At 72.8% G+C, this 40,548-nt stretch carries 40 protein-coding genes and 1 pseudogene (1 of these 41 running past the window's edge); 23 read left to right on the forward strand and 18 right to left on the reverse strand.

The annotated features are described in order from the left end of the window. Nucleotides 1-696, reverse strand: partial view of an SAM-dependent methyltransferase gene (locus ABEA81_RS34060; protein WP_345610919.1) — the 5' portion only. The gene continues 99 nt to the left of window position 1, outside the view; the window shows 696 of its 795 coding nt (coding positions 1-696); its start codon is at nt 694-696; its stop codon lies off the left edge, out of view. Nucleotides 697-828: 132 nt separating this feature from the next. Here ABEA81_RS34060 and ABEA81_RS34065 point away from each other — a divergent pair, with 132 nt between their 5' ends. Both ABEA81_RS34065 and ABEA81_RS34070 read left to right on the forward strand, forming a co-directional pair. Continuing rightward, a complete protein-coding gene (locus ABEA81_RS34065; RefSeq protein WP_345610921.1) occupies nt 829-1,212 on the forward strand; it encodes a nuclear transport factor 2 family protein in 384 nt (127 codons plus the stop codon). A 63-nt stretch (nt 1,213-1,275) separates the two neighbouring features. Beyond that, the gene (locus tag ABEA81_RS34070) at nt 1,276-2,349 is read left to right on the forward strand and encodes a hypothetical protein (RefSeq protein WP_345610922.1); all 1,074 of its coding nucleotides are present in this window, start codon (nt 1,276-1,278) and stop codon (nt 2,347-2,349) included. 42 nt (nt 2,350-2,391) lie between these two features. Here ABEA81_RS34070 and ABEA81_RS34075 read toward each other — a convergent pair whose 3' ends face one another. Further along, nucleotides 2,392-2,721 carry a DUF6223 family protein gene (locus ABEA81_RS34075; RefSeq protein ID WP_345610924.1) on the reverse strand — a complete coding sequence of 110 codons (330 nt, stop codon included), beginning with the start codon at nt 2,719-2,721 and terminating at the stop codon, nt 2,392-2,394. A gap of 272 nt (nt 2,722-2,993) precedes the next feature. Here ABEA81_RS34075 and ABEA81_RS34080 point away from each other — a divergent pair, with 272 nt between their 5' ends. Together ABEA81_RS34080 and ABEA81_RS34085 are read left to right on the forward strand one after the other, a co-directional pair. Beyond that, nucleotides 2,994-4,169 (forward strand): sensor histidine kinase, encoded by a 1,176-nt coding sequence (locus ABEA81_RS34080; protein ID WP_345610926.1) that lies wholly within the window; start codon nt 2,994-2,996, stop codon nt 4,167-4,169. Nucleotides 4,170-4,176: 7 nt separating this feature from the next. Then, on the forward strand, nt 4,177-4,869 hold the full coding sequence (locus ABEA81_RS34085; protein WP_345610927.1) for a response regulator transcription factor: 693 nt from the start codon (nt 4,177-4,179) through the stop codon (nt 4,867-4,869). Between the two features lie 42 nt (nt 4,870-4,911). Here the strand turns inward: ABEA81_RS34085 and modA are convergent, their stop codons facing one another. Then, nucleotides 4,912-5,691 (reverse strand): molybdate ABC transporter substrate-binding protein, encoded by a 780-nt coding sequence (gene modA, locus ABEA81_RS34090; protein ID WP_345610928.1) that lies wholly within the window; start codon nt 5,689-5,691, stop codon nt 4,912-4,914. Between the two features lie 173 nt (nt 5,692-5,864). On the opposite strand from modA, the gene mgrA reads away from it, so the two are divergent. Together mgrA and ABEA81_RS42820 are read left to right on the forward strand one after the other, a co-directional pair. Continuing rightward, a complete protein-coding gene (mgrA, locus tag ABEA81_RS34095) occupies nt 5,865-6,908 on the forward strand; it encodes an L-glyceraldehyde 3-phosphate reductase (protein ID WP_345610930.1) in 1,044 nt (347 codons plus the stop codon). 5 nt (nt 6,909-6,913) lie between these two features. After that, nucleotides 6,914-7,078 (forward strand): annotated as a pseudogene (locus ABEA81_RS42820) (hypothetical protein); the annotation flags it as partial. Between the two features lie 77 nt (nt 7,079-7,155). On the opposite strand, the gene ABEA81_RS34100 reads toward ABEA81_RS42820, so the two are convergent. Beyond that, entirely contained in the window at nt 7,156-7,545 is a 390-nt protein-coding gene (locus ABEA81_RS34100; RefSeq protein ID WP_345610932.1) for a VOC family protein, read from the reverse strand. Further along, nucleotides 7,542-8,339: an arsenate reductase/protein-tyrosine-phosphatase family protein gene (locus ABEA81_RS34105; protein ID WP_345610933.1), complete on the reverse strand. Its 798-nt coding sequence runs from the start codon at nt 8,337-8,339 to the stop codon at nt 7,542-7,544. Before ABEA81_RS34105 ends, ABEA81_RS34100 begins: the two co-directional genes overlap by 4 nt. 102 nt (nt 8,340-8,441) lie before the next feature. Here ABEA81_RS34105 and ABEA81_RS34110 point away from each other — a divergent pair, with 102 nt between their 5' ends. Both ABEA81_RS34110 and ABEA81_RS34115 read left to right on the forward strand, forming a co-directional pair. Then, nucleotides 8,442-9,710: an APC family permease gene (locus tag ABEA81_RS34110; RefSeq protein ID WP_345610934.1), complete on the forward strand. Its 1,269-nt coding sequence runs from the start codon at nt 8,442-8,444 to the stop codon at nt 9,708-9,710. Nucleotides 9,711-10,476: 766 nt separating this feature from the next. Next, nucleotides 10,477-11,019, forward strand: a complete 543-nt coding sequence (locus ABEA81_RS34115; RefSeq protein ID WP_345610936.1) for a hypothetical protein — start codon at nt 10,477-10,479, stop codon at nt 11,017-11,019. Between the two features lie 1,802 nt (nt 11,020-12,821). Here ABEA81_RS34115 and ABEA81_RS34120 read toward each other — a convergent pair. The 4 genes from ABEA81_RS34120 to ABEA81_RS34135 form a co-directional block, all read right to left on the reverse strand. Beyond that, nucleotides 12,822-13,478 carry a peroxiredoxin gene (locus ABEA81_RS34120; RefSeq protein WP_345610937.1) on the reverse strand — a complete coding sequence of 219 codons (657 nt, stop codon included), beginning with the start codon at nt 13,476-13,478 and terminating at the stop codon, nt 12,822-12,824. Between the two features lie 261 nt (nt 13,479-13,739). Beyond that, on the reverse strand, nt 13,740-14,114 hold the full coding sequence (locus ABEA81_RS34125) for a hypothetical protein (RefSeq protein WP_345610938.1): 375 nt from the start codon (nt 14,112-14,114) through the stop codon (nt 13,740-13,742). A 39-nt stretch (nt 14,115-14,153) separates the two neighbouring features. Then, nucleotides 14,154-14,522: a class I SAM-dependent methyltransferase gene (locus ABEA81_RS34130; RefSeq protein WP_345610939.1), complete on the reverse strand. Its 369-nt coding sequence runs from the start codon at nt 14,520-14,522 to the stop codon at nt 14,154-14,156. A 700-nt stretch (nt 14,523-15,222) separates the two neighbouring features. After that, complete coding sequence (locus ABEA81_RS34135) at nt 15,223-16,173, reverse strand: MerR family transcriptional regulator (protein WP_345610940.1); 951 nt, start codon at nt 16,171-16,173, stop codon at nt 15,223-15,225. A 91-nt stretch (nt 16,174-16,264) separates the two neighbouring features. Here ABEA81_RS34135 and ABEA81_RS34140 point away from each other — a divergent pair, with 91 nt between their 5' ends. Then, complete coding sequence (locus ABEA81_RS34140; RefSeq protein ID WP_345610942.1) at nt 16,265-16,498, forward strand: DUF378 domain-containing protein; 234 nt, start codon at nt 16,265-16,267, stop codon at nt 16,496-16,498. 770 nt (nt 16,499-17,268) lie between these two features. Here the strand turns inward: ABEA81_RS34140 and ABEA81_RS34145 are convergent. The 3 genes from ABEA81_RS34145 to ABEA81_RS34155 form a co-directional block, all read right to left on the reverse strand. Next, nucleotides 17,269-17,889, reverse strand: a complete 621-nt coding sequence (locus tag ABEA81_RS34145; protein WP_345610944.1) for an RNA polymerase sigma factor — start codon at nt 17,887-17,889, stop codon at nt 17,269-17,271. Between the two features lie 490 nt (nt 17,890-18,379). Next, nucleotides 18,380-19,111 (reverse strand): DUF4397 domain-containing protein, encoded by a 732-nt coding sequence (locus ABEA81_RS34150; protein WP_345610946.1) that lies wholly within the window; start codon nt 19,109-19,111, stop codon nt 18,380-18,382. Between the two features lie 398 nt (nt 19,112-19,509). Further along, a complete protein-coding gene (locus ABEA81_RS34155; RefSeq protein WP_345610947.1) occupies nt 19,510-19,752 on the reverse strand; it encodes a hypothetical protein in 243 nt (80 codons plus the stop codon). 220 nt (nt 19,753-19,972) lie between these two features. On the opposite strand from ABEA81_RS34155, the gene ABEA81_RS34160 reads away from it, so the two are divergent. The 3 genes from ABEA81_RS34160 to ABEA81_RS34170 all read left to right on the forward strand — a co-directional run bounded on the left by ABEA81_RS34160 (nt 19,973) and on the right by ABEA81_RS34170 (nt 23,442). Beyond that, nucleotides 19,973-21,133, forward strand: coding sequence for an NAD(P)/FAD-dependent oxidoreductase (locus tag ABEA81_RS34160; RefSeq protein ID WP_345610950.1), 1,161 nt, complete (start codon nt 19,973-19,975; stop codon nt 21,131-21,133). A gap of 91 nt (nt 21,134-21,224) precedes the next feature. Then, complete coding sequence (gene pcaB, locus ABEA81_RS34165) at nt 21,225-22,352, forward strand: 3-carboxy-cis,cis-muconate cycloisomerase (RefSeq protein WP_345610951.1); 1,128 nt, start codon at nt 21,225-21,227, stop codon at nt 22,350-22,352. Nucleotides 22,353-22,386: 34 nt separating this feature from the next. Next, nucleotides 22,387-23,442 carry a winged helix DNA-binding domain-containing protein gene (locus ABEA81_RS34170; protein ID WP_345610953.1) on the forward strand — a complete coding sequence of 352 codons (1,056 nt, stop codon included), beginning with the start codon at nt 22,387-22,389 and terminating at the stop codon, nt 23,440-23,442. Here the strand turns inward: ABEA81_RS34170 and ABEA81_RS34175 are convergent. Beyond that, nucleotides 23,382-23,603, reverse strand: coding sequence for a hypothetical protein (locus tag ABEA81_RS34175; protein ID WP_345610954.1), 222 nt, complete (start codon nt 23,601-23,603; stop codon nt 23,382-23,384). The two genes, ABEA81_RS34170 and ABEA81_RS34175, sit on opposite strands and share 61 nt — an antisense overlap. A gap of 85 nt (nt 23,604-23,688) precedes the next feature. Here ABEA81_RS34175 and ABEA81_RS34180 point away from each other — a divergent pair, with 85 nt between their 5' ends. Genes ABEA81_RS34180 through ABEA81_RS34190 form a run of 3 tightly spaced genes read left to right on the forward strand, consistent with a single transcriptional unit; the run spans nt 23,689 to nt 26,265 of the window. Continuing rightward, nucleotides 23,689-24,654 (forward strand): GlxA family transcriptional regulator, encoded by a 966-nt coding sequence (locus ABEA81_RS34180; RefSeq protein WP_345610955.1) that lies wholly within the window; start codon nt 23,689-23,691, stop codon nt 24,652-24,654. A 53-nt stretch (nt 24,655-24,707) separates the two neighbouring features. Beyond that, on the forward strand, nt 24,708-24,878 hold the full coding sequence (locus ABEA81_RS34185; protein ID WP_345610957.1) for a hypothetical protein: 171 nt from the start codon (nt 24,708-24,710) through the stop codon (nt 24,876-24,878). A 31-nt stretch (nt 24,879-24,909) separates the two neighbouring features. Beyond that, on the forward strand, nt 24,910-26,265 hold the full coding sequence (locus tag ABEA81_RS34190; protein ID WP_345610958.1) for an FAD-dependent oxidoreductase: 1,356 nt from the start codon (nt 24,910-24,912) through the stop codon (nt 26,263-26,265). Between the two features lie 9 nt (nt 26,266-26,274). Here ABEA81_RS34190 and ABEA81_RS34195 read toward each other — a convergent pair whose 3' ends face one another. Next, nucleotides 26,275-27,126: an LLM class flavin-dependent oxidoreductase gene (locus ABEA81_RS34195; protein WP_345610960.1), complete on the reverse strand. Its 852-nt coding sequence runs from the start codon at nt 27,124-27,126 to the stop codon at nt 26,275-26,277. A gap of 100 nt (nt 27,127-27,226) precedes the next feature. Here ABEA81_RS34195 and ABEA81_RS34200 point away from each other — a divergent pair, with 100 nt between their 5' ends. Then, a complete protein-coding gene (locus ABEA81_RS34200; RefSeq protein WP_345610961.1) occupies nt 27,227-27,664 on the forward strand; it encodes a MarR family winged helix-turn-helix transcriptional regulator in 438 nt (145 codons plus the stop codon). 2 nt (nt 27,665-27,666) lie between these two features. Here ABEA81_RS34200 and ABEA81_RS34205 read toward each other — a convergent pair whose 3' ends face one another. The 3 genes from ABEA81_RS34205 to ABEA81_RS34215 all read right to left on the reverse strand — a co-directional run bounded on the left by ABEA81_RS34205 (nt 27,667) and on the right by ABEA81_RS34215 (nt 30,181). After that, nucleotides 27,667-27,942 carry a hypothetical protein gene (locus ABEA81_RS34205; protein WP_345610963.1) on the reverse strand — a complete coding sequence of 92 codons (276 nt, stop codon included), beginning with the start codon at nt 27,940-27,942 and terminating at the stop codon, nt 27,667-27,669. A 264-nt stretch (nt 27,943-28,206) separates the two neighbouring features. Continuing rightward, complete coding sequence (locus ABEA81_RS34210) at nt 28,207-28,347, reverse strand: hypothetical protein (RefSeq protein ID WP_345610964.1); 141 nt, start codon at nt 28,345-28,347, stop codon at nt 28,207-28,209. 64 nt (nt 28,348-28,411) lie between these two features. Beyond that, the gene (locus ABEA81_RS34215) at nt 28,412-30,181 is read right to left on the reverse strand and encodes a sigma-54-dependent Fis family transcriptional regulator (RefSeq protein WP_345610965.1); all 1,770 of its coding nucleotides are present in this window, start codon (nt 30,179-30,181) and stop codon (nt 28,412-28,414) included. Nucleotides 30,182-30,321: 140 nt separating this feature from the next. On the opposite strand from ABEA81_RS34215, the gene ABEA81_RS34220 reads away from it, so the two are divergent. Together ABEA81_RS34220 and ABEA81_RS34225 are read left to right on the forward strand one after the other, a co-directional pair. Continuing rightward, complete coding sequence (locus ABEA81_RS34220) at nt 30,322-31,827, forward strand: flavin-containing monooxygenase (RefSeq protein WP_345610967.1); 1,506 nt, start codon at nt 30,322-30,324, stop codon at nt 31,825-31,827. 10 nt (nt 31,828-31,837) lie between these two features. Next, the gene (locus ABEA81_RS34225; protein WP_345610968.1) at nt 31,838-32,653 is read left to right on the forward strand and encodes an alpha/beta fold hydrolase; all 816 of its coding nucleotides are present in this window, start codon (nt 31,838-31,840) and stop codon (nt 32,651-32,653) included. Here the strand turns inward: ABEA81_RS34225 and ABEA81_RS34230 are convergent. After that, the gene (locus ABEA81_RS34230; protein WP_345610969.1) at nt 32,616-33,740 is read right to left on the reverse strand and encodes a LacI family DNA-binding transcriptional regulator; all 1,125 of its coding nucleotides are present in this window, start codon (nt 33,738-33,740) and stop codon (nt 32,616-32,618) included. The genes ABEA81_RS34225 and ABEA81_RS34230 overlap by 38 nt on opposite strands. Before the next feature lie 113 nt (nt 33,741-33,853). Here ABEA81_RS34230 and ABEA81_RS34235 point away from each other — a divergent pair, with 113 nt between their 5' ends. From ABEA81_RS34235 to ABEA81_RS34255, 5 genes are read left to right on the forward strand one after another with little or no spacing between them, the layout of a single operon-like run. Further along, nucleotides 33,854-35,338 carry an ABC transporter substrate-binding protein gene (locus ABEA81_RS34235; protein WP_345610971.1) on the forward strand — a complete coding sequence of 495 codons (1,485 nt, stop codon included), beginning with the start codon at nt 33,854-33,856 and terminating at the stop codon, nt 35,336-35,338. Further along, nucleotides 35,335-36,267, forward strand: coding sequence for a carbohydrate ABC transporter permease (locus tag ABEA81_RS34240; protein ID WP_345610973.1), 933 nt, complete (start codon nt 35,335-35,337; stop codon nt 36,265-36,267). The genes ABEA81_RS34235 and ABEA81_RS34240 overlap by 4 nt, the downstream gene beginning before the upstream one ends. Further along, complete coding sequence (locus ABEA81_RS34245) at nt 36,264-37,157, forward strand: carbohydrate ABC transporter permease (protein WP_345610975.1); 894 nt, start codon at nt 36,264-36,266, stop codon at nt 37,155-37,157. The genes ABEA81_RS34240 and ABEA81_RS34245 overlap by 4 nt, the downstream gene beginning before the upstream one ends. Further along, nucleotides 37,154-38,593: a sulfatase-like hydrolase/transferase gene (locus ABEA81_RS34250; protein WP_345610976.1), complete on the forward strand. Its 1,440-nt coding sequence runs from the start codon at nt 37,154-37,156 to the stop codon at nt 38,591-38,593. The genes ABEA81_RS34245 and ABEA81_RS34250 overlap by 4 nt, the downstream gene beginning before the upstream one ends. A gap of 11 nt (nt 38,594-38,604) precedes the next feature. After that, nucleotides 38,605-40,425 (forward strand): glycoside hydrolase family 2 protein, encoded by a 1,821-nt coding sequence (locus tag ABEA81_RS34255; RefSeq protein ID WP_345610978.1) that lies wholly within the window; start codon nt 38,605-38,607, stop codon nt 40,423-40,425. Nucleotides 40,426-40,548 lie beyond the last annotated feature (123 nt).

Here is a 40,548-nt window from a genome sequence, read left to right on the forward strand (position 1 = left end):
TTCGACCAGCTCGGTGCCCGCGAACCACCCGCGGACCTCCTCGACCGTGCGCAGCTGGTACGGCGATCCGAGCTCGGCCTGCGCCTGGACGCCGCGGATGACGGCCTCGCTCGTGCTGGTGCCCTCCCAGAGCGCCAGGTAGCTGCCGGACGGGACCGCCTCCACCACCCGGGAGATGATCGAGCGGGCGACGTCGTAGTCGGGGACGTAGCCGAACACGCCCATGAACATCACCGCGATGGGCCAGGAGAAGTCGAGGATCTCCCGTGCCTGCTCGAGGATGCGATCCGGTTCGTGGTAGTCGGCGTCGATGTACTTCGTGACGCCCTCGGGGGTGGTGTTGACCAGCAGCGCCCGGGCGTGCGCGAGCACGAGCGGGTCGTTGTCGACGTAGACGATGCGGGCGTCGGGTGCCACCGACTGGGCCACCTCGTGCGTGTTCTGCATCGTGGGCAGGCCGGTGCCGACGTCGAGGAACTGGCGGATCCCGGCCTCGCCCGCCAGGTAGCGCACGGCGCGGTTGAGGAACCGGCGGGACGTGAACGCCATGTCCACGATCTCCGGGAACGTCGCACTCACCGCGTCGGCGATCTCCCGGTCGGCGGCGTAGTTGTCCTTGCCGCCCAGCCAGTAGTTCCAGATCCGTGCCCCGTGGGGGATGTCGGGACGGATTTCCGGGAGTGGTTCCTGGCTCACGTTCGCGACGGTAGCGCACGGGTCGCGGGCGTGATCATCCGATGGTGACCGCATTACCTCCGAGGTGATCGACCGGGCCACCTCTCCGGGGCGAGGCTCCTTGCTGTCAGAAGACGACAGGGAGGAACCACCATGACCACCACGACCCCCACCGCCACCGCCACCGTCGTGCAGCGTTACCTGGCCGCGTGGAACGCGAGCGACCCCGCCGAGCGGCGGGCGGCGATCGAGGCGGTGTTCGCCCCCGGCGCGCGCTACGTCGACCCGCTCGCGGATGTCACCGGCGCCGAGGCGATCGACGGCCTCATCGCGGGCGTCCAGGAGCAGTTCCCCGGCATGGTGTTCGGCCCCGTCGGCGACGTCGACGCCCACCACGACGTCTGCCGGTTCCGGTGGGGCCTCGGCCCGGATGGGGCCGAGCCGCTGGTGATCGGCTTCGACGTCGCGACGGTGGCTCCGGACGGCCGCATCACGGGTGTGCAGGGCTTCCTGGACAAGGTGCCGGCGGGCGCCTGACCGGGCCGTCCTCGGTTAGCGTCGGTACATCGGCGGTCCGACGAGAGAGGACGGTGCCAGGAGATGACGCGTCGGGTGAACGGCGAGCTGTTGCTGGTCGGGAGTCTGCCCGCGGACTCGACCGATTCGGCGTTCCGGGCAGGCGCGCAGCTGTTCGGGGACCTGGTCTTCGCGCTCCCGGACGGGGAGACCGGGCCCCGGGCCGCCTGGGTCGGGTACGAGAGGGAGCGTCTCGTGCGTCCGAACCCCGATGTCGTCGTGGTCGAGGAGACCGCATCGCCCACCGGGATCCCGCGGCACGCGTACGAGACCCCGGTCTTCGCGGTGCGGGAGGGCGTCCAGGAGCTGCACTGGGACACCTGGCCGCGCATCGACGACGCCATCGCCTCCTACGGGGTGTTCCGGGAGCTGCGCGAGCAGGGCGTGATCCCGCCGCGGCTGCGGTTCCAGGTCGGGCTGCCGTTCCCGGCGAGCGCGCTCAACGCGTTCAAGGCGGACTTCGCGCGCGACTACCCGATCGCCGAGCGGGCGTTCGAGGACCTCGTGGCCCGCGAGCTCGTACGGCTCACGGAGGCGATCCCGCCCGGGGACCTCGCGATCCAGTGGGACATGGCCTACGAGACGCAGGACGTCCACCGGGTGCTCGCGTGGACGCCGGAGGGTGCGTGGGAACGCTTCGCGCGGCCGGTGCGCGATCTGACGCACCTGATCCCGGACGAGGTGCTGGTCGGGTACCACCTCTGCCTGGGCACGTTCCCGGACTGGCCGATGTACGAGCCGCACGACCTCGGCCTCCTGGTCCGGATGGCCAACTACGCCGTGGCGGAGTCGGGCCGGTCCGTGGACTGGCTGCACATCGCCGGGCCCCGGTACCTGCGCAGCGAGGACCGGCGCTTCTTCCGGCCGCTCGCCGACCTCGAGCCGCGCGATGCCCGGGTGTTCCTGGGCATCGTGCTGCCGCTCGACGGCGCGCCGGGGCTCGGCAGGCGGCACGCCACCGCGTCCCGGTACCTGGACGACTTCGGGGTTGCGATGTACTGCGGCTTCGGCCGCCAGCCGGGACGGGACGGCCAGGAGACCATGCGGGAGCACGCCGACACCGTCCGCGCCCTGCTCGCGGGCGGGGGCCGGGCCTGACAGCCGCCGTGCTCGGGCACGGTGAACGGGGGCGGCAGGCGCTCAGGTCCGGCCCGCCCGGTGCGGCCGGCGGGAGCGCACCACGGCCAGGCCGCCGAGCAGCGTGCCGATGAGCCCCAGCGCCACGGCCGCGACGGCCCCGGCCAGCCCGTTCCCGGTGCCCAGGCCACCGGCGGCGTTGGCGCCGTGCAGCCCGCCGACGACCACGCCGACCAGCCCCAGTGCCGTGGCCACGACGGCCCCGGTCCGGTGGCCGCGGCGCAGGGCCACCCCGGCGAGGACCACGCTGATCAGCCCGGCCACGGCGGCCGCGGTGGGCACCGTTCGCCCGACGCCGAGCTCGTATGCGGCAAGCAGGTACTGGGTGGGCATCGAGGATCCCTTCGGTCGGTGCCGCGCGGTGTCGGCCGCGGCGTCGGGAGTCGATGGTGGGGACCCGGCGGAGCCGGCGCGTCGGGCTGAGGTGGTGTTTCCCGACTGATGCCGGGGACGTACGGTCAGCCGCCGGTGGCAGCCGGTGTCGACCAGGTGTTGCAGCGCCGGGGTACCGCGCAGGGGCGATGCGCCGCCGTCGCCGGTCGGCGCACCATGGTCCCCTTGCAGCGGGTGAGGGGCGGAGGCTGATCGGCATCATGCGGGTGGCCGTGGGCCGAGGCGGATCGCCGGCCGTGTTCGACGCGTGCCTCGGCGCCTGCGTGGCGGCCGGGGTCCTCGCCGCCGCGGTCGCCCAGGTCGGCCCGGGAGTGGTGGAGGGCGCCCGTCCGGTGGACGCCGGAGCGGTCGCACTGGCCGCTGTGACCGCGGCCGCGCTCGCCGTGCGTCGCCGCTACCCGCTGGCGGCGCTGGTCGCGCTCGACCTCGTCTCCCTGGTCTGGTTCGCCTGCGCCTACCCCGGGCGGCTGATCGTGCTGGCGCCGCTGATCGGCTGCTACACCCTCGCGGCGCTGAAGGGCTGGCGGTGGGGTGTCGCGGGCGCCGCGCCCACGGCGCTGATCGAGATCATCGCGATCCGGGTGGTGCTCGGAGACACCGAGACCGCGGGCGTGGTCCCCATCGTCGTGCTGCTGGCGGCCACGGCGGGCAGCGCAGGTGCGGCCGTCGGCTACCATCGGGCGGTGCTCGCGGCCACGCGGGCCCGGCTGGCCCGGGAGATCCGCAGTCGCGAGGAGCGGGCTCGCCTGCTCGCCGCCGAGGAGCGGCTGCGCATCGCGCGCGAGCTGCACGACGTCGTCGGGCACGCAATGGCGACCATCAGCGTGCAGGCCGGGGTCGGTCTGCACGTGCTCGGGCAACGCCCCGGGCAGGCGCGCGAGGCTCTGACCGCGATCAAGCGGATCTCCGACGACGGCCTCACCGATGTCAAGACCATCCTGGGCATCCTGCGCGCGGACGGCCCGGCGGGGGAGGAACCGCGCGCCCCGCGCAGCGGGCTCGACCGGCTCGCCGACCTGATCGGAACGGCCGAGGCGGGTGGCCTGCGGGTGGAGCTGGACGTCGCGGGCGACGCGCGGCCGCTGCCGGCCCCGGTCGACCTTGCCGCCTACCGGATCATCCAGGAGGCGCTGACCAACGTGCTGCGCCACGCCGGGGCGCACACCGTCCGGATGACGCTGGAGCACGGGCCGTCCCGGCTGCTGATCCGGATCCGCGACGACGGGGCCACCACCGCCGCGGACGTCCGGGGCGGGCACGGCATCGACGGGATGCGCGAGCGTGCCCTCGCGCTGTCCGGCCGGCTCACCGCCGCCCCGCACCCCGACGGTGGCTTCGAGGTGTGCGCCGTGCTGCCGCTCCGTCCCGGTGACGGGGTACCGCCATGATGTCCGCGTGAGCCCGAGTCACCCGACGACCGAGCCCATCCGCGTGCTGATCGCCGACGACGAGGCGCTCGTGCGGGGCGGCTTCCGGGTGCTCATCGAGACCGAGCCCGGCATGGTCGTGGTCGGTGAGGCCGCCGACGGCGCCGCCGCGGTGGACCTGACCCGCGAGACCCGCCCGGACGTGGTGCTGATGGACATCAGGATGCCCGTCGTCGACGGGCTGCGCGCAACCCGCGAGATCGCCGCCGACCCCGACCTCGCGGGCGTCCACGTGCTCATCCTCACCACCTTCGACCACGACGAGTACGTCATCGAGGCGCTGGGCGCCGGAGCAGCGGGCTTCCTGATCAAGAACACCGAGCCCGGTCAGCTGCTGCACGGCATCCGGGTCGTCGCGGGCGGCGAGGCACTCCTGTCGCCCGGCCTGACCCGCCGGTTGATCGCCCGGCTCACCGACGCCGCGGTCCCGCGGCTGAACCCGCTCGCCCTGGACCAGCTCACCACCCGGGAGAAGGAGGTCGTCGCGCTCGTCGCGCACGGGCTGAGCAACTCCGACATCGCCACGGCCCTCACGATCAGCCACGCCACCGCGAAGACCCACGTCAGCCGGGCGATGGCCAAGCTGGGTGCCCGTGACCGGGCTCAGCTGGTCGCCATCGCCTACCGGCACCGCCTCGTCGAACCGCCCGGCTGGGCCTGACCGCGGCGGTCCCGAAGTCGTCGGCACGCGCCGCGCCGGTCGTCACGGGGTGCCGAACCCGGCGTCCTCCAGCGTCTTCTTCCCGAACTCGCCGGTCACGAGCTCGACGAAGGACCGGGCGAGCTCGGGCTCGCGCCCCCCGGTCAGCGCCGTGATCGGGTAGTTGTTGACGGCCGTGTCGGCCTCGGGGAACTCGACGCCCTCCACCGAGCCGCCGGCCGAGCGCACGTCGGTGACGTAGACCAGCCCGGCGTCGGCGTTGCCGGTGGACACCTTGCCGAGCACCGACTTCACGTCGGACTCCTCGCTCACCGGGGACAGCGTCACACCGGTCGCCCTCTCGATCTTCTCCGTGGCCGAGCCGCAGGGCACCTGCGGCGCGCACACCACCACCGTGACGTCCGGGCGGGCGAGGTCGGCGAACGACGCCACCCCCTTCGGGTTGCCGGGTGGGGTCACGATCTGCAGGACGTTCGTGGCGAACAGGGTGGGCCCGCCCGCGGCCTGGCCCGCGTCGGTGACCGTCTTCATCGTGGACTCGTTCGCCGCCGCGAACACGTCCGCCGGGGCGCCGTTCACGATCTGCTGGGCGAGGTCCGATGAGCCCGCGAAGTTCAGGCGCACCTCCACGCCGGGGTGGTCGGTCTCGAACTTCGCCTTCAGCGCGGTGAACGCGTCGGTCAGCGACGCCGCCGCGAACACGTTCAGCGCCCGTGCCTCCGGCGGTGCCGCGCCCCCGGCCGGTTCACCGCCACCACCACACCCGGCCAGCAGCGCCACCACCACGGCGGCGAGCACAACGTGCAGTCGGGTCCTCACCATCAGCCTCCTCACGACACCACCTGGCCCAAGGAGAGGTGGTGACTCCGCGTTCGCGGCGAAGCGAACGCGATCTTTCCGCATCTGCATATCGTGCGCGCCCATCGTCACGCAATCGCAAACCGGCCAGAGGGCGGTGCGACGGTGATGTCCGCGACAGGACGAAGATGTGGTTCATGACCTACGTCGCCGACCCCGCGCGGTACGACCCCGACGGCTCCGGACGCCCGGCCTTCCGCCGGTGCGGCCGCAGCGGGCTGGACCTGCCCGCGATCTCGCTCGGGCTGTGGCACAACTTCGGCGACGACAAGCCGATCGAGACGCAGCGGGCGATCCTGCGCCGCGCCTTCGACTCGGGTGTCACGCACTTCGACCTCGCCAACAACTACGGGCCGCCCTACGGCAGCGCCGAGAAGAACTTCGGCACGATCTTCGCGCAGGACTTCCGCCCCTACCGGGACGAGCTGATCCTCTCGACGAAGGCCGGCTACGACATGTGGCCCGGCCCGTACGGCCAGGGCGGCGGCTCCCGGAAGTACCTGCTCGCGAGCCTCGACCAGTCGCTCGCCCGGATGGGCGTCGACTACGTCGACATCTTCTACAGCCACCGCTTCGACCCGAGCACCCCGCTCGAGGAGACGATGGGGGCGCTCGACGCGGCCGTCCGCTCCGGTAAGGCGCTCTACGCCGGCATCTCCTCCTACAGCGGCGAGCGCACCCGCGAGGCCGCGGCGATCCTGCGGGAGCTGGGCACCCCACTGCTGATCCACCAGCCCTCGTACTCGATGCTCAACCGGTGGGTCGAGGAGGACCTGCTCGACGTCCTCGGCGAGACCGGTGTGGGGTGCATCGCCTTCTCCCCGCTCGCGCAGGGCATGCTCACCAGCAAGTACCTCGACGGCGTTCCGGCCGGCTCCCGCGCGACACAGGGCAAGTCGCTCTCGCCCGACCTGATCACCGACGAGGCCATCGGCCACATCCGCGCGTTGGACGAGATCGCGCGGTCCCGCGGCCAGTCGCTCGCCCAGATGGCGATCGCATGGACGCTGCGCGACCCGCGCGTGACGTCGGCGCTGATCGGCGCCAGCAGCGTCTCCCAGCTCGACGACAGCCTCGGCGCGCTCGCGAACCCCGAGTTCAGCCCGGCGGAGCTGGCGGCGATCGACGAGCACGCCGTGGACGGCCGCATCAACCTCTGGGCCCGGTCGGCCGAACGCTGACGCCGCTGCATCAACGTTCGCGCGGCGCATTCCGCGGAACGGAATGCAGCGCGGCCGCCTGCGAGGAGTGCGCGGACCTGGTCGGCGACGTCTTCCGGTACGGCGGCGGCCGGGAGCTCGCGTTGAGCCACCCGGTGCAGCGGCACCTGCGCAACCCGACCGCGGCCGCGCAGCACGTCGACGTCCATCGACCAGAACGACGAGCTGGCGGGCGGCGCCAGGCTCGCGGTGTCCGGGTGGGTCGGGCTCAGGTCGTGCTGGGCCGGTCGGCCGGCTGGAACAGCTCGATCAGGTTGCCGTCCGGGTCGGCGAGCAGGATCTGGCGGCCGCCGGGGCCGCTGATGAGGTCGCTGCGGAAGCGCAGGCCGGCGTCGCGGAGCGGGGCGACCGTGGAGTCCAGATCGTCGACGACGAGGTGGATGCGGTTTCGGCCGGCCGTCGCGGTGTCGGCGGGGGTGGCGCGGGCACCGGAGCTGGCGGGGCCGGACAGCAACAGCCGCAGGCGGCCGCGGGTCACGTCGGCGAAGGCCGGTGCCGCACTGGTGTTCACCTCGAAGCCGAGGTGGGTGGTGTAGAAGTCGATCGCTTTCTGCACGTCCTGGACGATGTAGCGGACGCTCACGTATTCGTCGGTCACGGCGGATCCTCCTGGCGGTGGGTGGCGGCGAGGACGGGTAGCAGGTGTCTGACGCGGACGTCGACGTCGGCTGCCGTGCGCCGGAATGCGGGGTAGGTGGCGTCGTCGGTGCCCTCGGCCGTCGCCGGGTCCGGGATGCTCCAGTGCGTTCGCCGGGGGTTGTCGGGGAACTCCGGGCAGGCCTCGCGAGCGCGGTCGCACAGGGTGATGACGTGGTCGAACCGCCGTCCGGCCAGTGTGTCGAGGTGGCGGGGGCGGAGGCCGCAGGTGTCGATGCCGAACGACTCGCGCAGTACGCGGACGGTGTTGGGGTGCAGCGCCGGCTTCGGCCGCGTCCCGGCGCTCGCGACGGTCACAGCGCCGCTGGTGCGTCGGCGCAGGAGGGCCTCGGCGATGGGTGAGCGGCTGCCGTTGCCGGTGCACACGAACAACACGGCGACCGATCCGGCGGATGGACTCGCAGGCGGTGCATCGGGCGGGCCGGCGTGTCTGCGCAGCGCCGGGTGCAGCGCAGCGCCGCTGTCGGCGAACGCCTCCGCGCAGCGGTCCAGGTCCAGGTGGTAGTAGCTGTCGCGGCCGTCGTAGCTGCTGCGGGTTGCGCTGACCAGCCCGGCGTTCCGCAGCAGCCTCAGGTGGTAGGAGACCAGGTTCTGGGGCTGGTCGATCCGGGCGACGAGTTCGCGGACCCGCTGGTCGCCGTCGGCGAGCGCCGACAGGAGCTGCCACCGCAGCGGGTGGGCGGCCAGCCGGAGGAACGCCGGCGGCGCCGTATCGACGGACCGCACCTCTGCCATAGCCGGACATTACATCAATCTGCTTTGATGCATCAAGGCGGTTTGATGGATGGTGTCCGGGTCGACGCCTGGTCGAGCTCGGCGGCGAGAGCGGGAGTGGCGATGACTGGTGAGCCCGCGCTGGTGCGGCGGCTCGGGACGTCCGACGCGGTGGTGATCGGGCTCGGCTCGATGATCGGCGCCGGCGTGTTCTCCGTGTTCGCGACGGCTGCGGCAGCCGCCGGCGCCGGCCTACTGGTCGGGTTGGTGATCGCCGCCGTCGTGGCCTACTGCAATGCGACCGCGTCGGCGCAGCTGGCCGCGCAGTACCCGGCCTCCGGCGGGACGTACGTGTACGGGCGTGAGCGGCTCGGCGCGTGGCCCGGATTCCTGGCCGGCTGGGGCTTCGTGATCGGCAAGACCGCGAGCTGCGCGGCGATGGCGTTGACCTTCGCCGCCTACGCGGTCCCGCCGTCCTGGCAGCGGCCCGTAGCGGTGGCCGCGGTGCTCACGCTGGCCGCGGTGAACTACTTCGGCGTGACCCGGACCGCCCGGTTGACCCGGGTGGCGGTCGCGGTCGTGCTGCTCGCACTGGCGGTGGCGGTCGCCGCCGGGCTGCTCGGGGGGCACCCCGACCCGGGGCGCCTCGTCGGCGGACCGGGATCAGCCGGGGTCTACGGGGTACTGCAGTCGGCCGGGCTGCTGTTCTTCGCCTTCGCCGGCTACGCGCGGATCGCGACGATGGGCGAGGAGGTGCGCGATCCCGAGCGGACGATCCCACGGGCGATCGTGCTCGCCCTCGGTATCGCGGTGGTGGTCTACGCGGTGGTCGCGGTGACCGCTCTGCTCACGCTGGGTCCCGGTCGGCTGGCTGGGTCGAGTGCCCCGCTCGTCGACGTCGTCGCCGGGGCGGGTGGCAGCTGGGCGGCTCCGGTCGTGCGGGTGGGCGGGGCCGCGGCTGCGCTCGGGGCGCTGCTGGCGCTGATCGCGGGCATCGGACGCACCACCCTGGCCATGGCCCGAGAAGGCGACCTGCCGCGCTGGCTGGCCGCGGTGCACCCGCGGTTCCGCGTGCCGCACCGCGCGGAGGTCGTGCTCGCGGTGGTCGTGTCCGCGCTCGTGCTCACGCTCGACCTGCGCGGCGCGATCGGGTTCTCCTCGTTCGGAGTGCTGTTCTACTACCTCGTCGCCAACGTCGCGGCATTCACCCAGGGCCCAGGTCGGCGACGATTCCCGCGCTGGCTCCAGGTGCTCGGCGCGATGGGCTGCGTGCTGCTGGCGGTCACGCTGCCCTGGCAGGCGGTGGCCGTCGGCACCGGTGTGTTCGTGCTCGGCATCGCGTACCGCGGACTGCGGTTGACCGCCTCGCGCCGTCGAGCCGCGATCGGTTGAAGCTCGCTGCACCGGCACCCCGGCGGACTTCTCCCGGCCCGGTCAGCTGCTCCCTGTGCCGTGACGATCGAGCAGCAGGACGCGAGCGTGCCTCAGCGCGTGCTGCCCGGACCCCCGCGCGCGGTACCGCCGGTCCCGTGGACGCGACGCCTGCGGTCTGGCGATCATGAATCCCTAGCCGCCTGCTGGTGTTGAGACTTTCCTTCCCTTGTTCAAGGCGGCGCCTGCGGCGCCGCGGCCGGGACTGTGGCGGATGCCGGGCGCCTTGCGGCGCCGGGGCGTGCGGCCTCCGGCCGGTCCCCGTCGCCGCGCGCCCGGCGGGAACAGCGGACCCGGCCGCGGCACCGCGAATAGCAGTGCGCCGCTCGTGCGGGGAAGAACAAGAGCATGTCCTCGCCGGACGGGCAGGTCTCTGGGATGCCGGGCGGAGTGCGAGCGCGGGGGAGTAGTGGGTGGTTGCGGGGTGCGGCATCCCGGAGACCTCCACAAGGGCTATCACGCCGCGGACGGAGGGCAAGCCCGGCATCGTGGCCGGGGGCAGGGCCGACTCCGTCGGACACCTGTAGGTGCTCGCTCTCCGCGCGGATGTTGCCTTCCATCCGCGGCGTGATCGGGGCTACGCCAGGTCGACGGGATGCCGCACGAGCCCCGGCGCGCGAGCGGCGCTGGTTTCGTCAGTCGTTCCCGGGATCGGAGAGCGACATCCCGATGATCAACAGCCTCGCCGAACCGCACGCGCCGCAGTTGCCACTGGTTCGATGCATGGATGTCCAACGAACCAGCCTGGCCACCCGACGACGTGCTGATCGAGCTTGGGCGGATCGCTTGGGCAGCGATGGAACTCGAAGGCCTGGTCAAGAGCGTCGCCCAGGCAGTTGTCGGCGCGGGGGAGGAGGTCACCGAAGCGGACGCCGGTAAGCAGGCGAGGGCTGCAGGGACGGTCCTTGACGCATGGCCGCAGTCCGAGGCCCGCGATGCTGGCCGGCGGTGGCTCATTGCAGCGCAGGATGCATTGCTCGGTAGACACTCGATCCTGCACGCCACGATCGTCAAGATGGCTGTTCGGACCGCGGGCGGTGGTTGGGAGATCAACCCAGCGTTGTGGTTGCATCACGTGCCGCCGAAGGGACGAGCGCACGAGCCTGTGCAGCTGGTGGTGTCTGAACTGCGGGCGATGCGAGAGATCCTCGTCGAGGCGCGCCAAGGCTGGACCGAGGTGATCGTCGCCCTCTCGACACTGAGGGAGGAGCGTTGGGCGGCCGGTCAGATCGACCGTTCGTACCTGACGAAGCGGAACCGGTACGGATGACCGCCTCGCGTCGCGTGTGCGACGACGGGATGCAGCCCTTCGTCCGCGGCGTGATCGGGCTACGTCAGGTCGACGGGATGCCACACCGAGCCCCTCTCTCGCTCGGCGGACGACGCGGGACCCGTCGGGGCGCCTGTGGGCCCCGCCGTGCTCCGTCTATCCGGTTGTCGTTCGGACGAACGTGAGGCGCACAAATCGCCACGCTATGGGCAGCCCGCATACTCCGGCCACTCCCGCTGCGGCAACTCTTCCACCCTGATCACTACCAACGATTCCGGTTTCGACTGGAGCAGTGTCAAGCTGAAGTATGCGTCACCGTTGACGGTCTCTCCCCACAAAACAACTCGCTCGCCAATATCAATAAACTCTGGCGTGCATGTCCTCTTCTTTGTGGTAATCGTAAGTACCGCATAGTTGGCATATACAGACTGAACCCCGACGAGTACGGACCCGTCAAAGAACTCTCCTGCGCTACTTCGAAGTATCTCCTGCTCTTGAGGTGGCCTTGGAGGGGGTAGCGTTTGGGTGGTCGTCGACGTTGCGCTGGTGGGCGGCGTGGTCGTCTCCGGTGCGCTCTCGGGAAAAGTTGAACGTGCCGCTCCCTGCGTCGAACTAGCGGACGACCCAGCGTTTCCGGTATCCGCTCCCGCTCCACGTCTGCCTTGTTGGTCGCTGGCGCCGCTAGCCAAGATAACTGCCAGAGTTCCAGCCAAGAGGATTCCTGCGAAGCTACCGAGTGTTCGGCGTCTTAGGCCTGCTCGAGCCGCGTACGCAAAATATGTGAGCAGTCCTGCCGCAAAGACCAAAATTAGGATAATTACTCTCGCGCCTGGGCCTTCCGCGAGGGCCGCTACGCCAGCTGCAGTCGCAGCCACGGCTACTACCCATGCGACAAGGGGAAGCGTGTGCAGAGCAGGCGGCGGCTGACCGCCACCAGGCGGTGACCTGGGCGACAGCCTAGGGCTTGGCCGCGCGCCACCGGGCCTGCTCTGGACCGGCGGGCCGCGGGGTCAGCATCGCAATCGTGGCGCTGATCTCGATGCGCAGTAGGCGCCCCGCCGAGCGGGCCAAGCTCCGGGAATGAGGGGCGCGCCGGCAGGGTGGACCGGGCCGTCTCTGGGCCCTCCCTGGGCCGCCTCGGGCCGTCTCTGGGCCGTCGGAAGTCACCCAACAGCGAGAAACGACGCTGACTGACGGGAGGTCTTCCCGCTGGTCAGCGCCGCTTCAGGACCTGTGATCAGGCAGCTGTCTTGGACTCCCAGAAGATCTTGTCGATCTCGTGTTGACGCTTTCCTTTGGGCGAAGTCTCGATGATCGGAGCACCGTCAGCCGCGTTCTGCACTGGCTCCGTGCGGCTCCGCTTGCCTATGCAGCGGACGACCGAGCAGCAGGACGCGAGCGTGCTTCACCAGGGCAGCGCTCGTGCTGCTCGGTCGTCCGCCCGGCACCGCCGGCCCGCGTGCAACAAATGGGTGATAGCTCAGCGGAGCCGGGCGGCATCCTTCCACCTGCCTCGACTGCTTTTGCACGTGCGGATGAACACCACCACGCGTAGACGAACCCTCAGTGCATCAGCTGACGCGACCGGGAGCAGTTCCGGCAGCGGCGCGCCGACCTTGCCCTCGCGGACGGCTCGATTCACGGCGCCGCGGGGTCGGACCGCAGGTCATGCCCTCCGCCAGGAGCGACACCGAACCCGTCGGTCAACCCTGACTCCGACATCGTCCCCCTCTCGCACCGGATTGCGAGGCGACGCTCTTGTCACGGGCCGGGGTGCGCGGCCGGCCTGCGCCGGCTTGCGGTCACGGCTGGGGCACGAGGCGTATGTAGGGGCGCGGGGCGTCCCAGCCCTGCGGCCAGATCTTCCTGGCTTCGTCATCGGAGACGGATCCAGCGATGATGACGTCCTCGCCTTGTCGCCAGTTCACCGGTGTCGCGACCCGGTGCTTGGCGGTCAGCTGCAGCGAGTCGATGACCCGGAGCACCTCGTCGAAGTTGCGGCCGGTGGTCATCGGGTAGACCAGGACGAGCTTGACCTTCTTGTCCGGGCCGACGACGAAGACGTTGCGCACCGTCTGGTTCTGGGCTGGGGTGCGCTGGGTCGGATCGCCGGATGTGTCGGGCGGCAGCATCCCGTACAGCTTCGAGACCGAGAAGTCGACGTCGCCGATCACGGGGTAGTTGGGCGCGTGGCCCTGGGTCTCGGCGATATCGCTGGCCCACTTCGCGTGGTTGTCCACGGGATCGACCGAGAGCCCGATGATCTTCACATCGCGCCGGTCGAACTCCGGCTTGATCTTGGCCATGTAGCCCAGCTCGGTCGTGCAGACCGGGGTGAAGTCGCGCGGGTGCGAGAACAATACCGCCCACGACTCACCGATCCAGTCGTGGAACCGCAGCCTGCCATCCGTGGTCTCGGCCTCGAAGTCCGGTGCTGTGTCGCCGATCTGCAGTGCCATGTCTGCCCTCCTCGCCCGGATGGTCGATCCTCTGATGTCGTCCGCGGGCCGGGCGGTCCGATACGGGACGCCGCCCGCGCGGGCCGTGAATCCTCCTCCTGCCTCGCGCGGTGTGTCTGCGTCCATCCGCGCTACCGTCGCAGCGAACGGGGGGCGTCGGCGGCAGGTGCCCGGGGCGGCGGGTTCGTGAATACGGACGCGACGGTGACGGCCACGGCCGAGCTCACGCAGCACCATCCGCTCGACGTCGGGCTCGCTCTCTCAACTACGGCCGCGCGGATTCGGGCGAGTGGCGAGAAGGAGCGAGCGACGCAGGTGGCCGGCCTCGATCACGGCGATCGCCTCACGTCGGCGGGCGAGCTTGTCCGCGAAGGCACCGGGCGTCTCGAGCGCGGCAAGACCGGCCTCGAACTCCTGCCCGTGCCGGAGCCATCTGCGTGCGGTGTCGAGGTAGTCCGCGGTCACGTCGACCTCGTCGAGTTCGGCGAAACCAGCCGAGCGGAGCAGGCTGAGGTAGTCGCTGCGCGTCCTGACCGCCGGCGGTCCGAAGCAGACGGCCCGGCGATGATCCTCTGCGCGCAGCCCGGGGGCGACCGCGATCGTGTAGAAGGCGATCCGTCCGCCCGGGCGGAGCACCCGCCTGTTGGCTCTCAGCACGGAGAGCTTCTGCCGTAGTCAACAGAGCACGTCGGTGTGGACGACCGCGTCGAAGCTCTCGCCTGCGAACGGAAGGTGCGGCCCGCTGGCGACGACGACGGCGCACCGGGCGCCGAGCCGCTCGCGCTCCGCCCGCTCGCGGGCGCGGCGCATGCAGCCGAGCGGCATGTCGGACAGCACCACGCGACATCCCGTCTGCATCGAGAGATACAGCCCTGGCCAGCCGCGGCCGCTGCCGAGGTCGAGCAGTCGAAGGCCGGGGCGCAGCTCGAGGCGGCGGGCGAGCTCGTCGGCCTGCTCGACGGTCGTGTAGCCATCCGCCCCGAAGTCGGATCCGATCACCAGCCTTTCGACCCGCGCGACGAGCTGGTCCGGTTGCAGGTTCACGCCTCCGCGCTCCCAACTCTCGAACGTGCACGTCGGGCATCGATCCAGCTCGGCGCCTTCGGTGCGGTCCACGACAGTAGCGACCGCGCGCCGTGCAGCGGACCTCGTCGTACGGCTGGCCCTGCGCGCCTCACCGAAGCCAATGCTCGTGCTGCGCGGGGTCGTCCGTTCCCGCGCGGCATAAAGCTGCTGTCGGCCCACCACCGGGGCTGCGGACGGCCGAGCAGCAGGACGCGAGTGGGCTTCACCACGCAGTGCTCCTGCCGATCCGTTCGCGCGGTACCGCCGCTCCCGTGGTTCATCCCATGGTGGTACGCGCCGGACCCATGCCAGGCCTGTCATTCCCACGACGGGACGTACTCGGCGGGCGCCCCGGTCGGTGGCCTGCTCCTCGACGGCGCCGGGTCGAGCAATTGGGATCGCGACGGCGAGCGGCATCGTGCTCCCCACCCGGACACCGTCCCGGCCGGTGCGCCGGACCTTCGCCCCGGACGGCGGAGCCGGACTCTGACGGCATCCAACAACCACCACTCCTGCAACGTCGGGTTCCATGACCTACGCATCGCGGCGGCACACGTCCGAGCCGCGCCCGGCGTGCTCGAGCTGGCCGGTGCGCTGCAGGGCGCCGACGTGGCCCCGTCCGTGGTCCTGTAGGTCTGGGCGGTGGACGCAGCGGCGGACGGCGGCCTGCCCGATCCGCTCAGGTGGACGGCGAGAGCCGTTGGGCCTCGGTGACCGGGTCCTCGGCCAGCACCTTCGCGCCGACGGCGTCGGCGACCGCCGCGGTGGCGCCGGCGCCGGCCAACCGGAGCGAGGTACGTCGAGTGAGCGCAGCGAGGTCTGGGATCGAGTGGCGGAACCTGTCGACGTCGACGGCGGCGAGGACCACGATCTCGGGTCGCTTCTCCTCGACCGTCCGGCCGAGATCCGCAAGGGGGGTGTCGGCGCCCAGGTAGACGATCCGCCACCCGTTCCGGTGCAGGACGATGCCGAAGGCGATGAGTGGTAGGTCGTGCTGCTCACCGGGCGGGCAGGCGAGCACGGCACACGGCCCCCGTCCCTGGCCCCAGCCACGGGCGAGGCCCGCCAGCCGCGCCCTGAGCACGTTGCTCGCGAAGTGCTCCGTGGCCACCCCGATCTCGTTCACGGCCCACCGAGCACCGAGTTCGTGCAGGTACGGCAGGAGGACCTCCCGCAGGGCGGTCTCCACGCTGAAGTCGGCGAACAAGCGGTCCAACACCGCCTCTGCGGCCGGCTCGTCGAACGCGTCGAGTGCGCGACGCAGATCCGCGGCCAGGCGCGCGAGCCCTCGGTCGGTCGCCGGAAGCAGTGCCTGGGCCGGATCCGACTCGGTTTCACGCGGTCGCTCGGCAGGCGCTGGCTCCGGCGGCGTCACGACCGTTCGATCGCCCTCCTCGGCCAGGGCAGCGCGGGCGGCCTCGGCGGCGGCCAGTCCGCCGGCGAGGTGGGACTGCATCCGGCGAACCCGCTGCTCGTCGGCTGCGGTGTACAAGCGGAACCCACCTGACGAGCGCACCGGCTCGAGCAGGCCGTATCGACGCTCCCACGCTCGCAGGACGTCCTGGCTCACTCCCAGCCGACGCGCGAGCTCGCCGATGCGCAGGAGCGCTCGATCATCCCCAGTCGCCATGGGAGGACTATACAAACCTTAGACGGACATTTGACAGCACGGCCAGTAGCTCGTACATTCTCTGGACAGACTCTAGACGGAGGTGGGGCAAGTGAAGCTGCTGAACATCGTCACAGCCGTGTTGCTGATCATCGGTGGGCTGAACTGGGGGCTCGTCGCGATCGCGGAGTTCGACCTGGTCGCCACGGTCTTCGGAATGACGTTCGGCGAGACCGACGTGGCCAGCCGCGTCGTCTACGCGCTGGTCGGGCTGTCCGCCCTCTACCAGGCGGTCCAGCTGCCGGCCGCCCAGCGGCGGGACGCGTCCTCGACGGTCCGGGCGTAGCCCGGCAGGAGGTGGCGGACGGCGATCCGGTCGTCCGCCACTTCCGCATGTCCGCCGCTGGTTCAGGCAGTCCGGCCCCGCAGCAGGCTGACACGGGAATGGGACGGCTCGCCGTTCAGTGGCTCGACCGAGACGTCGACGGTGACGTACTGGTCGAAAGGAAGATCTACGGGCAGCTCGAACGTCCCGCGGAGCGCTCCGTCCGTCTGCGGTGTCAAGGCGCCGAGCGCGTGCAGCCGAGTACCGGCGGCACCCATCAGCCACGCCTCGAGTCAGGCCCCGCGGGGAACGCCCGCCGGATCGACGTCCGTGACCCTGACCTGGCGCCGCCTGCGGCGTCCACGACCTCCGCCCGACGCACCCCACCCGCTGGTCGTCAGCTGAGCGAGCGGCGTCTGCGCCACCGCAGCTGCCGGGGGCGGTCCGGCGGACGCGAACCCGATGGTGAGCCCGGCCGCGGCGGGCAGAACCGTCCGCCGCCACGACCGGACCGCGGAGCCGAGCCACGGACGATCGGCAGTGACTCGGTCCGGCGCGTCCGATGCTGCGAGGTACCCCCGGCCCCCAGCTCCTCACCCAGCTCGACCACGATGGCCCGCCACACTCGTACGGGCGGCATGGTCGGGCTGGGTCCGCCGCCCGCTGCCCGCGCCGTCGCAACCGCGCGTCCCGGGGCCGCGGCCTCGTCGCGGCACGGCGGGCGCGCCGCGAGATGAGCGTCGATCACCGGCCACGCACCCTCCGCGGGGACCGCGGAGAGGGCGAGCCGCTCAGCGCCGGGATGCCACACGGTCGACCTCCCACCGTCGCCGCAACCGCTCCAGCCCTCGCCGGAGATGACTCTTCACCGTGCCGAGGGGGAGCCCCGTCGTCTCGGAGATCTGCTGGTGGGTCAGGTCGGCGAAGAACGCCAACCGCACAACGGCCCGCTGCTGGGTGGACAGCCGTTCGATCTCGTACGCGATCACTACCGCTTCGACGACGTCGTCGGGCGCATCGCCGACGACTACCGGCTCGGCAACGCGTCCGGCGCGGTCGGCGAGGTCGCGGTCGCGGGCACGGGCGGCGAGCCGGTCGGCGATCTGGCGGCGGGTGATCCCCACCAGCCAGCCCCCGAGGGAACCGCGGCCGGGGTCGAGCCCCGCGCGTCCTCGCCACGCTCGGACGAACACCTGCTGCGCGACGTCCTCGGCGTCGTGGTGAGCACCCAGCGCCCGCAGTGCCAGCGAGTACACCAGCCGCGCGTGGCGGTCGTAGGCCTCCTCGAGCGCGGCGCCCTCGCCGAGACGGAAGCGACGGGCCAGCTCGTCGCTCGACGCGATGTCGGGGTCGCCGACGCGCGGCAGCGGCACGACCCCCGGCGGCTCGTCCGCCAGCCGGGGGCTGGTCACCGTCTCCTCACACTGCACTGGCGCGTCCCCGTGCTCGGTCGATGTCCGCACTCCCATCGGCGAGATCGACCACGACGGCATCGCCCGCAGTGAGCTCCCCCAGGCGGAAGAAGGCACCTGCGCCCTGCTCCCGGTCGTCGACGTTCCGGCGAGTACGACCGACCCCTCCACCCCCCTGGGTGCGACCCGAAGCGGTACCAGCCGATCGTCCGCATGTCGTACGAAACCTCCATCCGGCCCCGCGCGCCACCCCGTCAGGCGCCACCGGCGAGTCCACGTCGACCGCGCCGACCCGGACCCGCACCGGCTCGCCGGGCATCTCGGGCGCTTCGGCCCGTGCAGACACGGGCGCGTGGAACGCCGTCGCGGCGACGGGCGCGGCGGCCGGAGCGGGGTCGGTCCGCACTCCGGCCGGCCGCAGCACCGCCACGGCGAGCAGTAGCCCCAGCTCGGTGACCAGCGCGATCAGCACCGCACGGGCACGCACGACTCAGCCCGTGGCCGGTGCACCGGACGGCGCGCCCGACGGGACGCCGTTGGGGGCGGTGTGCAGGCCGCCGACCGTGACCACCACCAAGTCCAGGTTCCCGGCTTCGAGGGAACCGATGGCGTGGACGAAGGTCGCGGTGCCTTCCTGCAGGTCGAGATCGGTCGGGCCGATGACCGGCTCGGTGGTGCCGGCCGCCGCGACCGCTGCGGGGATCCTGCCGGCCGGGACTTCGAGGGCCTCCTCGTCGGGGTTGGCGAGGCCGCTGATCACCGGGCTGCCGCCTGCTAGCACGTCGACGGCCGGTGCAGCCGCGGTGTGCCGGACGACGACCCGCGCCTGTCCCGCGGGCACGGACGAGACGTCGTTGACGAACGGCGTGACCGCGGGCTGCCCGCCCGCGGTCAGGTGCGCGACCAGCGTGACGTTGCCACCCCCTGGCACTTCCTGGGTTGCTGACAGCAGTGGCGGGCCCGAGCCGTCGGTGGCGTCGGCCGGCAAGAGGGCGACTTCGTGGGCGCCGCGCGGCACGTCCACGGGGCCCGCGGCGGAGCCTGGCTGGAAGTCGTCGAGGAGACGCGCCCCGTCGACGTAGACGTCGACGGGTGTTTCCGGGATGCCGTGCACGACGTACACGGAGGCGGTCTCCTGGGCGGCGGCGGGGGCGGTGGCCCCCAAGGTCGTGGCCGCGGCGGCGAGTACTCCGCCGAAGGCAAGGGTCAGACGGCGCATCATGCGTCCTTCCGTATCTGTGATGGTCCTTCGACCTGCACTACCGCTCGGCCGGCGGCCGCGGATGCACAATCCTTGCACAGATTCTAGACAAACACTGGACGGAGGCTCATGTCCGGCGGTCAGGCGCAGCGAGGCACGCGCACGTCGCCTCGAGCTGTCGTCGGAGCTGGTCGGCCAGCGGACCGCGCGGGCCACGACGGGCCCGGGTGGGACGAAGCTGTTGACGCCACGCCTCACCGACGCCGAAGCGCTCGACAGGACGCGGACGACCGAGCGGCAGGACGCGAGCGTGCCTCACCATGCAGCGCTCGTGCTGCTCGGTCGTCCGCGCGGTGCCGCCGTCCCGCGTGCAACAAATGGGTGATAGCTGACGCGGGACCGGCGGTACCGGTGGTGGATCAACCGGTGCGCCGCACCGGGTTGATCCGGCGGCCCTGCGCCGCACGGGCGCGTCCCGAGGAGCCGGCGTGGACGGCTCCACTCGGGGCGTCCTTGCCCGCGCGGCCGCGGCGGGCCGCCCGGTTGGCCGGCGCCGGAGCGGCGTCGGCCGGGCTCGGTCGGCCGTCGGCGACGCCGACGACGCCGACGACGCCGACGACGCCGACGACGCCGAGCGGGGACGAGAGGAACGGGTCGGTCACGGGGTGCCTCCTGCAGGGTGACGGGGCCGGCGCAGCAGAGCCGAGACGGCGCCCGGATCTGGTCCAGGGCCGGCCGGGTGGCTGGGGACGGGAGCGGCGGGGCGGGAAGCCCGGGCCGCGCGTGCCGCGCGGGGCGGCCGTCGCTACAGGCGCATGCGGAGGACGATAAGCGCCTCCCGAGGGGCGCGCCACGGAATTACGAGCACTAGCGTCGTCGGGCGTGACCAACATCGACACGGTCGTGGTCGGGGGTGGTATCGCGGGCGCCTCGATCGCGTACGAGCTCGCCGCGAGCCGCTCGGTCCTCCTGGTGGAGGGCGAGACCGCGCTCGCCCGGCACTCGACGGCCCGCTCCGCCGCCACCTACGTCCCCGGCCACGGCGCGGCGCCGCTACGCGCGCTGGTCGCGGCGAGCGGCCCCCGGTTCGCCCGGCTCGAAGCCGAGCTGGACGCGCCGCCGCTGTTCTCGCCGCGCCCGGTGCTGCACGTCGCGCTCGACGCCGATGGCGAGGCGCAGCTGGCCGCCGAGCTCGCCGAGCAGGCCGCCGAGCCGGGGGCGCCGGTGCCGATCGACCCGGCCGAGGCGCAGCGCCGGTGCCCGGTGCTGCGGCCGGGCACGGTGCGGGCGGCCGCGGTGGTGGAGGGAGCGGCCGACCTCGACGCGGAGGCGCTGCACCAGGCCTATGTCCGCGGGCTGCGCGGGCGGGGCGGGGCGGTGCGCACCGGTGCCCCGGTCATCGGGCTGGAGCGGCGCGGCGGCGGGTGGCGGGTGCGGGCGGGCGCCGAGGTGGTCGACGCCGCCGAGGTCGTGGACGCCGCGGGCGCGTGGGCGGACGTCGTCGCCGGGCTCGCGGGAGTCCCGCGGATCGGGCTCACGCCGTACCGGCGCACGATCGCACTGGTCCGGGTGCCCGATCCGGCCCGGCTGCGCGGACCGGACGGGGCCGGGCTGCCGATGGTCGTCGAACCGCTCGAGCGCTTCTACTTCAAGCAGGAGGGCGACGGGCTGCTGGTCAGCCCCGCCGACGAGACCCCGGTGGAGCCGTCCGACGCGCGTCCCGACGAGCTGGACGTCGCCACGGCGCTGGAGCGGGTCGAGGCCGCCACCGGGCTCGGCCTGCGCTCGGTGCGCACGGCGTGGGCCGGGCTGCGGTCGTTCGTGCCCGACCGGCTGCCGGTGGTCGGGGCCTGGCCGGAGCACCCCGGGTTCTGGTTCTGCGCGGGCCAGGGCGGGTCGGGGATCGAGACGTCGCCGGCGCTCGCGGCGTTCGCGGCGGCGGTGGTGACGGGCGGCCCGCTGCCGCCGGACGTCCCTCTCGAACGGGAGGCGTTCGCCCCGGGGCGCCCGGGCGCGGGGATTGCAGCAAAGCCACGTCCCTGACGTGTGGTTGCAGCGAAGTGGCTTTGCTGCAACGCGATCGCCGCGGCCCCGGTCGCACACCGGAGATCGCCGAGGCCGTACGGTCCGCGTCATGACCAGCGCGCTCTTCGACCCGCTGTTCGGCGCCGACCGGGTGGCCGCCCGGATCGACGACGCATCGTGGGTGGCGGCGCTCGTCGCGGTCGAGGTGGCGCTGTCGCGGGCCGCGGCCGAGCACGGGGTCGTACCCGCAGACGACGCGGACCGGATCGAGGCGGCCGCCGCCGGGCTGCGGATCGACCCGGCGGCGCTGGGCCGGGCTGCGGTGGAGGGGGGCAACCCGGTGATCCCGCTGGTGCGGATGCTGCGCACGGCGGCGGGGGAGGCCGGGCGCTCGGTGCACCCGGGCGCCACGAGCCAGGACGTGATGGACACCGCCGCGGTGCTGCTCGTCGGCTGGGCGGGCGAGGTGGTGCTCGACGACCTGCGGGGTGCCGCCGACGCGGCGGCCGAGCTCGCCGGGCGGCACCGGGAGACCCCGGTGATCGCGCGCACGCTGGGGCAGCAGGCGCTGCCGACGACGTTCGGGCTGGTCGCGGCGGGATGGTGCGCAGGGCTGGACCGCGCCAGGGTGCGGCTCGCGGAGGTGATCGGCGGGCTGCCCGTGCAGTTCGGCGGGGCGGCCGGAACGCTGGCCGCGCTGCACCCGCACGGGCCGGCGGTGGCGGCGTCGCTCGCCCGCGCGCTGCGGCTGGCCGACGCGGCGCCGTGGCACACCGAGCGCACCCGCATCGGGGAGCTCGCGGGCGCGCTCGCCGTGGCCGCGGGCGCCTGTGCCAAGCCGGCCACTGACGTGGTGCTGCTCGCCGGCACGGAGCTGGGGGAGGTGTCGGAGGCGGCGCCGGGCGACTCGTCCTCGATGCCGCACAAGCGCAACCCGATCGCCGCGGTCACCGCGCGTGGCGCCGCGCGCAGGGCGCCCGGCCTGGCCGCCGTGCTGCTCGCGGCCGCCGACCACGAGCACCAGCGGGCCGCGGGGCCGTGGCACGCCGAGTGGCAGACGATCGGGGAGTTGTTGCGGGCCACCGGGGGCGCCGCCGCCCGGTTGCGCGCGTCGCTCCAGGGGCTGGAGGTGCATCCCGACCGGATGGCCGCGAACCTCGCGCTCACCGCGGAGGTGGACGGCCCGCCCGGCCACGCGGCCGAGCTGGTCGACCGGATGCTCGCCCAGCGCCCCTGACCGGACTGTCGGAGCAGCCGGGCAGACTGCCCCCGTGACCGAGCGCGTGCTGTCCACCCGGGAGCTCAACCGGGCCGTGCTGGCGCGCCAGCTGCTGCTCGAGCGCGCCGCGCTGAGCCCCGAGCAGGCCCTCGAGCGGGTGGCCGGGCTGCAGACGCAGTACGCGCCGTCCGGCTACGTCGGGCTGTGGTCGCGCCTCGCGGGCTTCCGCCGTCAGGTGCTCACCGAGGCGTTGCTCGCCGGCCGGGTCGTGCAGGCCTGGGCGATGCGCTGCACCATCCACATGGTCTCGCCCGCCGACTACTGGCCGTTCACGGAGGCGGTGCGCGAGGCGCGGCGGGAGTGGTGGCGACGCTCCCACCGGGCATCGGGCTCGGTCGACATGCCGGCGATCGCCTCGGAGGTCCGCGCGTACCTCGCCGACGGGCCGCTCAAGCAGGCCGAGATCCAGGGGCGGCTGGCCGCGCAGGGGCTTCCGCGGGAGGTGTGGCCGGGGGTCCAGCTGTGGGTCGACCTGGTGCGGGTACCGCCCGCCGGCACGTGGGAGACGCCGAGGGCCCACGTCTACGGGCTGGCCGAGCACACCGTGCCGGTCCCCGAGCCGGCCCCGACGCGAGCGTGCGCCTCGGAGTACCTCGTCGCCCGCTACCTGGACGGGTTCGGGCCGGCGTCGCCCGCCGACGTCGCCTCGTTCTGCGGGTGGAGCATCACCGCGACGCGAGAGGTGCTGGCACGGATGTCGCTCTGCCGCTACCGCACGGAGACGGGCGGCGAGCTGGTGGACGTGCCGGGTGCGCCGCTGCCGGGGCCCGATACGCCCGCGCCCGTACGGTTCCTCGGGCAGTGGGACGCCAACCTGCTGGTGCACGCCCGGCGCGCGCAGATCCTGCCGGAGGAGCACCGGTCGCGGGTGTTCGCGCGCAACATCCCGCAGTCGGTGCCCACGTTCCTCGTCGACGGGCAGGTGGCAGGCACCTGGCGCTACATCGACGGGGAGGTGCGGTGCGAGCCGTTCCAGCGCCTCGACCGTCAGGCTGAGCAGGAGGTTGAGGCTGAGGCCGCCCGGCTCGCCGGGTTCCACGTGGACTGAGGCGCCCGGTGGGCGGCGACGGCGCGTAGCTCGGCGACCCGGCGTTCCTGGTCGCGGTCGCGGTAGGCGCCGTAGAACTCGGCGGACGGGTCGCCGGGGCGCACGATCGAGAGCGCGACGACGGCGGCGACGAGGACGAAGACGATGATCGCTGTTGTCATGGCAGTAATTTTCCGCTCGCCAACATGCTGCCGACAGTGGCAGAACTGACTGGCTAAGCAAAGATCCTGCCATTACGCTGTCGGCATGCTGTCCACCGTCGCCGCGCTGGTGATCCCCCCGGTCACCCCGTTCGAGTTCGGCACGATCTGCGAGGTCTTCGGCATCGACCGCACCGAGGACGGGGTGCCGCCGATCGAGCTGCGGGTCTGCGGCGAGGTGGCCGGTCGACCGATCCGCACGTCGGTCGGCGCCGACATGGTGCCGTCCCACGGTCTCGACGGGCTGCGCGGTGCCGACCTCGTGGCGATCTCGGCCACGCAGGCCCGTGAGTTCTCCGACGAGGTGCTCGACGCGGTGCGCGCGGCCGCGGCGGCCGGCAGCACGCTGCTCAGCGTGTGCTCGGGGGCGTTCGTGCTCGGCGCGGCCGGTCTGCTCGACGACCGGCCGTGCACCACGCACTGGGACAACGCCCGCGAGCTGGCCGAGCGCCATCCCCGCGCCCGCATCGACCCGGACGTGCTGTTCGTCGACGACGGCAACCTGATCACCAGTGCGGGCACCGCGGCCGGCATCGACGCGTGCCTGCACCTGGTACGGCGGGAGCTGGGCAGCGCGGCCGTCAACGTGATCGCGCGGCGGATGGTGGTGCCGCCGCAGCGCGACGGCGGGCAGCGCCAGTACATCGAGCAGCCGATGCCGGTGTGCCGGTCCGACGGGCTGGCCCCGGTGCTGGACTGGGCGCTCGAGCACCTCGAGATCGAGCACTCGGTGTCCGACCTCGCGCGTCGTGCCCGGATGTCGGACCGCAGCTTCGCGCGGCGGTTCGTGGCCGAGACCGGCACCACCCCGCACAAGTGGCTCACGCTGCAGCGGGTGCTGCGGGCCCAGCGGCTCCTGGAGGACAGCGACCTCGGCGTCGACGAGATCGCGGCGCGGTGCGGCTTCGGCAGCGCAGCGCTGCTGCGCCACCACTTCCGCAAGGTGGTGGGGGTGGCACCGGTGGACTTCCGCCGCACGTTCGCCGCCCGCTCCGCACTGGCCGGAAGCTGAGGCGCGACATCCGACGGTCACCGAACGGCGGTACCTGCGACTAGGGTCGGGGTGTGAGCGAGGAGGCGGGCACCGACGGCTCGCAGGCCGCCGTGCCCGCCGCCCGCGGCGCTGCCGGCGTCTCCGTCCCCCTCCTCGAGCGCCCGCAGCGGCGGGGCGCCGGCCTCCCCCGTGCGGCGCCCGTCGCGGTTCGCGCGCCACCGTTCGGCGCGTTCCCCGGCTGACACTCCTCCACCACCACGGGAGATGAACCACATGCAGCACCGACAGGCCCGGGTCGCGGTGATCGGAGCGGGCCCGTCCGGGCTGTACGCCGCCGCCGCGCTGCTGGCGTCCGACCTACCGGTCGGCGTCGACGTGCTGGACCGGCTGCCGGCGCCGTACGGTCTCGTCCGCTACGGCGTGGCGCCCGACCACGTGAAGATGAAGTCGGTCATCCGCGTGCTGCAGAAGCCCTTCGACCCGGCCCAGATCGAGTTCCTCGGCGGCGTGCACATCGGGGAGGGCGGGGTGCCGCTCGACGTCGTGCGGCAGCACTTCCACGCGGTCGTCCACGCCACCGGCAGCTCCGTCGACCGCGCCCTCGGCATCCCCGGCGAGGACCTGGCAGGGTCGCTGGGTTCGGGTGCGTTCGTCAGCTGGTACTGCGGCCATCCCGACCACACCGAGCTGCAGCCGCCACTCGACCACCCCGGCGTCGCCGTGGTCGGTGCCGGCAACGTGGCCCTCGACGTCGCGCGCGTGCTGGCGAAGACCGCGGACGAGATGGCCGAGACCGACATCCCCGACCCCGTCCTCGACGCCCTGCGCTCGAGCGCGGTCCGCGATATCCACGTGCTGGTCCGGCGCGGGCCGCAGCACATCCGGTTCACGCCGGCGGAGCTGCGGCAGATCGGTGAGCTGGCGGGCGCCGACGTGCTCGTGCACGACGAGGGCCTGCTCGCCGCGGGGATCGAGGAGCCCGAGGACCGGCGGCACCGGCAGATGCTCGACATGCTCGCCGAGTGGTCGGCCACCGAGCCCGCCGGCAAGCCCCGGCGGATCCACCTGCGCTTCCTGCGCTCGCCGGTGCGGATCGTCGGCACGGACGGCCGGGTCAGCGGCGTCGTCGTCGAGCGCAACGCGATCCGTGACGGGCGGGTCGTCGGCACCGGCGAGCAGGAGACGCTCGACGTCGGCCTCGTGGTGCGGGCGATCGGGTACGACGCCGAACCGATCCCCGGGCTGCCGTTCGACCCGGCCACGGGCACCGTCCCGAACGACGGCGGGCGCGTGGTGTGCGACGGGAAGCCGGTTCCGGGCGCCTACGTCACGGGCTGGATCAAGCGCGGCCCCACGGGCGTGATCGGCACCAACAAGTCCGACGCCGTCGAGACGGTCGCCGCGCTGCTCGAGGACCTCCCCGGGCTTCCCGAGCCCGCCCATCCCGACCCCGCCGCCTTCCGCGCCGCGCTCGCCGACCACGGGGTGCGCCCGGTGGACTGGACGGCGTGGCTGCGGGTCGACGCGGAGGAGGTGCGCCGCGGCGGCCTGCGGGGCGCGGAGCGCGTGAAGGTCGCCGAGCTCGCCGAGATGCTCGACGCCGCCCACGGCGCCACCGCCAACCCGTGACCCCGGGGGTCAGGCTGCGAGCAGGCGGGCGCCCTCGGTCAGGCGGGCCAGGTCGGCGTCGGTCCACGGTGTGCGGGTGATGACGCCGACGTGCTCGGCGCCCAGCTCGCCCAGGGCCGCGCAGCGCTGCGCGAACGCCTCGGGCGTCTCGTCGGGGAAGAGCGCGGTGCCGACGGTGGTCTCGATCTCCGCCCGCGGCCGGCCGATGTTCTCGCACGCGCGCGCGAGGACGTCGAGCTTGCGGCGCAGGGTCGCACCGCCGTCGGGGATGTCGAAGAGGTTGCACGCGTCGGCGTAGCGGGCCACCAGTGGCAGCGTCTTCTTCTCGCCGTGCCCACCGACCAGTATCCGCGGCCTGCGGGCCGGTACGGGGTGGTTCAGCGGTCGCTCGGCGCGCACGTGCGTGCCCTCGAAGGCCGAGTCGTCGCCCGCGAACATCCGGTGGGCCAGCCGCAGCGTGTCCTCGAGCAGCTCGAACCGCTCGGCCGGCGGCGGCATGGGGATGCCCATCTGCGCCGCCTCCTGCTCGTGGTAGCCGGTGCCGACGCCCAGCCAGGCGCGTCCGCCGGAGAGCGCGGCGAGCGTGCTGACCGCCTTGATCAGGAGCGTGGCCGGCCGGAAGGTGATCGGGCTGACCATGGCGCCCAGCCGCACCCGCTCGCTGCGGGCCGCGAGCCAGCCGAGGGTCGTGTAGGCCTCGAGCTGCGGATCGGCCGGGTCGGTGCCGGGTGCGTACTGGACGAGGTGGTCGGCCACCCACACGGTGTCGATGCCGCCCTCGTCGGCGGCGCGCACGATCCCGTCCAGCGGGGTGTGGTCGGCGGCCGCCGGGAACTGGGTGATGCTCAGGCTGACGCGCATGGAAGGCCTCCTCGGCAGAGCGGGAACCCGCCGAACGATAGGTATCTAACGGTTAGACGTCAATACATTAGATGTCGAACGGTTTTGCTAGGCTGCCGCCATGCCTGGACCGCCGCGGGGGATGCCGATCGGACGCCAGCTCGCGAGCACGGCGAAGGAGGTCAGCCGCGCCTTCGGCGAGGCGCTCGCCGACGCGGGCGGCTCCGAGCACGTCTGGTTGATCCTGCTCGCGCTCAAGACCCGCGAGAACGCCAACCAGCGCGCGCTCGCCGCGGCCGTCGGGATCCAGGGGGCCACCCTCACCCATCACCTCAACGGGATGGAGGAGAGCGGGCTCGTCAGGCGCCGACGCGATCCGCGGAACCGGCGCATCCAGGTGGTGGAGCTGACGGCAGAGGGCGACGCGGCGTTCCACCGGATGCGCGCGGCCGCGGTCGCCTTCGACGAGCGGTTGCGGGGCGACCTGTCCGACGACGATCTGGAGTGCGTCGGCGCCGTGCTCGCTCGGCTCCGGGCCAACGTGGCCCGGGAGTCGTGAGCTCAGCAGGGCTCGACCGACACGACCGCGGGCACAGCCCCGAGCCGGTCGGCGAAGGTGGCGCACTCGGCGGCCGTGAGCGACACGGTGCAGGTGACCGAGCTGTAGGGGACGCCGTCGCGAACCTCGACGGCGAAATCGCGCACGGGGAACCCGCACGCGCGCAGCGTGCTGCCGATGTCGAGGACGCCCTGCATGCCGCCGGTGGTCACGATCTCGTGACGGCGCTGGAGGCGCGGTGCCCACGTGTTGCGGGGGGAGTGGTCGAGAACAGTCATTGTTCGGCTCCGGATTCCACGATGGTGGTTGCCGAGCCAGGCCTCGGGAGGGTGGGGGAGCGGGGCGCGCCGGCGGCCTGGCTCAGCCGACGCGCGGCGGTACTGCCGCGGCGAGGGCGAGGGCGATACGCATGGCTCCAGGGTAACCCCGGTCACGTTCGCGCGGTCGTCGGGTCGAACCGCGTGTCTAGTCGGGGCTCCGTTTCCGGGCGCCCGGGCACTGGATCGCGGCCAACTCGTCGGGGAACGTGCCCGTACTCGGTGCTACAGGACGGCCAGGACGACCGCCAGCACCACCACGACGACGGAGGCGAGCAGCACCAGGAGCTGCCACCGTCTCGACGGCATGTGCCGCGGCCGGTCCCGCGCGACCGGGGGTCCGAGGTCGCCAGCGCGGTAGGACACGTCACCCTCCTCGATCGGCTACTCCGGCGCGTACCCGGGTGGCTCCGCCGCGGAACGCCGAGAGTCAGACGGTGATCCCGTACTGGCGGATCTTGCGGTAGAGGGTCGAGCGGGCCAGCCCGAGCGCGCCGGCCGCGGCCGTCCGGTTGCCGCCGGCCTCGCGCAGGGCGCCCACGATCGCGTCGCGCTCGACCTGGTCCACGGGGCGCAGTGCGCCGCGCGGGGTGCTCTGGCAGAACGCGGGCAGGTCCGCGGCGTCGATGCGGCCCACCGGGCGGCGGCGCAGGGCGGCCGCGAGCGCGTCCCGGAGCTGGCGCACGTTGCCGGGCCAGTCGTAGCTGCCCAGCAGCCGCCGCGCCTCCCGGGACAGTCGCACCTCGCGGTGCGGGGCCAGCTCGGCGAGCAGGGCGTCGAGCAGATCGGGCAGCTCGTGGGAGCGGTGGCGCAGCGGCGGCACCGTCGCCGAGGTCCGGAACAGGGCGAGCAGCGCGGCGTGCGCCGGCCCGGACTCCGCGGCGGTCGCGGCAACCAGCGGCGGCGCGCCGGCACCGGCGGCGAGCGCACCGAGGAGCTCCTCCACCGCGGCGCCCGGCAGGCGGTCGACGTCGCGGAGGACGGGCAGCACCGGCGGCGACCCCGGCCGCAGAATCCGGCCTGCCACGTCCGCGGGGGCGGCCTCGACCTGCTCGGGCTCGATCGCGACCGCCCGGCCGGCCTCGCGAACAAGTGGGTACAGCTGGGAGAGGAGCGTGAACCGGCCCGTCCCCGGTTCCCCGAGGACGAGGACCGCCGTGCCGGCCTGCAGGGCCCCCGTCACCGCCGACGCGGCGGCTCGCCACGCCGGGCCGCTGCCCGGTGCCGTCCGCACGGGCTGCGCGCGGGCCGGCCGGGCGGGAACGCCGCCGTCCGCGCGGGCGGCCTCGTCGTCCACGGAGACCACCCCGACCATCCCCGCGACGGCCCCACTGGCGGTCACGGTCGATCCCCGCAACCGGACCCGGGTACCGGACGGCAGGTCGAGCCGGGCGTCGACGTCGGGGTGGCGGACCATCACGAACCGGACGTGGTCCTGCAGGGCCGGCAGGTCGCCCGGATCGAGCAGGGTCTGCATCGGCGAGTTCGCCATCACCGTGCGCGGCCCGACGGCCAGTACCGCCTGCCGGGTGCGCGCGTCGAGGCGGGAGTAGGCGTCGAACAGCGCCTGCTGCTGCTGGTTGCGGTCGGCCAGCAGGTTGTTCTCGATGCCCGCCGCCGCGGAGCGGACGAGGGCGTGCATGACGGGCGAGGAGTTCTCGCTCCGGCAGCTGATGTCCAGGACGCCCTCGATGCGCCCGGTGAACGGGTCGCGCACCGGAGCGCCCGCGCACGCGTAGGGCTGGAGGCTCTCGACGAAGTGCTCGGCGCCGACGATGTACACCGAGTCGCCGAACTCCAGCACCGTGCCCACGCCGTTGGTGCCGACCGAGCCCTCCGCGTAGCCGAAGCCCTGCGCGAAGTACAGGCGGTCAGCGACGCGGCCGATCCACGATCTGGTGTCCGCGCGCACGAGCAGGCGGGCCCGGTTGTCGGTGAGCGCCACGCAGACCGGGATGTCCGCCAGCTGCTCGGCCAGCTGCTCGATCACGGGCCGGGCGCAGCGGACGAGGCGCGAGCCGAGGTCGAGGTCGGCGTGGTACTCGGTGGTCACGACGCTCGGGTGGACGCCGCCCGCGGCGCTGCGCCGCCAGGACGCGGCCACGTGCCCGGGCACGCCGCGCAGCTCGGCCTCGGCGGACTCCAGCAGCTCGGCGCGGGCGGAGGTGAGCAGGAGTCTCCGATCCGCGAGGTCCCCCATGCGCCCGCACCTCCTCGTGCCACTCCCATCGTGCGCCTCCCGTCAAGGGCGGCCCGCGTCCGATTTTGGGACGGTCGGCAGCCGCCGGAATGCTCTTATCGTGATCGGAACCACACCGATCACGCGTCGAAGGTCGAGCCATGACGACGACAGCACCAGAGACAGCCGAGCGCGACGTCCAGGACGCCGGACACGTCGACGTCCTCATCGTGGGCGCCGGGGTCTCGGGGATCGGCGCCGCGCACCACCTGCAGGACGCGTTCCCCGAGCGGACGTTCGTCATCCTGGAGGCCCAGGACGACCGCGGCGGGACCTGGTGGACGCACCGGTACCCGGGCGTGCGCTCGGACAGCGACCTGTTCACCTACGGCTACCGGTTCAAGCCGTGGCGCGGCCCGTCGATCGCGGCGGGGGAGGAGATCCTCGCGTACCTCGACGAGGTCATCGACGAGCACGGCCTGGCCCCGCACATCCGCTACCGGCACCGGGTGGCCGCCGCGAGCTGGTCCACGGAGGACCACCGATGGACCGTGGACGTCACCCGGGAGGACACCGGGCAGCGGCTGCGCTTCACCGCCGACTTCCTGTGGATGTGCCAGGGCTACTACAACCACGAGAAGCCCTACCGGCCCCGCTGGGAGGGCATGGACCGGTTCCAGGGCCTGATCGTGCACCCGCAGCGGTGGCCCGAGGACCTCGACCACTCCGGGAAGCGGGTCGTCGTGATCGGCTCGGGCGCCACCGCCGCGACGCTGATCCCCGCGCTGGCGGAGAAGGCGGCGCACGTGACCATGCTGCAGCGCTCGCCGTCCTACTGGTTCGCCCCGCCCGTCACCCACGAGCTCGCCACGACGCTGCGTCAGCTGGACATCCCGGAGGAGTGGACGCACGAGATCATGCGCCGCCAGTACGTCTCCCAGTTCAACTGGCTGGCCCGCACGTCGCTGGAGGCGCCGGACGAGGTGCACGCGTACCTGATGGACGCGATCCGCCCGCTGCTCCCGGAGGGCATCGACGTCGAGAAGCACTTCACGCCGAGGTACCGCCCGTGGCAGCAGCGCATCGCGATCGTCCCGGAGGGCGACCTGTTCGCGGCCCTGCGGGAGGGGAGGGCCTCGATCGTCACCGACACCATCGACGAGTTCACCGAGAAGGGCATCCGCGTCGCCTCCGGCGAGGAGATCGAGGCCGACATCGTGGTCACCGCCACCGGCTTCAACCTGTCGGCCTTCGGCGACGTCGCGTTCACCGTCGACGGCGAGCCGGTCGACTTCACCGAGCGGGTCACCTGGCGCGGCATCATGATCAGCGGGGTCCCGAACATGGCCTACACGTTCGGATACTTCCGGCACAGCTGGACGCTGCGCGTCGACCTGGTCTGCGACCTGGTGAGCCGGTTGCTCGCGCACATGGGCGACCTGGGGGCCACCACGGTCGTGCCGCACCTGCGCCCCGAGGACGCGGACATGTCGATCCGGCCGTGGTCGGACCCGGAGAACTTCAACGCCGGCTACGTCATGCGCTCGCAGCACCTGCTCTTCAAGCAGGGCGACCGCGAGCCGTGGACGCACATGCTCGAGCACGAGGAGGAGCAGGAGATCCTGCCGAAGGCCGATCTCGACGACGGGTCGCTCGTCTACAAGTGAGGGGATCGCCATGCCCGCGAAGGCCGTCCGCACCGGAGTCACGCTGAACTACGAGGTGAGCGGCGAGGGGGAGCCGCTGCTGCTGATCATGGGAACCTCGGGCTCGATCCCGCTGTGGGCGCAGCTGCTGCCCCGGCTGGCCGAGCGCCACCGCGTGATCGCGTTCGACAACAGGGGGCTCGGCGGCAGCGAGCGCGGCGACGGGCCGATCACCGCGGCCTCGATGGCCGAGGACGCCTCCGCGCTGCTCGAGGCGCTCGACGTGCCGAGGGCGCACGCCATGGGGTGGTCGCTCGGGTCGGCGGTCGTGCAGGAGCTCGCCATCGCGCACCCGGAGCAGGTCGCCACTGCCGTGCTGTACGCCACCTGGGGCCGGTGCGACGGCTACCAGCGCTCGATGCTGTCCGCGCTCCGGCTGCCCTACGCCGTGCGGGACATCGAGGCCGCGCTCGCCGTGGCCGGGCTGGCGTTCTCCCCCGAGATCCTGGACCGCCCGGACTTCGCGCAGCTGATGGAACCGATGCTCCCCGCCTTCCCGCAGAACGAGGAGCAGATGGCGGTCACCGTGGAGCAGTGGGACGCCGACCTCGCGCTGGACACGCTCGACCGCGTCGGTGGGATCGAGGCGCCGACCCTCGTCGTGGTGGGCGAGCAGGACCTGCTGACCCCGCCACGGCAGGCGAAGGCGGTGGCCGACGCCATCCCGAAGGCCCGCTTCGAGCTGGTGACCGGGCCGGGGTCCAGCCACGGCATGCACATCGAGCGCCCCGACGACCTGTTGCGCATCGTCACCGGCTTCCTCGACGAGCACCCGTTGCGGCCCTGACCCGTTCAGCGACCTGCTCGTCCGGGTCGGTCGCGTCCGCCGACGCGGACCCGTCCGGCCGCCCGCCGGTCGACTCCCGGACGACCAGCCGGTGCTCGATCACGACCCGGCCTGCGGACCGGGTGCGGGTCCCGTCGATCCGTTCGACCAGGACGTCGAGCGCGGCCCGGGCGATCCGCCGCCGATCCAGGTGCACGGTGGTAAGGGTCGGGTTGGCGTAGGCGGCCTCGGTGACGTCGTCGAACCCGACCACGGCGATGTCGTCCGGCACGCGCACGCCGCGCATCCGCAGGGCGTGCATCACGCCGAACGCGAGCATGTCGCTGAAGCAGAACACCGCGTCCGGCGGGCGTGCCGCGCCGAGGAGCTGCTCGGCGGCCGCCATGCCGTTGTGCCGCAGCAGCCGCCGCGTGGGGACGACGAGCCCCTCCTCGCGGATCCCGGCGTCGGCGAGCGCCGCCCGGTAGCCGTGCAGCCGCAGCGACCCGGTACTGGCCCCGTCGCCGAGCGGGCCGCCGACGGCGGCGATGCGCCGCCGGCCCAGCCCGAGGAGGTGCTCGGTGGCCTCGCGGGCCGCGACCACGTTGTCGATCGCGACGTGGTCGACGGACGCGGGGAGCTCCCGCTCGCCCAGCAGGACCATCGGGATGTCGCGGGCGGCGCTCGCGATGCTCGCGGGGTCCATCGCGAGCGGGCTCAGCACGAGCCCGTCGATGAGGTGGTGGCGCAGCCCGCGTGCGATGAGCGCCTCGCGGTCCTCGTCGCCGTCGGTCTCGTCGATGAGGATCGTGAACCCGCGTTCGTCCGCGGCGTCGGTGAGGTGGCTGGCCAGCTCGGCGAAGTACGGGGCGGAGAGGTTGGGCACGGCGAGGGCGATCACGCCGGTGCGCCCCGTGCGCAGCGTCCGCGCCGCGGGGTTGGGCACGTAGCCGAGGAGGGCGACCGCGCGCTCGACCTTCGCGCGCAGCGCGGGCGAGACGTGCTCGTAGCCGCTGAGGACGTTCGACACCGACTTCTGCGAGACCCCGGCGACGCGGGCGACGTCGACCATGCGGGGCCGGGCGCCCCCTTCCCGGCCGGTCTGCACGCGCACACCGTACCGATCTCTTACTTCGTAGTACAAGCTGGACACCGAATGCGCCATTACCTCTTTACATCTGAATCTACTTCGTAGTAAACCTGCGCCGCACGCTCGGCGACGTGACGAGGCAGGTGTCCGTGAACAGTCCAGGAAGACCGCTGACCCGGCGCGCGCTGCTGCGCTCGGCAGGCGTCCTCGCCGGGACGGCGGCGCTCGCCGGGTGCGGCAGCGCGCCGACGTCGCAGGACGCGGCGGGCAGCGGATCGTCCGGCACGCCCGGCGCGCTGCGCTGGTGGGACCACTTCGCGCCGCTCGAGTCGCTGCAGAACGCCACGTTCGCCCGGTTCACGGGCGGCGGCGGGCCGCCCGTCGAGTACACGCTCTACAACCCCAACGAGCAGGGACAGGCGCTGCAGCTCGCGTTCGGCAGCCGTCAGCTGCCCGACGTATTCACGCTGTCCGGGCTGGGCGTCCCGCCGTCGCTGCTGCACGAGCAGGGGTGGTTCGCCCCGCTCACGACGGCGGACGCGATCCGCGCCGGGTTGCCCGCCGGCATCCTCACGGAGGGCATGCACAGCTTCGACGGCGCGCTCCACTCGTTCCCGATCTTCACCCCGCGCCAGTACGAGACGCTGGTGTGGTTCGACCGCAACCTGCTCGCGCGGGCGGGACTCGACCCGGAGTCACCGCCCGCGTCGTGGGACGACCTGCGCGCGGCCGCCCGGGCGGTGCAGCGCAGCGGGGTGGCGTCGGGGATCGTGCTGCCGCTGCAGTTCCCCGACCGGCTGGCCGCCTTCGTCCTGGAGCTCGCCCAGACCGCGGGCTTCCCCGGCACCCGGGGCAACGGCCTGGACGGGCTCGACCTCACCACCGGGGAGTACCGCTTCCACGACGACGCGTTCCTCGCCGCGATCGAGTTCCTGCTGTCGTTCGCCCGCGACGACACGATGTTCCTGGCCAGCACGTCCCTGGACGCGCGGTCGGCGCGCGTGCGCTGGGCGGCGGAGGGCGGGGCCTTCTTCCTCGACGGCCCGTACAACGCAGGCGTGCTGGCTGGGAAGTTCCCGCAGGTCCTCGGGCGGATCGGGGTGGGGTCGATCCCGACCCCGGACGGGCGGGCGCCGGTGCTGACCCGGCCACCCAACGACGGCACGTTCTGGATGTCCGGCCGGTCCGGCGCGGTCGAGGCCGCCTCGACCCTGCTCGAGCTGTTCGTGAGCGCGGAGTACCAGCGCGGCCTGGCCGCCGCCATGGACCAGCCGCCGCTCGACCTCGGCGTCGTCGCCGGCTCCGACGCCCACCCCACGTACAAGCGCTGCGTCCAGCTGTTCGGCGAACAGGTCTTCCTCGGCCCCGCCGTCACCGGACGCAACCCGCGGGTGGCCGCGGTCCTCGGCGCGATGAAGCCGGTGGAGCCGGGCCTCGGGGCGATCATCCAGGGCATCGCGAGCGAGCAGGTCACCGACGTGCGCGGCCGGCTGCGCCGGCTGTCGGACGAGTGGACGGCGGCCCGCGACGCCGCCATCGCCGAGGTCGGCGGGGGCGTCAGCACAGCCGACTGGGCCTTCCCGGACTGGCGGCGCGGAGAGGACTACACCGCATGACCTCGATCGTGCAGAAGGCGCCGCCCGGGGTGGGGCGCAGGCTGTGGCAGGCCCGCTGGCCCTACCTCTTCCTGCTCCCGACGGCCGTGCTCTACGGCCTCTTCACGCTGTGGCCGGTCGCCGCGAGCTGGTGGTACTCGTTCCTGTCCTGGAGCGGGTTCGAGGGCGAGAAGACGTTCGTCGGCCTGCAGAACTACCGCGACGTGCTCGCGGACCCGCTGTTCTGGAACTCGTTCGGGATCACGATGCTGTTCATGGTCGTGACCGTGCCGTTGCGGGTGGCGCTCGGCCTGGCGATCGCGCTGCTGCTCAACCACCCGCGGCTGCCGTTCCAGCGGCTGTTCCGCACCGCGTTCTTCCTGCCGGTGGTGACGACCACGGCCATCGTCGGCGTGGTCATGCAGTTCGTCTTCGACCCCTCCGACGGTCCGGTGGCCGACGTCCTGCGGGGCGCGGGCGTCCCGGGCGTCGACTTCCTCGGCTCGCCGGACGCGGCGATCTGGACGGTGATCGCCGTGCACACCTGGAAGTGGGTGGGCGTCACGATGATCTACTGGCTGGCCGCGCTGCAGACCGTGCCGCGCGACGTGCTCGAGGCCGCCCAGGTGGACGGGGCGACCGGCTGGCAGTCCTTCCGGCATGTGACCGCGCCGATGCTGATCCCGTTCTTCGTCATCATCACGCTGCTGACGATCGAGCAGAACCTGCAGGTCTTCGACCTCGTCATGACGATGACGGGCGGCGGCCCGTTCTACGCCACCGAGGTCATCGAGCTCTACATCTACCGCTGGGCGTTCGCCGCCACCGTCCCCGAGCTCGGGTTCGCCTCGGCCGCCGCGGTGGTGCTCGGCCTGGTCCTGCTCGTCGTCGGGATCGGGCAGCTGGTCGGGGTGCGGGCGGCCCGGCGCACGGCAGGAGGGGACGCATGACGGCGACCGTCACCCGCCCGCGCGAGGTGCGGGCCGAAGGAGCCAGGCGCGTGCGCGGGCGCACCCGGCGCAGCCCGCTGCTGTGGCTGGTCACGCTCCTGGTGCTCGGCTTCGCCGCGGTGTGGGTCTACCCCTTCGTGTGGGTGCTCTCGGCGTCGGTGAAGGGTCAGCTGGAGGTCTTCACCGCGGGGCTTCAGCTGCTGCCGGAGGCGTTCCGCTGGGAGAACTACGCCCGAGCCTGGGTGGACGCGGACTTCGGCACGTACCTGCTCAACACCGTCCTCGTCACGGCGTTCACGGTGGCGATCGTCGTGGTCCGGTGCGCCATGGCCGGCTACGTGCTGGCGCGCTACTCGTTCCTCGGGCGCAGGTTCGTGGTCGCGGTGCTGGTCGGCACGCTGTTCGTGCCCGCCGGGTACACGATCATCCCGGTCGTCGAGCTCACCCAGCGGCTGGGCCTGCTCAACTCGCTGACCGGCATGGTCATCGCGCTGGCAGGCGGCGGGCACGTCGCGGCGGTGCTGCTGTACATGGGCTACTTCCGCGGTGTCCCCCGGGAACTGGAGGAGGCCGCCGTGCTCGACGGCGCGGGCTTCGGCACCGTGTTCTTCCGCGTGATGCTGCCGCTGGCCGGGCCGGTGACCGCCACCGTGGTCGTGCTGACCTTCCTGGCCACGTGGAACGCGTTCCTGCTCCCGCTGGTGTTCACCTTCAGCCGCCCGGACCTGCGGACCCTCGCCGTCGGGATGCAGGCGTTCGTCGGGGAGAACTCCGTGGACTGGCCGGGCATGGCCGCCGCCGCGACGATCTCCCTCATCCCCATCGTCGCCCTGTTCCTGTTCCTGCAGCGCTACTTCTTCGAAGGGATCGCCGGAGCCGTGAAGTCGTGACCCCGCCCAGGAAACAACCCGACGTCCTCCTGATCTGCACCGACCAGCAGCGCTTCGACGCACTCGGCGCGTCCGGCAACCCGCACATCGAAACCCCGAACCTGGACCGGCTGGCCGCCGAGGGAGTGCTGTTCGAGAACTGCTACGTGCAGAACCCGGTCTGCGCGCCGTCGCGGGCCTCCCTGATGACCGGGCGCTACGTCTCCACCCACGGCCTGCACGCCAACGGCGTCGACATCGCCCCCGACGCGGAGATGTTCACGAAGCTGCTGGCCGACGACGGCTACGACTGCGGTCTCGTCGGCAAGTTCCACCTCGGCGCGTGCTTCGCAGGACGCTCCGAGCCGCGCCTCGACGACGGCTTCCGGGTGTTCCGGTGGGCGCACGACCCGTACCCGGGGTCATCGGAGAACGCCTACCACCGCTGGCTGCGCGCCGCGCACCCCGACCTGTACGCGCGGGCGCGTGCCGGTGCGGTCGGCTGGGACGAACTGCCCACCGAGGCGCACTACAGCCACTGGATCGGCGACGAGACGATCGAGTTCCTGCGCGGCGGGCGCCAGGACGGCAAGCCGTTCTTCTTCGTCGCCAACTTCTTCGACCCGCACCACGGCTTCGGCGCGCCGCCGGAGTACCGGGAGCGCTACGACGCGGCGGCCCTCCCGCCCCGGGTCACCGCAGCGGGCGAGCTGGCCTCCAAGCCCCCGATCTTCACCGAGGCCTCGAAGGACTCCTACGCCGGCCACGCGCGTGGCTTCGCCGACTACACCGACGAGGAGCTCGACGGGGTCCGCGCCGCCTACTACGCGATGGTCACCCTCGTCGACGACGAGGTCGGGCGCATCCTCGACACCCTCGAGGCGGAAGGGCTGGCCGACGACACGGTCGTCGTGTTCACCAGCGACCACGGCGAGATGCTCGGCGACCACCAGCTGATGCTCAAGGGCCCGTTCCACTACGACTGCGCGGTCCGCGTGCCGCTGATCGTGCGCTGGCCCGGCCGGTTCGCCCCCGCCCGACGTCCCGAGCTGGTGCAGTGGGTCGACCTCGCGCCGACCTTCCTCGACCTCGCAGGCGTCGCGCCGTCCCCGCGGCACCAGGGCGCGAGCCTGCGCGGCCTGCTCACCGGCGGGGAGACCGCGTGGCGGGACTGGGCGCTGTGCCAGTACCGCAACAGCGGGCACGCCTACGACCCGCCGGTCCACGCGACGATGCTGCGCCACGACCGCTGGAAGCTCGTCGTGCACCACGGCGCGCCCGCGAGCACCCGCGAGCGCACCGGCGAGCTCTACGACCTGGAGTCCGACCCCGGCGAGCTGGTGAACCGGTGGACGGACCCCGCGCACCGCGAGGTCCGGGCCGACCTGCAGGAACTGCTGATCGACGTCCTCGTGGGCATCGAGGACCGCAGCCTGCCCCGGCTGGCGCACTGGTGAACGGAGAGAACGTGCACGAGCAGTACCCGCGTCCCCAGCTGGTCCGCCCGCAGTGGCAGGACCTGTGCGGGCCGTGGCGGTTCGCCTTCGACGACGCCGACGCCGGGCGCGGCGCGGGCTGGGCGACCTCGCCGGAGCCGTTCGACCGGACGATCACGGTGCCCTACCCGTACGAGTCGGAGCTGTCCGGGATCGGCGACCCGAGCCCGCGTCCGGTCGTCTGGTACCGCCGCGAGGCCGAGCTGGCCGCGCCGGGCCCCGGGCAGCGGCTGCTGCTGCACTTCGGCGCCGTCGACCACACCGCGCAGGTCTGGGTGAACGGCGTGCACCTGGGCGGGCACGAGGGCGGGCACACCCCGTTCTCGTTCGACGTCACCGACGCGCTGGTGGCCGGGCCCACGCAGGTGGTCGTCGTCCGCGCCGAGGACCACGCCGACGACGTCACCCAGCCCCGCGGCAAGCAGGACTGGCTCGACGAGCCGCACGGCATCTTCTACAAGCGCACCACCGGTATCTGGCAGCCGGTGTGGGCGGAGACGGTGCCCGAGCTGTACGTCGCGGAGCTGCACTGGGCACCGGACCTGCCAGGGGCGGCGGTCACCTGCGAGGCGGCACTGTCCCGCCGCCCGGAGCGGCCGGTGCGGCTGCGCGTCCGACTCAGGCTGGGCGAGGAGGAGCTCGCCGAGCACACGGTCCGGGTGCGCGACACCCACACGCGCGTCGAGGTGGCCATCCCGGCGGCGCGCCACGACATGCACCACGGCAGGCTGCTGTGGTCGCCCGAGCGCCCCACCCTCATCGACGCCGACGTCGAGCTGCTCGACGAGGACGGGGCGAGCGTCGACGCGGTCGGCTCCTACTTCGGCCTGCGCAGCGTCGGGGTGGAGGACGGGCGGTTCCTGCTCAACGGGCAGCCCCGGTTCCTGCGCCTCGCCCTCGAACAGGGGTACTGGCCTCGGTCGCACCTCGCTGCCCCGGACGCGGCCGCGCTGCGCCGCGAGGCCGAACTGATCAAGGAGCTGGGCTTCACCGGGATCCGGATCCACCAGAAGGTGGAGGACCCGCGCTTCCTCGCCTGGTGCGACCGCATCGGCCTGCTGGTGTGGGACGAGATGCCCAGCGCGTTCGAGTTCGCGCCCCGCACCGTCGAGCGGATCGTGCGCGAGTGGATGGAGGTGGTGCGCCGCGACCGCAGCCACCCGTGCGTCGTCACCTGGGTGCCGATGAACGAGAGCTGGGGCGTCTGGCACCTGGCAGACGTGGCCGAGCAGCGCCACCTGCCCACCGCGCTGTACCACCTGACGAAGAGCCTCGACGGCACCCGCCCGGTGATCTCCAACGACGGCTGGGAGATCACCGAGACCGACATCTGGGGCGTGCACGACTACGCCCCGCACGGGAAGTCGCTGCGCGAGCGCTACGACGGCCCCGACGCGGTCGCCCGGGTGCTGGACGACCGCAGGCCCGGGCGCAAGAAGGTGGTGCTCGGCGACCCCGTCGTCCGCGGGCTCCCCGTGGTGCTCACCGAGTTCGGCGGGTTGAGCTACGCGCCCGCCGCGGGCGAGAAGTGGTTCGGCTACGGCACCGTCGGCTCGGCCGAGGAGCTGGCCGAGCGGCTGCGCGGCCTCGTCGACGCCGTGCTCGACAACCCGGAGCTGGCCGGCTTCTGCTACACGCAGCTCACCGACACCGAGCAGGAGCGCAACGGCCTGCTCACCGAGGACCGCGAGCCCAAGCTGCCGGTCGAGGTGATCCGGGAGATCCTCACGCGCCCGGCCCGGGCCGTGCCGCCCGAGGAGGTCGACGCAAACCGGCGCCGCGCCGGGCACTAGTAGCGTGTCGCCGCTAAATCGGGTGCTATGCGGTGTATCGGTGCTCGGCAGCTCAGTTCTGCTGCTGAGAGGATGGGTGCTCGATGCCTCGCCCGAAGGTGTTCCCGGTCGGTCTGTCGGCTG

The organism is Pseudonocardia adelaidensis, from assembly GCF_039543345.1.
Taxonomy (GTDB): domain Bacteria; phylum Actinomycetota; class Actinomycetes; order Mycobacteriales; family Pseudonocardiaceae; genus Pseudonocardia; species Pseudonocardia adelaidensis.

Excerpts from the sequence above, each read along its gene's own strand:
- ABEA81_RS34110 (WP_345610934.1), top strand. The coding sequence starts at position 8,442 with ATGACTGGTGAGCCCGCGCTGGTGCGGCGGCTCGGGACGTCCGACGCG.
- ABEA81_RS34135 (WP_345610940.1), bottom strand. The coding sequence starts at position 16,173 with ATGGCGACTGGGGATGATCGAGCGCTCCTGCGCATCGGCGAGCTCGCG.
- ABEA81_RS34245 (WP_345610975.1), top strand. The coding sequence starts at position 36,264 with ATGACGGCGACCGTCACCCGCCCGCGCGAGGTGCGGGCCGAAGGAGCC.
- ABEA81_RS34175 (WP_345610954.1), bottom strand. The coding sequence starts at position 23,603 with ATGACAACAGCGATCATCGTCTTCGTCCTCGTCGCCGCCGTCGTCGCG.
- ABEA81_RS34075 (WP_345610924.1), bottom strand. The coding sequence starts at position 2,721 with ATGCCCACCCAGTACCTGCTTGCCGCATACGAGCTCGGCGTCGGGCGA.
- ABEA81_RS34195 (WP_345610960.1), bottom strand. The coding sequence starts at position 27,126 with ATGCGCGTCAGCCTGAGCATCACCCAGTTCCCGGCGGCCGCCGACCAC.
- mgrA (WP_345610930.1), top strand. The coding sequence starts at position 5,865 with ATGACCTACGTCGCCGACCCCGCGCGGTACGACCCCGACGGCTCCGGA.
- ABEA81_RS34120 (WP_345610937.1), bottom strand. The coding sequence starts at position 13,478 with ATGGCACTGCAGATCGGCGACACAGCACCGGACTTCGAGGCCGAGACC.
- ABEA81_RS34150 (WP_345610946.1), bottom strand. The coding sequence starts at position 19,111 with ATGATGCGCCGTCTGACCCTTGCCTTCGGCGGAGTACTCGCCGCCGCG.
- ABEA81_RS34115 (WP_345610936.1), top strand. The coding sequence starts at position 10,477 with ATGTCCAACGAACCAGCCTGGCCACCCGACGACGTGCTGATCGAGCTT.
- ABEA81_RS34105 (WP_345610933.1), bottom strand. The coding sequence starts at position 8,339 with ATGGCAGAGGTGCGGTCCGTCGATACGGCGCCGCCGGCGTTCCTCCGG.
- modA (WP_345610928.1), bottom strand. The coding sequence starts at position 5,691 with ATGGTGAGGACCCGACTGCACGTTGTGCTCGCCGCCGTGGTGGTGGCG.
- ABEA81_RS34220 (WP_345610967.1), top strand. The coding sequence starts at position 30,322 with ATGACGACGACAGCACCAGAGACAGCCGAGCGCGACGTCCAGGACGCC.
- ABEA81_RS34065 (WP_345610921.1), top strand. The coding sequence starts at position 829 with ATGACCACCACGACCCCCACCGCCACCGCCACCGTCGTGCAGCGTTAC.
- ABEA81_RS34200 (WP_345610961.1), top strand. The coding sequence starts at position 27,227 with ATGCCTGGACCGCCGCGGGGGATGCCGATCGGACGCCAGCTCGCGAGC.
- ABEA81_RS34240 (WP_345610973.1), top strand. The coding sequence starts at position 35,335 with ATGACCTCGATCGTGCAGAAGGCGCCGCCCGGGGTGGGGCGCAGGCTG.
- ABEA81_RS34180 (WP_345610955.1), top strand. The coding sequence starts at position 23,689 with ATGCTGTCCACCGTCGCCGCGCTGGTGATCCCCCCGGTCACCCCGTTC.
- ABEA81_RS34205 (WP_345610963.1), bottom strand. The coding sequence starts at position 27,942 with ATGACTGTTCTCGACCACTCCCCCCGCAACACGTGGGCACCGCGCCTC.
- pcaB (WP_345610951.1), top strand. The coding sequence starts at position 21,225 with ATGACCAGCGCGCTCTTCGACCCGCTGTTCGGCGCCGACCGGGTGGCC.
- ABEA81_RS34070 (WP_345610922.1), top strand. The coding sequence starts at position 1,276 with ATGACGCGTCGGGTGAACGGCGAGCTGTTGCTGGTCGGGAGTCTGCCC.
- ABEA81_RS34190 (WP_345610958.1), top strand. The coding sequence starts at position 24,910 with ATGCAGCACCGACAGGCCCGGGTCGCGGTGATCGGAGCGGGCCCGTCC.
- ABEA81_RS34215 (WP_345610965.1), bottom strand. The coding sequence starts at position 30,181 with ATGGGGGACCTCGCGGATCGGAGACTCCTGCTCACCTCCGCCCGCGCC.
- ABEA81_RS34225 (WP_345610968.1), top strand. The coding sequence starts at position 31,838 with ATGCCCGCGAAGGCCGTCCGCACCGGAGTCACGCTGAACTACGAGGTG.